Genomic DNA, 57,671 nt, shown 5'->3' with positions numbered 1-57,671 from the left:
CTCATTCAGGTGAGACAGAGCATACCAGGCGACAAAGCTGACCAGAACCAGCACGGAAGCCGCGATTATCGTGGGCTTCCAATCCTGTAGTGTCGATGGATCCTGCGGCATGATCTTTCCCTAACGACGCGTACCGCGGAACATCATTCTATGGCTGTGCTAAGACCGCAACCCTTTAAGACCATTGATTAATGACTGCCCAGATGTTCCTGACCACGGCTGCGCGCCAGAACGATCTGTTTCTGCCGTTCACGGAACCGCACCTTGTCCTGCTCGGACGTTTCGTTAATGCACCGATGGCAGGACACGCCATGTTCGTATTCCGGACGCTTCACATCTTCGGGCAGGATAGGACGGCGGCAACCATGGCACAGTTTGTGTGGCCCTTCGACCAAACCGTGCCCGACAGAGACACGATTATCGAACACAAAGCAGTCGCCCTGCCATGTACTGTCTTCTTCAGGCATTTCTTCGAGATAACGCAGAATTCCACCTTTGAGATGATAGACATCCTCGACCCCCTGCCCCAGCAGGTAATTGGTGGATTTCTCGCACCGGATGCCACCGGTACAGAACATGGCCACCCGCTTGTTATGAAAGCGATCCTTGTTTTCTTCCCACCAGGCCGGAAAATCACGGAAACTGGCTGTTTCAGGGTCTATTGCACCCTCAAACGTACCGATCGCAACCTCGTAATCATTGCGCGTATCGATCACAACCACGTCGTCCGAACGGATCAGATCGTTCCAGTCCTCGGGCTCGACGTAATGGCCGACGCTGGCGCGCGGATCCACATCCGGCTGCCCCATCGTCACGATCTCTTTCTTCAGACGCACTTTCATCTTGCCAAAGGGCGGGTGATCCGATGTTGCCTCTTTCCACTCAAGATCAGCGCATCCCGGCAGGCTACGGATATGAGTCAGAACGGCGTCAATCCCTGCACGGGGGCCTGCAATCGTTCCGTTGATCCCCTCTTTCGCCAAAAGAAGGGTCCCTTTGACGGATTGTGCGCGGCACAGCTCTTGCAGAGCGGGGCGCAGCGCGTCGGGGTCAGGAAAGCGCGTGAAATGATATAAGGCAGCGATTGTGTACATGTGCGCGATCTAATCCCCTTACCCAAAGGACGCAAGGGATCGCATTGACGCCTTCGGTTCCGCCCCCTACCGATAGGGCAACCAGAGGAGACCCAGATGACTCATGCCCTGATCGTAATTGACGTCCAGAATGATTTCTGTCCCGGTGGCGCGCTTGCCGTGTCCGGAGGGGATGAGATCGTGGCACCGATCAATTCCCTGATGGATGAGTTTGATGCGGTGATCCTGACACAAGATTGGCATCCGGCGGGCCATTCTTCATTCGCAAGCTCGCACCCGGGCAAAAATCCCTTCGACATGACCCAGATGCCTTACGGCCCACAGGTTCTTTGGCCGGACCACTGCGTTAAAGGCACCCAAGGCGCAGCGTTTCATGCCGATCTTCGCACAGATGCCGATTTGATTCTGCGCAAAGGCTTTCGCAGTAGCATCGACAGCTACTCCGCTTTTTTCGAGAACGACCAGAAAACACCTACCGGTTTGAAAGGTTATCTTGAGGCGCGGGGGATCGAAAAGCTGACAATGGTCGGCCTCGCCACGGATTTCTGCGTGCATTTTTCGGCGGTAGATGCGGCAAAGCTGGGATTTGATGTCACTGTCCGGCAAGACGCTTGCCGTGCCATCGATCTGGACGGATCATTGGATGCAGCCATTCAGGCTATGCGCGATGCGGGTGTAACCATGGCCTGATCGTCAGGGTGCAGCGCCTGCGGCAGCCAGATACTTAAGCAATACAAACAGGATAACCGCCAGCCCAAGGGCAAACCCAATACGACCGGGAACAGTACGCCGATCTGGTTTTACCGGCACCGCGGGTTGTGGTTTGCTCTGCTGGAGGGGCTCTTTGCGCACGATCCCGATTTCGGGTTGTGCAGTACGGATGTGGCGCAGGAAATCACTGAAATCAAACTCGCCGCTATATTCGCCCTTCAAGCCCTGGCTCTTGATGTTTGCAAACAGGTTACGAAGGATACGGTCCCGATCCGCCGCATGCTGAGGTGAGTAGTATCCCATCGGCACGCCGCAGTTTCGGGTTTCCAGTCCAAATCCTGCATCCTCGAACATCTTTCTGATCTTCGGCGAAGCACCGCGCAGCGCATCCGCTGTTTTCACATCCCGAAACAGCGCACGTACTCGGGCGCCTTCCGGTTGCTCGGAATTCACCGTTTCAGACTCCAGTTCATCTGGTGCAATCGTAACAATGTCAAAGTCGTACTCGAGACCCATCCACCAAATTCAACCTTTTCGATCCATCCCCCACACTCACTAAATGGTGAAACGAACTCACAATATGCCCGCAATGTGACCTGACCTAGGCATTGTCACCATTTTAGCGACTCTTGCCATTCACCGCATCGATTGATCTAACAACGGAAATCGCAGGAGTTCCACATGGTCGACATCGCAACGCGGGTCTACAATCATAAATGGAAGATTGACCCCATTGTCCGGTCTTTGATCGACACAGATTTCTACAAACTGCTGATGTGCCAGTCAGTGTTTCGAAATAAGCCCCAAACGGATGTTGCATTTTCGCTGATCAACCGGTCGAATCATGTTCCTTTGGCGCGATTGATCGATGAAGGGGAACTACGCGAACAGCTGGATCACATCCGTTCACTCAGCCTCAGCCGCGGTGAAAGCACCTGGCTACGCGGGAATACGTTCTATGGCAAACGCCAGATGTTCCGCTCGGATTTCATGGAGTGGTTCGAAAATCTGCGCCTGCCGCCGTATCATCTTGAACGCAGAGGGGATCAGTACGAGCTTACCTTTGAGGGTAAATGGCACGAGGTCATGCTGTGGGAAATCCCGGCGCTTGCCGTGCTGATGGAACTGCGCTCCCGCGCTGTGTTGAATGATATGCGCCGGTTTGAATTGCAGGTGCTCTATGCAAGGGCAATGACCCGCGTTTGGGAAAAGATCGATCAACTGCGCACGATTAAGGGCTTGGGGATCGCAGATTTCGGCACAAGGCGGCGGCATTCCTTCCTGTGGCAGGACTGGTGTGTGCAGGCGATGATCGAAGGGCTGGGTGGCGCCTTCACCGGAACCTCGAACTGCCTGATCGCCATGCGACGCGAGGTCGAGGCCATCGGGACCAATGCCCATGAGCTGCCAATGGTGTATTCCGCTCTGGCCGAGGACGATGCCGCGCTGGCGCAAGCCCCTTATGATGTTCTGAGCGACTGGCATGAAGAACATGAAGGCAACCTGCGGATTATCCTTCCTGATACTTATGGGACTCAGGGCTTTCTGGATCGCGCGCCGGACTGGTTGGCGGGCTGGACCGGTATCCGTATCGACAGCGGTGATCCGGCGACCGGGGCCGAGACCGCCATCGCGTGGTGGAAATCCCGTGGCGAAGATCCATTAGAAAAGCGGGTCATATTCTCGGACGGACTGGACGTGGACAAGATTCGTGAGCTTCACAGCCAGTTTGCGCACCGCACCAAGGTTTCCTTTGGTTGGGGCACGCTGCTGACCAACGATTTCCGCGGCCTTGTACCTGATGACGCTTTGGCGCCGTTCTCCCTGGTTTGCAAGGCAGTGTCAGCCAATGGTCGACCGACAGTCAAACTGTCGGACAACCCTGAAAAGGCGATGGGTCCTTCAGAACAGATCGAACGCTATAAGCGGGTTTTTGGCGTCGGTGCTCAGCAAGCGATCGAGGTGATCGTCTAGGGCCTGCTGGCCCGAAAGATCACCCAGATCGCGGCAAATACACCGACAAACCCACCGATATAGCTGGCGTCATGCATGGCCCCGGCGCGCAAAAAGCCGACTGGGTTCCGGATCGTCTCAGGCAGGGCGATTTGAGCAGCAACTTCCTGATCCACAGCTATCAGGCCAAAGGCAAATCCGATCCCCGAGGCGAGCGCCGTGATCAGGAATACTACAAAAATCGCCCGCAGCCCTGCAGACCAGAGCTTTCCAGCCGGTGACAATAGCAGCAACCCAAGGAGGAAGGGCGGTAGTCCAACGATCAACCCCATCCACCAGCTCGCGCGCCACCCCACGATGGCCGCCCCAATCCGGGGCGGGACCTCGGACGGAATCGCAAATTGCCGGAATTTAAATTGGTGGAAATAGTCCGGGCCAACGGTGTAACTAACCTGATTGTGCAGGGCGCCAAACAATCCAGCCGCCAACATTGCGACGGTCAGCAACATCAAAAACACGCCCAGTTTAGCCATGATAGGCTGCGACCGTTTTCAGTTGCGAGAAACCATAGAGCGCCTCGAAACCCTTTTCGCGACCGTGGCCGGATTTTCCAACACCGCCGAACGGCAGCTCCACGCCTCCACCAGCTCCGTAGTTGTTTATGAAAACCTGTCCCGACCTAAGCTGCTTTGCCAGCCGCATCTGCCTTGCGCCATCTCTGGTCCAGATGCTTGCGACAAGGCCATAATCAGTACTATTTGCTATATTTAGAGCCTGTTCTTCGGTATCGAATGGGATCAGAACCTGCACCGGGCCGAAAATTTCATCCCGGGCAAGCGTGTGATCGGCTGGCACATCCGCAAACAGTGTAGGTCGCACATAGGCACCTGTATCCGGGGCAGTTGCCACCACTTCTCCCTGGGCGGCGATACTCAGGTCAGATCCTTTATCAAGAAAGCCAGTCACAATCTGTTTCTGGCGCTCTGATATCAGCGGGCCGAGGCGCAGATCATCCCTGGCCGGCCCCACGGTCAGTTCTGCGTAAGCCTGGGCCATCCTCGACCTGACTTCATCATAGACCCCGCGCTGCACAAGGATACGCGAAGATGCAGAGCAGGTCTGACCTGCGTTCTGGATGCCCGCATTCACCAGAAACGGCAGTGCCGCATCCAGATCGGCGTCATCAAAGACCAACTGCGGTGATTTTCCGCCAAGCTCGAGCGTAACCGGAACCACATTGCGCCCCGCCGCCTGCTGAACAAGCGCACCGGTCGCAACCGAACCGGTGAACGAGATATGATCGACATCCGGATGAGAAGACAGCGCGGCGCCGGCCTCGACACCTAACCCCGGTACTACATTCAGTGCGCCTTTCGGCAATCCGGCGTCGATCGCCAAATGGGCAAAGGCCAGAGCGGTCAGGCAGGCTTCTTCCGCAGGTTTCAATACGCAGGCGTTGCCCATGGCCAGCGCGGCACCTACAGATCGGCCAATGATCTGCATCGGATAGTTCCAAGGCACGATATGGCCCGTGACCCCATGTGGTTCGCGCAGGGTATAGACCGTGTAGCCGTCCAGATATGGAATGGTATCGCCCATCACCTTGTCCGCCGCACCACCGTAGAACTCACAGTACCGCGCCAAAGCCACAGCATCAGCCCGCGCCTGTGTCAAAGGTTTGCCGACATCCATCGCCTCAAGCACGGCGAGCTCGTCAACACGTTCCAATACCAGCTGTCCGAGGCGTGTCAGAATACGTCCGCGTTCCAGCGCCGTCATTCGCCCCCATTCGCCATCTGATGCAACACGCGCCGCTTTGACCACCGCATCGATATCCTGTTCGCCACCACGCGCAATCTGGCAGAGTTCCGATCCATCAGACGGGTTGATCAGTGGGAGAGTCTTACCAGATGTTGCAGGTTTCCAATTTCCGCCAATCAGGCAAAGACTCGGGTCGAACCAAAGCGGGCTGTTCATCAATTCATTCTCCAATAGGCTCTAATAAAGGTGTTTTCATGCTGCGCCTCGACCTATTTCCGGCAATCTGGGCGCTGCCGCGATTAGCTTCCGAGTGTAGGAATGCTGCGGATCCGTAAAAACCTGTTCGGTTTCACCCTGTTCAACAATCTTCCCCGCCTGCATCACCATCACACGGTCCGTAATTGTCCGGACTACACTCAGATCATGGCTGATGAAGAGATAGGTCAGGTTATAGGCCTCGCAAAGCTCAGCCAGCAGATCCAGGATCTGCGCCCGGACAGACACATCGAGCGCCGAGACCGCTTCATCAAACAGGATCAGTTCAGGGCGGGTGATCAGCGCGCGCGCAATTGCGATGCGCTGACGCTGGCCACCAGAAAATTCGTGAATGTACTTGTTCGCGTCATCCGCGCTGAGGCCAACAGCGCCGAGCATTTCGGCGATACGATCCAGCCGATCCGAGCCGTGTGGTGGATCATCCAGCAGATAAAACGGTTCGGTTATCAGGCGTGAAACGCGATGCCGGGGATTGAAGCTGCCGAATGGATCCTGAAACACCACCTGCATTTTTCGGCGGACCGCGAGATTGGGTTTGTGGCCAGAGAATACCGGTTGGTCATCCAACAGGATTTGTCCGCTCTGAATCTCTTCAAGCCCTAAAATAGCCCGTGTTAGGGTCGATTTTCCGCAACCAGACTCTCCTACAAGCCCCAGACGCTCACCTCGGTTCAACACGAAACTCACCTGATCAACAGCACGGTGCGTACCGGGGGTCTGGAACAACTGTTTTCGAGGCAGACGGTAGTCGCGCACAACGCCAGTCACCTGAAGCAGGGGTTTGGTTTCATAAGACTCAGGCAGGTTAACCTGATGCTCCGATGCCTCGAACAGCATGCGGGTGTACGGATGCTGCATGTTGCGCAGCAAATGATCGGTTGCACCACTTTCAACAACTTCGCCATGGCGCATTACCACGATCTGATCAGCCATGTCCGAGACGACAGCCAGATCATGGGTAATCATCAACAGACCCATACCGTATTCCGTGACCAGCCCTTTCAGAAGATCCAGAATTTGGGCCTGCGTCGTCACATCCAGCGCTGTGGTCGGTTCATCCGCAATCAGTAGTTTTGGCCGCAAAGCAATAGCCATCGCAATTACGACCCGCTGGCGTTGTCCCCCTGATAACTCGTGCGGGTAACGGGACATTGGAAACTTGTCAGGCGGCAGCCCCACGCGGATCAGAACTTCCTGCGCGCGCTCTCGGGCTTTGTAAGCAGGCATTGCCTGATGGATCAGGATGGTTTCCATCACCTGATCTCCGATTGTCTTGACCGGGTTGAGTGCGGTCATCGGTTCCTGAAACACCATCCCGATGGAAGCCCCACGCAGGGCACACATCTCAGCCTCGGGGCGGTCCAGCAGTTCCTGCCCATTGAGCTTAATGGAACCTTTGCCCACCGCTCCGTCTGGCAGCAACTGCATGACGGCCAATGCGGTCATGGATTTGCCCGATCCGCTTTCCCCCGTCACTGCCACGATCTCACCCGGGGCAATCGACAGGCTAACCTGATTTAGGATTTCAGCCTCGTGAATCGATAGAGACAGGTTTTCGATCTGCAACAAGCTCATGCGCGCGCCACCCTGATGCGGGGATCCAGAAAGTCGCGCAAACCGTCACCCAACAGGTTCAACCCCAGCACGGTCACAATGATCGCCCCACCCGGAATCAGAGCCAAATGCGGGGCAAAACTGACCATTGTCTGCGCATCTGCCAGCATTCGACCCCAGCTGGGCGTCGGAGGTTGCGCACCCAAACCAACATAAGAAAGGCCCGCCTCGGCCAGAATTCCCAGCGAGAATTGAATGGTCCCTTGAACGATCAGCAGATTGGCCACGTTGGGCAGGATATGTTCGGCAGATATACGAGTCGCACCCTTACCAGCGACGCGGGCGGCAAGGATAAATTCACGCTCCCACAGGGACAGGGCCGCTCCGCGCGTGATCCGCGCAAAAACAGGTATGTTGAAAATACCGATGGCGATGATCGCGTTGATCGCACCAGCACCGAATACGGCCGTGATCAGGATGGCGATAACCAGCGATGGGAAGGCAAAGACCAGATCATTGCCGCGCATGATCAACTCATCCAGCCACGAGCCTTTGCGCGCTGCGGCGGTTAACCCCAGCGGCACACCCAACGCCATGCCAATACCTACAGCCACCAGAGCGACAGCAATCGAAGTCCGCGCGCCCACCATGATCATCGAGAACATATCGCGCCCGAAATGGTCCGTACCGAACCAGTGCTGAGCGCTGGGTGGCTGCAGCTTGTCCGGGATATTCATCGCCGCATAGTCATAGGGCGTCCAGATAAACGAGATCAGCGCTGCAAGCAGGACCAGCGACGATAGAGCCGCGCCGAGGATCAGGTTGCGGCTCATGTTCTGTTCCTCAGCCGGGGATCAACAGCCGCATAGGCCAAATCGACCAGAAAATTCACCATGATGACGGCAAAAACCAGCAACATGACTACGGATTCAACCACGATCAGGTCGCGGGCCGAGATTGCCTGGAACACCAATCGCCCCAAACCGGGCAGATAGAACACCTGCTCGATGATGATTGATCCCGCCAACAGAAAGGAAAACTGCAGCCCGATGATGGTCAGAACCGGGATCAGCGCGTTGCGAACCCCATGCCGCCACAATGCCTGCCGACGTGACAGACCCTTGGCCCTGGCTGTACGCATGAAATCCTCGCCCAGAATGTCCAGCAAGGCTGAACGCATCACCCGCGCCAAAATGGCCGCCTGCGGCAGGGCAAGCGCAATAGCGGGCAATGTCAGCGAATGAAGGCCTGCCCATATCCCTTTGTCCCAACCGACAAAGCCACCGGCATTGAACCAGCGCAGGTTGATGGCAAAGATCAGAACCAGCATCATGGCAAACCAGAAATTCGGAACCGCGATCCCTAGCTGTGTGGCCCCCATCACCGTCAGGTCACCGGGCCTGCCCCGTCGCGCTGCGGCATAGATACCGGCCGGAAAGGCGATCAGCGTGGACAAGGTCAGCGCATACAGTGCCAAAGGCAGCGACACCCACATACGATCTGCAATCATCTGAGAGACGGGCGTGCGATAGGTATATGACGTCCCGAAATCCCCGGACAGCATTCCCCCGACCCAGTTGAAGTATCTCTGGGTCTGGGAGACATCCAGTCCCAGTTCTGATCTGAGGGCCGCCAATGTCTCGGGCTGAGCATTTACGCCAAGCATGAAGGATGCCGGATCGCCCGGTGCCACCTCGATCACGGCGAAGATAACCACTGAGGCGACAGCAAGGCTGACGATGAGGGAAATCAAACGTTTAAGCGCATAGCGAAGCATCAGCGTCACGTTAGGCCGGGATTTCCTGCTGGTCCAGCGCCACATTGAGGGATCGAACTTTGGTCGCACGATCCTTGTTCGGGCAAAATCCCTGAATTAGACTCTAAATATTATCTCGGAAAGGAATTTACGATGAAGACACCTACATTGGTCGGTATTTTGTGCCTATTGGCAGGTCCTGTGATAGCGCAGCAACTGGATGTAGATTTTTCCATAGTCGAGGACGGGCAAGCCGCTGGCTGCGCAGGCAGCATTGTATCTGGCCTCGACCCCAACGGTGACGGCTTTCTGGCGGTGCGTACCGGACCGGGATCAGATTTTCGCAAGATTGATGAGCTGCACAACGGCAATCAGGTCCGCACCTGCGCCCGGACTGGGAAATGGGTAGGGGTGTATTATGGCCAGCCGCGCCAGAAGGGCTGGGTTCACAGCAACTGGCTGATAGACGGCGCCGGATAAATTAAAGACCGGGATCACATAGTGACCCCGGTATCGTCTGTTACTCTGACCAGCTGATTTCGGTAAGATCAATCGCTGCTGTGGGGGCATTTTTCCACAAACCCTGCACACCGGCTTTTGCCACACCCAGCTTGGCCAGCTGGAACAGGTACCCGTTGACATAATCCTCAGCGATCAGGCGCTGCGCCTCACCAAGCAGTTTCGCTCGCTCTTCGGGGTCCGTTGTCGAGTTTAGTGTGTCCATCACGGCCTGGAAATCCAGGCTGTCATACTGGAAGTAATAGTCAGGCCGCGCGTAGATGCCGATATCCATCGGTTCAGTGTGGCTGACGATGGTCAGGCCAAAATCCTTGCCCTTGAACACACTTTCCAACCATTGCGCCCATTCAACATTGATGATCTCGGCGTTGATACCGACATCGGCCAGCTGGGCCGCAACGATTTCGCCCCCGCGCCGCGCATATGATGGCGGTGGTAGATGCAGCGTGGTTTCAAATCCATCGGCAAAACCTGCCTCGGCCAGCAATGTCTTGGCCTTTTCAGGATCGTAAGCCGAGTTTCCCGTCAAATCGACATAGGCCGGATTGTGCGGCGCGAAATGTGTGCCGATGGGCGTGCCATATCCGAACATTGCGCCATCGATGATGGCCTGCCGGTCAATGGCATGGGCAACCGCCTCACGCACCCGGATATCATCAAAGGGAGGTTGCTTGTTGTTGGTGGACAGGATCGTCTCACCCTCGGTCGATCCGACCAAAACCTGAAACCGGGGGTCGGCCTCGAACTGCGGAAGGTTTTCAGGTGCCGGGAAATTGTCGAACGCATCGATATCCTCGGCCATCATTGCGGCAAAGGCAGCGGTCGGGTCCGAGATGAACTTGAATGTCGCGCTTTCCAGTGCCGGCTGATCGCCCCAATAGTCCGGATTTCGGTTCAGCGTGATGCTATCCCCCTGCACCCATTCGCCGAATGTGAAAGCGCCAGTTCCAACCGGATTGGTCTTGATGTCGTCAATGCTGTCGGGCGAAACGATAACTGCATCACCCCAGGCCATATTGAACAGGAAATTGCCGTTCGGCTCGGACAACGTGACTTTCACTGTCAGCGGGTCAACGATTTCGACACTTTCAATTCCAGCAAACAGGGCTTTCTGTGCATTGGCGCTGTCTTCGCCCAAAGCCCGGTCGAGGCTGAATTTGACATCCTCGGCATCCATGACAGACCCGTCATGGAAAGTGACTCCGTCATGCAGCCTGAACGTATATTCCTTGCCGTCATCAGAAATCTCCCAGCTTTCGGCAAGTCCGGGAACGACTGAACCGTCGCCTTTGAAACGGGTCAGGCCCTCAAAGATATTGGTATAGACAACCGAATCGATGGCTTGTGCTGCGGCGCTTGTCGGATCCAGGTGTGGTGGCTCCAGCTGCATCGCGATGGTGATATCCGATTTCGCCAAGCCCTGGGTTGCAATCAGGCTGGCCCCAACGGCCAAGGCCGATGCAAGTGATCGTAACATCTGCTGAGTCATAAAAATCTCTCCCCATAAATTTTGTTCAGCCCACGCATCAAAAGGGCCTTACTGGAAACAATGTCCCTTTAAACCTTGGGTCATTCAAGGAAATGTTCGCGCAACCGGGGTTTCTCTGCCCCTGCACGATCTGCTATGCCGCGCTGCAACATGAACACCGCAGGAGCGAGCATGAGCGCCACCGCCCGCAAGAAAGCCCCGAACGCCGAGGATATTCGCGCCCGCAAAGGCAGCGAACCATTGGTCAGCCTGACCGCCTATACCACGCCTATGGCGCGGCTGATGGACGACCATTGTGACTTTGTTCTGGTCGGCGACAGTGTCGGTATGGTGCTGCACGGTCTGACCTCGACCCTTGGCGTGACCATGGAGATGATGATCATGCATGGCCAGGCCGTCGCGCGCGGTCTGGAAAAGGCGATGATGGTCATCGACATGCCCTTTGCCAGCTACGAACACGACCCGGCACAGGCCTTCCGCAATGCAGCCCGGCTGATGTCGGAAACCGGTGCAGGCGCGGTCAAGCTGGAAGGTGGGATTGAAATGGCCGAGACCATTCGCTTTTTGGTCAAACGCGGTATCCCGGTGATGGCGCATATCGGTCTGACGCCACAATCGATTAATACGCTGGGCGGCTACAAAGTGCAGGGCAGGGATGAGCAGGCCAAAGCCGTCCTGGCAGACGCCCGCGCGGTGGCCGAAGCAGGCGCATTTTCTGTCGTGTTAGAGAAAGTTCCGCAGGGGTTGGCCGACCGTATCACCGCCGAGATTGCGATCCCAACCATCGGCATTGGTGCATCCGCGGGGTGTGACGGACAGATTCTGGTCGTTGACGACATGCTGGGCTTTTTCACTGCGTTCAAACCGAAATTCGTCAAACGCTATGTTGATCTTGGCCCACAGGCCGAGGCGGCAATCGCGGAATATGCAGCCGATGTACGCGCTCGCGTATTCCCGGCTGATGAACATGTCTTTGCGGATCAGGCTCCGGCCAAAGGATCCAAAGCATGACCGCGCCGATCCTGCGCCGACTGGCAGAACTGCGCACTCAGACCAATGCCTGGAAACGCGACGGTGAGACCATTGGTGTTGTTCCCACGATGGGGGCGCTGCATCAGGGTCACCTGTCGCTGGTCGAAGCTGCCAAGGCAGACTGTGACCGGGTGATCGTCACGATCTTTGTAAACCCCAAGCAGTTCAACAACCCCGAAGACCTGGCCAAGTATCCGCGTACCGAAAACGAAGATGCAGAGAAGCTGGCCCCCTATGGCGTTGATGCGATCTACGCACCGGAACCTGAAGAGATCTATCCCGCGGGTTTCGCCACCACCGTTTCGGTAGCAGGTCTGACGGATGTGATGGAGGGTACCTTCCGTCCCGGGCATTTCGACGGGGTCGCCACAGTCGTGGCCAAGCTGTTCCTGCAAACGCAGGCTGATCGAGCCTATTTCGGGGAAAAAGACTATCAGCAGCTGATGATCGTACGGCGCATGGCCCGGGATCTGGACATTCCCATCGACGTGATTGGCTGCCCGACTGTGCGCGAGCCTTCGGGTCTGGCGATGTCCTCCCGCAATCTGCGTTTGTCGCCCGAGGGTCTGACGATTGCGGCCCGAAAGAACACCATCATGCGTGAGCTTGCAGAACGGCTGCCCCGGGGCGAGCCTTTTGCCGAACTGGCCAAAGAAGCTGAGGCCGCGTTACTGGATGCCGGGTTCACCGAGGTCGAGTATATCGATCTGCGCTGCGCCGAGACCTTGGAGGCCTTGCCCCATGCCAACCGCCCTGCCCGTCTCTTTGTCACCGCATGGGCAGACGGTGTGCGTCTGATCGACAATATCGCTGTTCCCAACAGCTGATTTCCGCTCTGGCACGACCGCAACTGTTTGCGCTAAAGTCCCGCAAAACCAAACGGGGGAGAGCAGGCATGACCTATATTCTGGCGATTGATCAGGGCACGACGTCCTCGCGCGCGATTCTGTTTGACGCGCAGATGCAGCGTGTCGGGACATCACAGCGTGAGTTCACTCAGCATTTCCCGCAGGAAGGCTGGGTTGAACATGATGCGGAAGAGATTTGGGACAGCGTTCTGACCGTTTGCCGCGAAGTTATGGCCGACGCAGGTGTCACCGCCCAGCAGATTGCCGGGATCGGGATCACGAACCAGCGGGAAACCACAGTGGTCTGGGACCGGACAACCGGAGAACCTATTCATAACGCCATTGTCTGGCAGGACCGGCGAACCGCCGAGATCTGCGAGCGTTTTCGTCAGGCGGGTTGCGAAGATGATGTGACCGCACAGACAGGGCTTCTGCTGGACCCGTATTTCTCGGGGACCAAGGTTAAATGGCTGCTGGACACAGTCCCGGGTGCGCGAGATCGCGCCACGGCCGGAGAATTGCTGTTTGGTACGATCGACAGTTTCCTGATCTGGCGCCTGACCGAAGGCCGTGTTCATGCGACCGATGCAACAAACGCTGCACGTACCCTATTGTTTGATATCCACAAAGGGGTCTGGAGCGAAGAAATCTGTGATCTGCTGGACGTTCCGATGGCGATGCTGCCAGAGGTAAAGGATTGCGCTGCGGATTTCGGAACCACGACCCTGTTCGGAGGGGAAGTGCCGATATTGGGCGTTGCAGGAGATCAGCAAGCTGCCACCATTGGCCAAGCATGTTTCCAGCCTGGAATGATGAAATCCACCTATGGCACCGGCTGTTTTGCACTGTTGAACACCGGGACCGAGCCGGTGGAGTCAAAGAACCGTCTGCTCACCACCATTGCCTATCAACTGGATGGTCAGCGCACCTATGCGCTGGAAGGATCGATCTTTATCGCGGGTGCTGCCGTCCAGTGGTTGCGCGATGCGCTGCAGATCATCGAGACAGCACCGCAAAGCGGCGAATTGGCCGCGCAGGCTGATCCGAACCAGCATGTGGTGCTGGTTCCAGCCTTTACCGGACTTGGCGCCCCTTATTGGCAACCGGATTGCCGGGGCGCTATATTTGGCCTGACACGAAACTCAGGCCGCGCCGAATTGGCCCGCGCCACGCTGGAAAGCATCGCGTTCCAGACCCGCGACCTGTGGCACGCGATGCAGGGCGACTGGGGCGCAGATACCGATGTCACGTTACGGGTTGATGGGGGCGCAAGCGCATCTGACTGGGCCATGCAGGGTCTGTCGGATTTCCTTGGGGCGCCCGTAGATCGCCCGGTTATGCAGGAAACCACAGCATTGGGCGCAGCATGGCTGGCGGGAATGCGGGCCGGAGTCTATCCGGATCAGGAAGGGTTTGCACAAACCTGGGCGCTGGATCGGAAATTCGAACCGGAACTGTCCGCCGAAGATCGCGATGCTGCATATGACCGCTGGAAACGCGCAGTTTCGGCAGCAATGGCATTCTAGAACTTAAGATGAAGGATCAGCTGTGATCCTTCATCAGCCGCTGTTTCTGGCGTGACCAGTCACGTTTGGCCTGAGTTTCGCGTTTGTCGTGGGTTTTCTTACCCTTGGCGATCCCGATCTTAATCTTGGCCCGGCCTTTGTGGTTGAAATACAGAACCAGCGGCACCAGCGTCATACCTTTGCGCTGTGTCGCGTTCCAAAGATCAGACATCTGCTTACGGGAAACCAGCAGTTTGCGACGACGACGCTCTTCGTGCTTGAAAACCTTCGCCTGTTCGTAGGGCGCGATATAGCTGTTGACCAGCCACAGCTCTCCGTCATCGACCGATGCATAGCTGTCAGCAATGTTCGAACCACCCGCACGCAGGGATTTGACCTCGGATCCCTCCAGCACAATGCCGCACTCAAGATCGTCTTCGATTGCGTAATCGAAGCGCGCTCGCCGGTTTTCGGCAATTACCTTGTAATTCGGGTCTGTCTTTTGCTTGGCCATGACGCGTTGATTTAGGCGGCTTGGGCGTCCCTTGCAAGGCAGGGTTTAACTTTGACCGTCAGGAATGCGCTGACATGATCAGATCAGGACCAAAAATCGTATCCGCGTGATTGTGCAGATAGATTTTGAGCCATGGCGTGAAACGCTCGGGGTGGCGCTGCACTTCGGCCAGAAGATCATGGTAGTCGACCCACCTAATATCCATGACTTCGTCTGGATTAGGCTCGATTTTCAGCGGACCTCGCGAATGGGCAAGGAACACGTCGACAACTTCGTTCTCGACCATGCCATTTCCAACATCTGCATGATATTCCAGCCTGTGACGATATTCGGGATAGAGCCCCGCGATACCCAGTTCTTCACGCAGGCGACGTACCGCGCAGATGGATGCGCTTTCATCCCAGTCGGGATGGGTGCAACAGGTATTCGCCCACAAGCCGGGCGTGTGATACTTGCCCAGCGCCCGGCGTTGCATCAGAATCTCGGTTCCTCTGACGACAAACACCGACACAGCCTTGTGCTTGAGGCCCTTTTCATGCGCCTCCAGCTTGTCCACGGGCGTCAGTTCGCCCTCAACCCAGGCCGGGATCATGATTCCCATTTTAACGTCTCCTGCTGCCTGACCGCTTTTGGGCGGCAATGGCGGGTGTGGCTGTGGCCAGGTCGGCTTGGCGTTTCATTGCAAAGTACGGGCGTGGGTAGCACCACAATCCGCGTATCTCCAAGGTGGCGCTGATCCTGCTTATGATCAAGCGCACGAAAGGCCGCAGGTGCTGCGGCCTCTCAGAACTTTGGAAACGATTTAGGACCAGGCGTTATTCGCCCGAAACGCTGACGATATAGGCGTATACGTCCTCTGCACCCTTCTTCAGCTTGAAGGTCATCTTGGACTTGGCAGAGGTTTCGCCCAGGTAGTCTTTCAGGAACGCTTTGGGATCCTGCGCATATTCGACAAAGTTTGCCTCATCCCAGACCAGTCCGTTTTCCCCGGCTTCCACGATGCTGTCGCCGTATTTGAAGCCCTCGACGGTACCCGCAGTGCGTCCTGCGATACCATACAGGTTCGGCCCGGTTTTACCGCCCTTGACGATCACCTCACCGTCAGGATCAGCGATCATGTGGCAGGATTTGCATTTGTTGAAGGTTTTCTTGCCAGCCTCTGCATCGCCTTCGGCATAGGCGGGTACGGCCAAAAGGCCCACAAGTGCTGTTGCGAGGATGCGATTCATAGCTTTGCTCCGATACGTATTGGCTGACCTGAATGGAGCGCTGGCACGGGGGAGAGTCAACGCGCAGATTGCCGCGCGATGGCAGAGTGTCGCTGCGGCATATACGCCAACGTCAATCGATGTCGTGCAATTCCGACCAACAGGGCAGCAGGTCCCCTTCTGCGGGCGTCGCAAGATAGATTGCCCGTGCAATGGCCCGGGCCAGACACAGCGATGCGATATGACCCAAAAGGCCAAGTTCTGCATCGGTTTCCAAAGTGCGCGCTCCCGTGCTGACCCCGAACACGAGATCCCCATCACCCGGAGTATGTGCCGGGACAATAGCCCGCGCGATCCCGTCATGCGCTGCTACCGACAGGCGATGGCACTGCGGTTTGGTGAGAGCAGCATCGGTTGCCACGATTGCAATTGTTGTATTGGCTTGGTCTGGCGCGGCGGGGCGCATTGCTTCGGTCTTGCGGCTGAACGGGTGACGCCCCAGCCCCGATGACGGATCCGGGCCAAGCCCGCCGAACTCGTCAGCGATCTCGAATGGTGCAGCCCAGAAATGGCGATCCCCGGGTGTGGCAACACTGCCCAGCGGATTGGCCGCAACCAGCGCACCCACCGTGATGCCGTTATCCATTCGCATCGAGGCTGAACCAAGCCCGCCCTTGTGCATGGCGGCCAATGCTCCGGTTCCCGCTCCGACGGTCCCAAGGGCGAAATCCTGTGCAGCGCATTCAAATGCTGCCTGGCCGAGCGCACGGTAGGGGTTGTCACCCCAATTCTTGTCACCACCGTTGAGCAGATCGAACAAAATCGCGCCGGGAACAATTGGTACGATTGCGTTGCCGACAGGAAATCCACGCTTTCGGCGCCGCAATGCATCCGAGACACCTGAACAGGCGTCGAGGCCAAAGGCTGACCCACCGGACAAGGCAATCGCATCCACGCGAGACACAGTTTTGTCCGGCGCCAGAAGATCGGTTTCCCGCGTTCCCGGTGCCCCACCCATCACATGGACCGACGCAGCAAATGGCTTTTCCGCGGTCAGAACAGTTGTCCCGGATTTCAGGACCGCATCCTGGGCGTTGCCGACCAACAAGCCAGGCACATCAGTAATCAGGTTTCTGGGTCCGGGGGTCATCGTGCTAACTCCACTAAACAGTTTGAGGTCAGATGCACCGCCCGCCATCCACTTCCAGCGCGGCTCCGGTAATCATGCTGGCCTCGTCCGAACACAGGAAACAAGCGGCGTTGGCCATATCCTCTGGCGTCGAGAATCGACCCAATGGAATCGTCGACAGAAATTTGGCACGAATTTCGGGCGTGTCTTGCCCCATGAATGATTTCAGCAGGGGAGTCTCACCCGCCACCGGACAGATTGCATTCACGCGCACGCCAGCGGGCGCAAGTTCCACAGCCATGGTCTTGGTGGCGGTGATCATCCAGCCTTTGGAGGCATTGTACCAATTGAGATTTGGGCGCGGCGACAATCCAGCGGTTGAAGCAACGTTCAGAACCGCGCCAACCCCTCGTGACTTCATATGTGGCATCAGGGCGCGCGCGGTCAGGTACACCGATTTCATGTTCACGTTGTAAACGCGGTCGAAATCCTCTTCGCTGACATCTTCCAGCGGGGTTGGCAGATGTGTGACGCCGGCATTGTTCACCAGAATGTCGAGATGCCCGAACCCTGCAAGTGCAGCTTCCGCCATGTCCTGTACTGACGCGCCATCAGCAACATCGACCTGCTGCGAAACAGCCTGAGGCCCGAGCCGATGTGCCAGTTCAGCAGCCGCCTCACCATTGATATCCGCGATCATAACACAGGCGCCCTCGACCAGGAATTTCTCGACAATCCCGGCACCAAAACCGGAGGCGCCACCGGTCACGATTGCGGTTTTTCCCTCTAACCTCATGATCTTGCCCTCTGATCCCTGTTGTGGGTCAGACTAGCAATGCCTCAAAAAGATACCAGATCAATCTTCAGAGACTTTACCACGCATCGCCTTCACATCCGATCGTGCCTTTTTGGCTGCCAACCGGCGTTTGACCGATCCATAGGTGGGTTTGGTGGCAATCCGCCGCTTGGGCTTGACCAGAGCACGGGCGATCAGCTCTGCCAGACGTGTCCGGGCGATCTCACGATTGCGTGCTTGCGATCGGGTTTCCTCACACTGGATGATAATCGCCCCCTCTTTGGTCCAGCGCCGACCGGCCAACCGCTTGAGCCGCGATTTGACCGGATCCGGCAGAGAGGGTGAGCGCGCGGCCTCGAACCGCAATTCAACAGCGGTCGAGACCTTGTTCACGTTCTGCCCGCCGGGGCCCGATGAGCGTACAAAGCTCTCGGTCATTTCCCAGCCCTGCAGGATGATATCGTCTGAAACGCGTAACATGGCGCAATATTAAGATCCGGTTTCGGGAACGAAAAGGGCCGCCCCAATGGAACGGCCCTTCGAAAGCATAGGAGGTGGGGTCGGTTAGATCAATCGACCAGCCGGAGCGAGCGCTCCGCCAAGGGCTGCCTCAGCAGACTTTCCCCCCGGTTGTTCCGACACCTCTCTCCAATCTCTTTCTCGACACTGGATCACCTCCTTTTCTATCTGTTGCGGTTAACTTTGAGCCTGACACAAGATGCGCCATTCTCAAAGCACTTTTTTACGCAGCCTGCGCAGTCAGCCGCGCAACGATCACCTTGAACGGGATCAGCGCGATCAGAGCCAGCGACAGTTTCACCAGCCAGTCTGCAAAGGCCAGTGTCACCCAAAGCGGCGCCATCGGGCCGGACAGCATGAACGGAACAGGTTCCCACGCCCAGCTGATCGCAGCATCCGCATCAGCACCAAATACTGTGACCGAAGCCGAGAAGGCGATGGTAAAGAACAGCGTGGTATCCAGCGCCGATCCAACCAGCGTCGATGCCAGCGGTGCACGCCACCAACGCCCGCCACGCAGTGAATTGAATACGGTGATGTCCGCCAACTGAGCGATCAGGAAAGCTGTTCCCGATGCAACGGCGACCCGCAATGGTACGGCAGCATAGGTAAAGCCGTCGCCCTGAAGCATGATCTGTGTACCGATCAGCGAGCAGACGACACCGGTCAGAAAGCCGGCAAACACGACCTTGCGGGCCGGGCCAACGCCGTAGACGCGGTTCATGATGTCATTGACCAGAAAGGCCAGCGGATACGTAAATGCGCCCCAGGTCAACAGACCATCGAGCAGCAGAAACTGAACCAGAATGTTCGAGGCCACAACAATGGTGGCCATGGCAATAATGCCGGGTATATAAGCGCGTTGCATTTTCAGATGCCCGTTTTGACAAGGTAGCGGCGACTTGGCCAAGGGTTCATCCCAAGGCAAGCCGCGCTTTTAGACTCTGGGATTGTGTTTGGCAAGTCAGTCCGGCAGCAGATACTCAACCAGCTCCGTGCGCTGCAAAACCAGAAAGTTGTCGTCCGAAATCATCGTGGCACGCAACCGCCCCTGAGGGTCGCGCCAAATCGACAATCCCTCAAGATTGTCATGCGTCCCGGTGCCGGTCTCGATCAGAATCTCTTCGGATTTGGGCATATCATCCTCGACTTGCCAGCGGCGCAGGCGCGAACGAAAGCCGGTCAGAGAGACCGAACGCTCCAACACGTAGAACCGCCCATCGGGACCGAAATCTGCGGCAACGGGCAGGAACCCACCCCGCTGAGGCAGGACAAATGGTGTTGACCAGGCCTGCCCGTTCCAGCGGTAAACAGGAATATCTCCCTGCGCCGTCCTGCTCTTTTCGGTCAGGGTGTAAAGGCGGCCCCGGTCATCAATCGCCAGCCCCTCGAAAGACCCGTTGCGATCGAGAGTTTCAAAGGCCTTGGGTCGCGGCAGAACGCGTGCCCGGGCACCGGGCGCTGCATAATGTGCAACCCGGTGGACGCCTTCGAATGAAATGTAAAACGACCCGTCCGGAGCGATCGCAATCCCTTCGGAGTCCCCGGCCCAGCCCAACATGATACGGCCCTTGCTCGATAGCACAGGCCAATGGCCCAATATCTCGATCCCGGCGATCTTGTCCCCATCACGCTCAATCTGTGCAGTCACAAGGGTTGCCCGGTCGCTGAGTGCGATCATGTGGCGTCCATCGTCCGAGATATGGATGGCGGAGAAACCGCCAAACCAATCGGCATTGTGACGCCAGGCATAGCTGTCGAGCGGGGTGGCTGTTTTAACTTCAACCGCCCAAACCGAACCTGCCAGCAGCAGCGCTGCAATCAGTTGGATTGCAGAACCGATGTACATTGCTGCGGCAAATCGGCCAGAACGTATTCGCGTCGTTTCTTAGGTGCCGGAGCGTTGGGGTCCGGTGGCGGTGGGTTCAGGATGTTACGCACCCATTGCTGCGCCTCGGCACAACCATCTCCTTTGGGTGGCGCGTCCTGATTGACACAGCCCTTGGACCCTCGGGGACACTTCAAACGAACATGGAAATGATAATGATGTCCCCACCAGGGGCGTATCTTGCGCAGATATGCCCGGTTGCCCTTTTCATCGTTACACATCTGCACCTTGGCCCCCGGAAAGACAAAGATGCGCGCTACGCGCTTGTCCTTGGCAGCCTCACGCAGCACAGCGTGGTGCTGTTTGGTCCAGTTGCCGTTCACATAGGCCCCGTTGGCGCGGCGCAACGAGATCGATGAGATGTTTTCGCGTGCCTTGCGGCTGAGACGCATGTTGTCCCCCGGAAGCATCCATATATCGATGTCCAACCCCAGCTGATGGCTGCGGTGTCCGGAGGTCATCGGCCCGCCACGCGGCTGGCTGATATCTCCGATGTAGAGACCGTTCCAGCCCGGTTGTTTGGCTGCGAACTTGCTGAGGTCCTGCACATAGTCGATCGCATCGGGGTGCCCCCAATTGCGATTGCGCGACAGACGCATGGCCTGCCATGTCGGTCCGGTCTCGGCCAGTTGCACCGACCCGGCAGCACATCCGCGCGAATAACTGCCGAAGGCAGCCGGTTTCTGCTGTGAACTTTGCTTTTGTGCCCCGAACAGTTGCTTAGCGAGGGGCTGCGCCCCTGCGGTGCCTGCCAAAGCGATTGTTGCCAGTATTGCCAAAAATCGTAGTAAAATCATCTGCTCTGATCCCCTTCCGGTCTTACCCAGCGCATCAGGAATAGCCCCAGAATAAACAACAGAACGATAGGTGACACCCCCAGTCTTGCGCTACCGGTCACGGTTGTTGCAATCCCGATCAACATCGGCGCGGCAAAGGCAGTAGCACGGCCCGAAAGACCATAGAGCCCAAAGCTCTCGACCGGGGCCTTGGGGTCGGTATGACGCACCATCATTGAACGGCTGGCAGATTGCAGAATGCCGCCCATCCCGCCGATCAGAACGCCGCAGCCAAAGAAAACCATGTCGGGCAGGCCGGATCCCTCGGGCAAAGCGATCCCGAAAATCTGGGTCCGGTCCATCGAGACGATGGTTGTGCAAACAAAGATCAGAACCCAGATGGCCACCAAAATCACTGGTTTAGGGCCGTATTTCTTGTCCAGTTTCCCCCCGACCCATGAAAAGGCAGCGGCCGCCAGAACGCTGACGATACCAAAGACCCCGATCTTAATCAGGTCCCACTCCAGTACCAACCGGGCATAGACGCCGCCAAAGGTATAAAGCCCGTTCAGCGCATCCCGATAAAACATGGATGAACCCAGGTAGCTGGCCAGACTGACCCGGTGCCGCAGGTTCGAGATGGATTTGGCCAAAATGCTTAGCGCCTCACCCACGCTGCCTCTTTGGTCTTTTGGCGCATCATCCCGGACCCAAAGGAAGTAAGGCACCATGAACAGGATGAACCAGCCAGCAGTGAAGGGCCCTACAAAACGCGTGCCCTGCTGCGTAGAAGCGTCGAGACCAAACACCGGGTCTATTCCGATCAATGTCTTGCCATTGGCCTGTTCGACAAAAAGCGCCAGCATGATCGCCAGTGAGATCAGGCCGCCGAAATAGCCGAAGGCAAAGCCCGATCCCGAAATCTCACCCACTTCGTTGTCATCCCCCAGATCGGGCAGCTGAGAGTTGATGAAGATCAGTGCATATTCCGCGCCAATAAAGCCCACCCCGAATGCGGAAAGCATCAGCCACATGTTCGAGCCGTCGGGCATTGTGTACCACAGCGCCGCCGACCCCACTGCATACATGACCGAAAAAGCGAATATCCAAGGAATACGCCGCCCCGATACATCGGCCATGGCCCCCATCAACGGGGCGCCGAAAGCGATGATCAGACCGATAATGGTCATGCAATTGGCCCAAACCGTCTGCGCCCGTGCATCAGCGGCATCACCGTCCAGACCAGCTGTCAGATAGTACTCTGCTGCCACCCCGGCGAAATAAGGACCGAATACGAAAGTCACCAACAGCGTGTGGTATGGCTGACTGGCCCAGTCGAAAAACCACCAGCCCCAAATGCGCTTGCGCTTGGATATTTCTGCCATCACTGCCCCACAACGTCTTTGTTCTTATAAGACGGGCCTTTGGATCATTTCGCAAGCGTTCTGTTGGGACAGCCTTGCTCTTTGTCGCGGGTACGCTTACCTCTCATCAGATGTGAAAACGGAGTTCCCATGCTGTCGCTGATCCAAATCCTGTTGCTGATCCTGAACATTGCCTGGTTCATCATTCTTGCCCATGTGATCATGAGCTGGCTGATCAACTTTCAGGTGCTCAACCTGCACCAACAGCTGGTAGCGCAGATCTGGTACGGCCTGAACCGTATTCTGGAACCCGTTTACGGGCCAATCCGCCGAATTCTTCCCAATATGGGTGGGTTGGATCTGACACCGTTGGTGGTGTTGATCGGTGTCTACGCGCTACGGATCATTCTCATAAACAATGCGGTCTATTTCTACTGACCTCTTGTTCACCGAATCTTAGTATGTGATTGTCCTGTCTTAAGAGCAGATAAACCTTAAGACAGGGCCACCCCGCACATGTTCGACGCCGCACCTATGCTGCGAGATGTCTTTGGATTCGACGACTTCCGCCCCGGGCAGGAAGAGATCGTCGATGCCGTGACCGCAGGCGAAAATGTGCTGGCGATCATGCCCACGGGTGGCGGCAAATCCCTGTGTTATCAACTGCCTGCCCTGATGCGGGATGGTGTGACGGTGGTGATCTCACCGCTGATCGCCCTGATGCGCGATCAGGTGCGCGGGCTACAAGAGGCCGGGGTCGAGGCCGGAGCGCTGACCTCGGGCAACACGCCGGAAGAAACCGATGCCGTATGGGACGCGTTGGAGGCCGGGCGACTGAAACTGCTTTACATGGCGCCGGAACGCCTCGCGGCCGGGTCGGCTCTGGGCATGCTCCGCCGGATCAACGTGAACCTCATCGCAGTGGACGAGGCGCATTGCGTCAGCCAGTGGGGCCATGACTTTCGCCCCGATTACCTGCGGATCGGAGAGCTGCGCCGCGCATTAAATGTGCCCTTGGCGGCTTTCACAGCAACAGCGGATGCCGAAACACAGGACGAGATCGTCGAAAAGCTCTTCGACGGTGCCGCGCCCAACAAATTTCTGCGTGGGTTCGATCGCCCTAACATCCACCTGGCGTTTGCCGCCAAAGATGGCCCCCGCAAACAGATCCTCGATTTCGCCGAGGCCCGCAAAACCCAGTCCGGCATTGTCTATTGCGGGACCCGCAACAAAACCGAAGTTCTGGCGCAGGCCCTGCGTGCCGAAGGACACTCGGCCTGCTATTATCACGGCGGCATGGAGGCCGAAGATCGCCGCATCGTCGAAACCCGCTTTGCCCGCGAAGACGGCCTGATCGTGGTCGCCACGGTGGCCTTCGGCATGGGTATCGACAAGCCCGATATCCGCTGGGTCGCCCATGCCGACCTGCCCAAATCCATCGAGGCATATTATCAAGAAATTGGGCGTGCCGGACGTGATGGCGGACCTGCCGAAACCCTGACCCTGTTCGGACCCGACGATATCCGCCTGCGACGCTCGCAGATCGACGAGGGGTTGGCCCCGCCGGAACGACGTATGGCAGATCATGCGCGGCTGAACGCCCTGCTGGGATTGGCCGAAGCGCTGGAATGCCGCCGCCGAACACTTTTGGGATATTTTGGCGAACAGGCTGCGCCCTGCGGTAAATGCGATCTGTGCGACAGCCCGCCCGAGGTGTTTGACGGCACCACCCCGGTTCGTATGGCTTTGTCCGCAATTTTGCGAACCGAGGAATGGTTTGGCTCGGGCCATTTGATCGACATCCTGCTGGCCAATGAAACCGACAAGATCCGCGCGCGGCGCCATGATGAGCTTTCGACCTATGGGATCGGCAAGGAATGGTCGCGCCCGCAATGGCAGGCTATTTTCCGACAGATGATGGGACACGATCTGGTGCGTCCTGATCCGGAACGTCACGGCGCGCTGCGCATGACCGAAGCGGCCAAACCGATCCTGAAAGGCGAGGCACAGATCAACCTGCGCAAGGACACGCTCCGCAAAGCCGGACGCCGCCCTGCCGTCAAGATGATGGTTTCCGAAGAAGACGCACCGCTGCTTTCCGCGCTCAAGGCCAAACGGCGCGCACTGGCGGAATCCGCACGGGTCCCGGCCTATGTCATATTTCCCGACCGCACACTGATTGAGATGGCTGAGAAACGCCCCGCGACGCTGGACGACATGGCCCGGATTGGTGGTGTTGGAGCAAAAAAGCTGGAGCGCTACGGAGATACGTTCCTAGAGGTGGTCGCAGGAGCGATCAAGGCCGTTCATCCAGCGCGGCGCAAGCTGGCTGGACGCGATCAGGGCGAGATCTATGATCGGTTGCTTGAAGTGCAGTCGCAGTTGTCACGAGGTCCGGACGGGATCGACAAGCCATTAACCTGTTCCGCTTCGCAGTTGGCTAAGGTTGCGCAAATGCGCAGCGGCGACGCCCGCGCTTTGGAACAGCTGTTGGGCGAACGTCGCGCAGAACGTTTTGGCGCAGCGTTTCTGGACGTGCTGCAGATGGCAAGCTAGATACACTCCGAACAGGCGAGAACGAGGGCGGATATGCTGGTAGTGATTTCCCCGGCCAAGCGGCTGGACTGGGCTGAACGTGATGTAGAGGCGACGCAACCCGCCTTTCAGGATGATGCCATTCGCCTTTCAAAAACAGCTCGCAACCTGACCCTCGGTGACCTGAAAAAGCTGATGGATCTGAGCGACGATCTGGCCCGCCTAAATCGCGACCGGTATCGCGCGTTTTCGGATACCCCCGACGCGAGTATCACAAGACCCGCTGCACTGGCGTTTGCCGGTGACACCTATCAGGGTTTGGAGGCTGCTTCGCTGGATGCCGATGAAACGGCGTGGGCCCAAGATCATCTGCGCATTCTGTCCGGGCTTTATGGTGTGCTGCGCCCGCTGGACGCGATTCAGGCGTATCGGCTGGAAATGGGTAGCAAGCTGAAAACCCGGCGCGGTAAGAACCTGTATGAGTACTGGCGCGATCAGCTAAGCAAAGCGCTGAATACTCAGGGTGATCAGATCGGATCAGATGTATTGGTGAACTGCGCCAGCCAGGAATACTTCGGTGCAGTAGACCCTAAAGCGTTGAAATTGAGGGTCATCACACCTGTATTCATGGAAGACAAAGGCGGCACCCCCAAGATCGTCAGTTTCTTTGCCAAGAAAGCACGCGGAGCGATGGCGCGCTATATCATTCAGCACCGCTTGACCGATACTAAAGGCTTGTTGGATTTCGATTCCGGAGGCTATGAATATCGTCCCGAGTTGTCAGAAGAAGACAAACCGGTCTTTGTGCGCCCTTATCAGGCCTGATCCAGCATCGACGGGTCATAGGCAACCAGTTCGACTGTGTTGCCTTCGGGATCTTCGGTAAATATTCCCCGCCAACCGATCCAGCCGAATTCCTCTACGCGATAAGGCTGCTCGATTTCGTCATACCAGCGCATCACCGCATCCTGCTCATGAAACGGCAGCGACAATGCGATGTGATGCAGAGCAGATGCACCTCCGGTCACCGGCCGATCCGCCCCGGTCGGATGCAGCCCCGGTCGCGGTGCTGCAGTATGATGAAAGAGGGCCAGAACTTGCGTATGCCCACCGAACCCTTCGGCAATTCGAAAGAAGGTGATGGCGCTGTTGTGATCTCCGCTCAGACGCTCGAGTCCGATCACATGCTCGTAGAATTTCACCATCGCGCCCATGTCGGCGCAACGTATTGCAATCTCACCTAATGCACGGGGGCGGAAACTTCGGTCATCACTCATTCAGTGAACCTATTCATCCCCCACAGGATCGACAAGGACGGGCCTGGCGTCTGCCGGGCAATGGCTGGAGATCATGTCACAGATCAGCTTCTTATGCAGCGGTTTGGTAAGGTAGTGATCAAGACCTGCAGCAAGAATGCCCTGATCATCGCCGGCCATCGCATGAGCCGTTAGCGCAACGATGGGCACATGCCGCTCCGTCCCGATCTCTCTCCGGCGAATTTCTCCCGTCGCTTGCTTGCCATCCATTCCAGGCATCGAGATGTCCATGAAAATCAGATCAGGGTCAAAATCGCCGAAAGCATCAACGGCTTCCAGCCCGTTCGATACGAATTGCAGGTTGATGTTCAGATCCTTGGTCATCTTTTTGAGGATCAACTGATTGGTACGGTTGTCCTCAGCCGCGAGCACACGCATCATTCTCTGCCCTTCTGAACTGCGCGGTGACAAAGTCACCTCTGTTTCTAGAATGCTGAGTTCAGTCGGTTCAAATGTCGATGTCCCAAGAGCCATCAGGCGCGTGTAAAGCTCGGCCCGGGGAATGGGCTTTTGCAACACACCTTCAATCAGGCGATGCGCAGGATCGGCGTGTATCATGCCCGGATTGGCTGACATCACAACAATAGGAAGGTCGACCCAGCCCCGATCGCTTAAGGTTGCAGCAAGCTCCAGCCCATCCATATCAGGCAGATCATGGTCGCACAAAAGCAGGTCGACTGTGTCATCCACACACGAAAGCGCCTCAGCCCCGGTTTCACAAACCGTCACCCTGGATCCCAGCCTGCGCAGCTGCTTGCTGAGGATGGCCCGATTGGCGGCAAGATCTTCGACCACCAGGACATGTTTCAAACGATCCGCCAGATCGGGCGGTACGGGTTGTGGCCCCTCGGCTGTGGGCAAGGTTACCCGGAAACCAAAACATGATCCCTCACCCAAATCACTTTCGACCCAGACCGTTCCGCCCATCATCGTGATCAGGCGTTTGGTGATGGCCAAACCAAGTCCGGTGCCTTCGAATTCGCGGTTCTTTTCATTTTCTACCTGATTGAACTCGCCAAAAATGTGGCTGATCTTTTCAGCCTCAATGCCGATCCCGGTATCTTCGATCGCGATGTGAATGTCGCAGGTCTGCGCCTCAACGTTGGGAACACCGGTCACGCGGATCAGGACATGCCCGTGCGAGGTGAACTTGACCGCATTGCCCACCAGATTGGTCAGTATCTGTCGAACCCTGCCTGGATCGCCGACAAACAAAGTGGGCAGAAACAGATCGTAATCGACCAGCAGCGTCAGCCCTTTGTCCCGAACGCTGGGCTGAAGCAGCATCGCCACTTCAAGAATACAACGCTCCAGATCAAACTGTTCGGGATGCAGGGTCAGCTTGTCCGCTTCGATCTTGGAGTAATCAAGAACATCATTGATAATGACCAGCAATGCCTCACCCGAGTTCCGGATCGTGTTGACATAGAGGCGCTGCTCCTCACCCAGAGGTGTTTCGGTCAGCAACTCTGTCATCCCGACGATCCCGTTCATCGGTGTCCGGATTTCGTGGCTCATGTTGGCCAGAAAAGCTGACTTTGCCCGGTTGGCTGCCTCAGCCCGTTCGCGCGCGGCGTTCAACTCGGCCTCATGCCGGACCGAAGATGTGATGTTCAGGGCAAGACTCACTACATCGCCGCCCTGCCCGCGCTGATCGATCAACTTGATGTATTGACCGTTCCACAGTTGAATAACGATGGGTGGCGGGTTTGTCCGCGCCCAGCGCGCCAGCATTCTGGCCTGCCATTCCTCAACTGGTTCCGAGCCGATATCAACAATGCCCTCACGCGTCATAAGCTCAAGCATTCGAGTATAGGAGATACCAGGCGCGACCTCTTCCAGCCCCTCGAACACGCTCAGATACGCGGTGTTGGCGCTAATCAACCGACTATCGCCGTCAAAAAAGGCAAACCCGTCCTGTATGGTCTGAATCGAATGCCACAATCGGCGCTCGGCGACTTCGATCTTGGCGTTTGCAACTGTCAGGTCGGATTTGACCTTTTCGTTTTCATCCCTAACGGTTGCCACTTCGGCCTGCGTTTCGCCTATTTGCCGTGTCAGTGCCATGGCGTGACGGCCCAGTTTGCGATTTGCTGCAGACAATTCTGCCTGCTTGAGGTCAAGCAATCGCTCTGCCGCCAATCTGGCGCGCCGTTCTTTTGCAAGTTTGTCTGCAAGACTCATCTGTCTTATCCCGGGTCAGTCTGAAGACAGCATTCCGGCAGAGCGTGAAAAAGTGTTTAAGCCGTTGCAATGGAAAGGGCGCTCATGCGACGATCTTGCCAAATAGGAGGTCGTGATGCGCCGCTTTGTTTTGACTTCAATTGTTTATTTTCTTTCAATTTTTCTGCAAACCGCTCTGGTTCAGGCCCAGTCTTCGGTGCCTGAATTTCGCTATATCACCACACGGGATGCGGACTTTTATGGCTCGGATCTGGATGCGCTGTTCGATACCGATTTGAAATCGTGCATTCAGGCCTGTTCGGCTAACGCAAACTGTACTGCATTTACCTACAATACCCGTTCAGATGCCTGTTTCCCCAAGAGCGGCGTAAACCGTCAGGAACCTTACGAAGGCGCGTTGTCCGCCCAAAAGATCTCGACGCCAGAACAGACCCTAACACTAGCGAGAACGCGCGCCGAAGCCCTTGGGTTTCTGCGCCCATCCGATCTTGAAAGCGCTCGCCAACAATCCCGGGATCTGGGTTTTCTTCACACCGCAGGTGGACAAGATCTGAATGCCGTACTGGGGGCTGCAAGAAATGCCAGCAATGCAACGCAGGCAATGCAATGGACCGGTATTGCAGTGTCGCTTAGCGATGCGCCCGATCTCTGGGTCGAATACGCCCGATTGCTATTGGCCATTTCACCGTCTGGCTGGAATGAAAAGCGAGAAATGAGGAAGCGTGCGCTGAATGCGTCGATCAACGGGTACCTGCGTGCCGAAAACCCCGGAACACAGATCGCCGCGCTTATGGTGATGGCAAATGCGCTTGAAGAAAGCGAACGCGGTCGGGATATGATCCCCGCCCTGAGACTGGCTGAACAAGTCCAGTCGCGCGAGGATGTGCTGGCGGCGCTGACCGATGCGATCGGGAAATACGGATTCCGCGTTGTCGACAGCAGTGTCGAAAGCAACGCTGCTGCACCTCGCATCTGTGTCGAGTTTTCAGAAAAACTGATCAAAGCGGGCGTTGACTACGACCCCTTCGTACAACGCAATGATGACGGGTTGGTGGTACAAGCCGATGGGTCTCAGCTCTGTGTTGACGGCGTTGAACACGGCAAGCGCTACCGCATGACCCTCCGACAAGGTCTGCCTTCTGCATCCGGCGAAACCCTGAACCGCGATGTGGAGCTGACGCATTATGTACGCGATCGTGCGCCGTCGGTCCGGTTTCCGGGTCGCAGCTATCTGCTGCCAAAATCCGCAGACGCCGCTTTGCCGATCGAGACAGTGAATACCACAACATTGGACCTGACATTGCGCCGGGTCAGCGACCGCAATCTGCTGCGTTCCGTGCAACAGGATTTCTTTGGCCGTCCGCTTAGCCAATGGGAAGAAGAGGAGTTCTCGGACGAAATCGCCGAAGAGATCTGGACTGGTACTGCGCAGGTCGCTTCAGAGCTGAACCAGGACATGACCGCCCGCCTGCCTATGGCCGAGGCAATCGCAGAGCAGCCGGCAGGCATATATGCTTTGACTGCTCGGGTTCCCGGGGCGGATCCTTATGATGATCCGGGGGCGACCCAGTGGTTTGTTCTGTCCGATCTGGGAATCAGCACAGCGCTTGGCACCGATGGTCTGCATGTCGCCGTTCGCGGGCTTCATAATGCAGAGCCACGTGAGGGTATCGATGTATCGCTTGTGTCCAACGCCAACGCAGTGATCGCAACCGCCCAAACGGATGCCCAAGGGTATGCGCGTTTTGATCCCGGTCTGACCCGGGGAACCGGGGCGAGCGCGCCTGCGTTGGTCATGGCAACGGATGGTGATGCAGATTTCAGCTTCTTGTCACTGACCGATCCCGCCTTTGATTTATCGGATCGTGGCGTCGAGGGCCGTGCGCCCGCCGGTCCGGTGGATGTTTTCCTGACCACCGATCGCGGCGCTTATCGCGCGGGCGAGACAATCCATGTCACAGCCCTGTCGCGCGATGGTACGGCACAGGCGATTGAAGGTCTGCCGCTGACCGCGATCCTGCATCGACCTGACGGGGTTGAATATCGACGCGTCATTTCGGATGGCGGCGTGGCTGGGGGGCATGTCTTTGCGCTGCCCGTCGCAGCGGATGTGCCGCGCGGTGCATGGCGGATCGAGATTAAGTCGGACCCAAAGGGTGAGGCGCTAGCGCGTGAAACCGTTCTGGTCGAAGATTTTCTGCCTGAACGCATCGACTTTGAACTTACCCTGCCAAATGCACCCCTACGTCCGGGCGACACGCCGCCGCTGAAGATTGATGCCCATTATCTGTTTGGCGCCCCGGGTTCCGACCTGACCATCGACGGACAGGTGATTGCGCGCCCTGCTGAAACCGTTCCCGGCTATGATGGATACCGTTTTGGTCGCTATGATGCCGAGATTTCAACCAAAAGCAGTTACTTCGGAGATGCGCGTACTGATGCTGCAGGCCTCGCCACGATTCCGATTGAAATCCCCAATTTAGAGACTGAAGGAAAACCAATCGAGGCAACGGTTATTGCCCGATTGGCGGATGGATCAGGCCGCCCGGTCGAACGTCGCCTCACTGCACCCGTCCTGCCGCCCCAATCGGTAATTGGCATCAAACCCATGTTTGATGACGTGATCACTGAGGGCACAGAGGCATCCTTCCAGATCGTCGGGTTGTCCCCTGATCTTTCACCCAATCCAATGCGCCTGCGCTGGACACTGAACCGGGTCGAAACACGCTATCAATGGTATCAGCTCTATGGAAACTGGAATTGGGAACCAACCACCCGACGTACCCGCGTGGCGACGGGTGAGGTTGATTTCACGTCTGAGCCATTGACGCTGAACCAGCCGGTCGACTGGGGTCGATATGAATTGGTCGTACAGCGCGTGGATGGCACTTATGTAGAATCGGCTGTCGATTTTTATGCGGGCTGGTACCAGGCCGCAGATGCTTCGACCTCACCAGACAGGCTGGAAATGTCGCTGGATCGCGACAGCTATCGCCCGAGGGAAATGGCACAATTGCGGATCGTACCGCGCATGGCAGGCATCGCACAGATCGAGGTTCTATCGAACCGGCTGATTCACCGCCAGATGATAGACGTCCCAGAGGGTGAAAGCGTAATCCCACTGGAGATCACCGAAGATTGGGGCACTGGTGCCTACGTCACGGCGACAGTCATCCGCCCCATGGATGTCACCGCCGGGCAAAATCCAGCCCGCTCCATGGGCGTGGCACATGCCACCATCGATCCGGGAGTTCGCAAGCTGAATGTCAGTATCGACGTGCCCGAGGTCAGCGCGCCCCGACACACGCAAGAAGCCCACGTCAAAGTCGAAAACTACACCAAAGGTGATCCTGTCTGGCTGACAGTCGCAGCGGTAGATGTCGGCATCCTGAACCTCACCGGTTTCAAGAGCCCTAACCCGCAGGGATACTATTTCGGACAACGCCGGTTGGGTGTCGAACTGCGTGACGTATACGGCCGCCTGATTGATGGCATGAACGGCGCAATGGGAACCATTCGATCGGGTGGTGACAATGATGCCGGGATGCGGCGCCAATCACCTCCTCCGACGCAGGATCTGATGGCAGTTTTCAGCGGACCGGTTCAGGTGAACGAAAACGGTGAAGCCTTGATCGATATCCCGCTACCAGCCTTCAATGGTACCGTGCGGCTGATGGCGGTTGCCTGGTCCAAATCTGCGGTGGGGCAGGCTGAGGCCGAGATGATTGTTCGCGACCCGGTCGTTGTCACTGCAAGCCTGCCGCGTTTCCTTGCCCCCGGCGACCAAAGCCGGATGCTGCTGGAAATCATACATGCGGATGGTCCGGCCGGTGAAATGGCGCTGGGTCTGGCAGCTTCAAACGGACTTGAGCTTGGAACTGCACCCGGCACCTTCACACTGGATGCCGGCGGCAAAGCCGTTTTTGAGGTGCCGATCCGCGCGAACGTGGTTGGCGATCCTGAAATCAGCGTTTCGATCACCACTCCGGATGGTCGGGATTTGTCGCAGACCTTGCGGATGCCTGTTCGCGCGAATGATCCAGTTGTGGCTCTGACACGGCGGTTTTCGCTTGGATCCGGGGAAAGCTTCCTGTTCTCGCAAGATGTGTTCGAAGGGTTTCGACCAGGTACGGCCGGGGCCATATTATCCGCCGGTCCTCTGGCCAAATTCGACACTCCGGGCCTGCTGGATCAGTTAAACCGATATCCCTATGGCTGCACCGAACAGATCACCAGTAAGGCGCTGCCGCTGCTGTATCTGTCTTCTGTCGCACAGGCCTCAGGGCTGGGTAATGGGCCTCAGGTCGACAAACGCATCAACGACTCGATCCGCAGCGTCCTGACGCGTCAGGCCTCGAACGGTGCGTTCGGATTGTGGCGGGCTGAAAGCGGTGATTTTTGGCTGGATGCCTATGTCACCGACTTCCTGTCGCGCGCGCGTGCGCAGGGTCATGAGGTTCCGGACCGGGCCTTTGCACAGGCAATGGATAACCTACGCAATCGCATCAACTATGCCCCTGATTTCGATGAAGGCGGTCAGGATATCGCCTATGCGCTGATGGTATTGGCGCGGGAAGGTGCGGCCTCGATGGGCGATCTGCGCTATTACGCGGACGTCAAGGGCGACGCATTTGATACCCCACTGGCCGCTGCACAGCTTGGATCGGCACTGGCCTCGTACGGGGATCAGACCCGGGCTGATGCGATGTTCAGCCGGGCCGCACAGATGCTGGCCCAGCGCCCGATACAAGACCAATATACTTGGCGGGCTGACTACGGCACAAACCTGCGGGATGCGGCGGGTCTGCTGACACTCGCGGTTGATGCCGGCAGTGAGGTCATCGACCGGGATACCCTGATCCAGCGGGTCAGCGCCGGGCGGACTTACCGTTCGACGCAAGAGGCGGCTTGGTCCCTGCTTGCCGCGCATGCACTGATCTCAACCCCCGAGCAATCCGGGCTGCGGGTCAACGGTTCAACCGTTGATGGGCCGTTCGTTCAGGTTCTTGAAACCGGTTCGGATGATGTTCTGAACATCACCGCAGCAGATGGTGAAACAACCGACATCACGCTGACGGTATCAGGTATCCCCGAAATCGCGCCCGAAGCTGGCGGGACGGGCTATGCCATCGACCGTCAATATTACTCGATGGAAGGCGAGCCGCTGAATGCAGATGAGTTTGTTGTCGGCGATCGGTTTGTCACTGTCCTGACTGTCACACCGTTTGAAAATGGCGGTGCACGGCTGATGATTGATGATCCACTGGCCGCAGGCATTGAGATCGACAACCCCAACCTGTTGCGCTCGGGCGATGTGCGTTCACTGGACTGGCTGAACCTATCCGAGGCGACGCATACCGAGTTCCGTTCAGACAGGTTCCTTGCCGCTGTTGACGCCTTTGGCCGCCAACCCGTGACATTGGCCTATGTTGCGCGAGCGGTCACCCCGGGTGAGTTCCATCATCCCGCTGCATCGGTTGAGGATATGTATCGGCCCCAGAACCGTGCCCGGACGGATACAGGCCGGGTCGCAGTGAAATGACAGGCCGCGCAGCCATCGCCACAGCCCATTGGCGGCGGCTGGATCAGCAGGGCACGGACCGCTGCACCCTGTCTCAGCTGGACAGTGGCTGGATTCTGGTCGGTCAGGCAATCTGGCACGATGGCAGCATCGATCATTGCCTGACCTATGATGTGCGCTGCGATCCTGACTGGCATAGCCTGTCTGCGGATGTTGGGGGTGAGTTTGGTGGCCGCGATATCGCCTTGCGTCTTCATCGAACTGCCGAGGGCTGGTTTCTGAATGATAAACTGCAGGAAAACACCGCCGACTGCATTGATCTTGACCTGAGTTTCACGCCAGCCACAAACCTCTTGCCATTGCGCCGACTGGGTCTGAGGAATACCGCGAGCGCACCCGTTAAGGCAGCCTGGCTGAAACCTGATCTCGCGTCGATCGCGCAGCTAGACCAGATTTACAGTTGCCTCTCGCAAGAACTGGTCCGGTATTCTTCAACGAATTTTGAAGCTGATCTGCAGGTTCATTCGTCCGGCTTCGTAACCCACTATCCCGAACTCTGGGAAGGATGGGTCGATGCCTAAGGCAACCAGATTACTGCTGTGTCTCGCGGGGTTGCTTTATTTGACCGCTTTTACCCGGGATCGGCTGAATGACTGGGTGAACGCGACCATATTGCCGCCGATCCTCGCAGAAAGCTCGGTTGAGATGCGCGACCGGAATGGCAACCTGCTTCGGGCCTTTCCGGTCGAGGACGGCATCTGGCGCCTGCACCCCGGATCAGTGGATCGCGATTTTGTCGATATGCTGGTTCGGTACGAGGACAAAAGGTTCTGGATCCATTCAGGCGTCGATCTTTTGGCCATGCTGCGTGCGACCGGGCAAGCGCTGTTGAACGGTCGTACTGTTTCGGGCGGATCAACGTTGACCATGCAGGTTGCACGATTGCTCGAGGATGGCACAACCGGACGCTGGCGTGGCAAAATCCGCCAGATTAGAGTCGCATTGGCGTTGGAACAGCGTCTCAACAAAGAGCAGATTCTGACCCTCTATCTGACCCACGCCCCCTATGGTGGCAACCTCGAAGGGATTCGCGCGGGATCGCGCGCCTGGTTCGGCAAAGATCCTGTCCGCCTCACACCTGCACAGGCTGCGTTGCTGGTGGCGCTGCCACAATCACCCGAGGCACGCCGACCAGATCGGAAACCCGAAACCGCCCGAGCATCGCGTGACCGGGTTCTGCATCGCATGGAAAGACAAGGTGTTCTGAACCGATCTGAGGCGCAGGCGGCGTCATCCGAGCCAGTTCCCCAGAGAATGCGTCCGTTTCCACAACTGGCAGCTCACCTTACAGATCGAGTTCGTCGGCAAAACCCCGAGGTGATGACCCATGACCTGACGCTGGATGCAGCGCTGCAAGCTCAGTTGGAACCGCTTGTTGCACGAACGGCAGCAGGTGCGGGGCCACGTGTTTCAGGGGCGCTGATTGTGGCGGACCTTCACAGCGGTAAAATCCTCGCCTCGGTCGGATCGGCAGGGTATGCGGATGCCCGTCAGGGATTTGTCGACATGACCCAAGCGCTGCGTTCGCCGGGATCAACCTTGAAACCTCTGGTATACGGCCTTGCCTTCGATCAGGGGCTTGCGCATCCCGAGACCCTGATCAGCGACAGCCCGGTCATGTTCGGGCGCTACGCCCCGCGCAATTTTGACGGTGTGTTCCGGGGTGAGATACGTATACGCGAGGCGCTGCAGCTATCTCTGAATATCCCCGTAATTCGCCTGACACACGAGTTGGGTCCCGCCCGCGTCATGGATGCTCTGCGGAAAGCCAAAACCGCGCCAAAACTGCCCGGCGGGACACCGGGCCTTGCCATTTCTCTGGGCGGCGTTGGTCTCAGCCTGCAAGACCTCGTTCAACTCTACACAGCAATGGCGGCAGGAGGGGAAGGCCCCGTTCTGCATCATCTGGAATTGAGCGAGCAATCACAGACCCAGCGTATTCTGACAGAACCAGCCGCCTGGCAGATCGGGAACATCCTGTCGGGGCTCAACCCGCCTCCCGGGGCTCCTCCCGGCGTGCTGGCTTACAAAACCGGCACCTCTTACGGACATCGGGATGCCTGGGCCATTGGGTATGACGGGCAGCATGTCATCGGTGTCTGGCTGGGACGGGCGGATGGCACGCCGGTGCCCGGAGCCTTTGGTGGTGAACTGGCCGCGCCATTGTTGTTCGAGGCTTTTGGACGCCTTAAACCGGATTTTGAGCCGCTCGCGCCCCCACCCCCTTCGACCTTGATTGTGGGCGCCGCTGAATTGCCCGCTCCGCTGCAGAGATTCCGGCCGCGCTCGGCTGCTTTCGCTGATAATGCAACCGCACCACAGGTGTTGTTTCCCCCTGATGGTGCAGTATTAGAGACACATAGTGACACGCTTACCATCAAACTGCGCGGTGGCTCGCGTCCATTTTCAGTCCTTGCCGACGGGATGCCGATCCTGACGGGACAACGCCAGCGAGAGTTTGAGATCCCCAACCCCGGGCGCGGTTTCGCTTCGCTGGTTGTTGTTGATGCGAAGGGACAGTCCGACCGGGTTTCGATTCAAATTGAGTGAAAGGGTGCCTAAAATGCGCTGTTCATCATTGTTACTCGCTACAGTTCTGGCATCGCAGGCCTCAGCAGATTGTGCATCAGATGCCGAGATCGCAGGCTTTGTGCAGGACTATCTCTCCAACACTGCAACTTCGGCGCTTGTTCCCGGTGGAACCATCGACGACGCGCTTTGTACTCAGGCCAAACTGGTCACCGCGATGGAGCCGCATCTTGGCCCGGTCGTCGGGTACAAGGCCGGGCTGACGAGCAAACCTGCGCAAGAACGGTTCGGGGCGTCAGAGCCGGTACAGGGCGTTCTGTTCCGTGACATGATGTTGGAGGACGGTGCGACCGTCCCAATCCAATGGGGCGCGCGACCCGTATTCGAAGCCGACCTGATCCTCGTCGTTGGTGATGCAGCCATCAATGAAGCAGACACACCCCAAGGGGTTATGGCCCATATTAGTTCAGTCCGCCCCTTCATCGAATTGCCCGATCTGACGTTGGCCGAGGGTGAACCGATCACGCCAGTCACGCTGACAGCGATCGGCGTTGCGCCAAAATTGGGCATATTAGGGTCTGATATTCCGGTTTCTGATCCGGCGGCGATGACACAGGCACTTCAGAACATGACTGTGACACTCAGTGCGGCAGATGGTGAAGTTCTGGCGCAGGCTCCGGGCGCAGCGGTCATGGGCCATCCGGCGAACGCCGCCCTTTGGCTGATGTCAAAAGGTATCGAGTTCAAACCTGGTGACCTGATTTCGGTCGGATCATTCGGGCCATTGTTTCCGCCGGCCAAAGGCAATGGCGGCGCATCGGTGACCTATGACGGTCTGCCCGGCAATCCCAAAGTAAGCGTGAAATTCGAATAGCTTATCGGCGACCCTCGCGCAGCCAGCCGGCCAGAAGGAAACCACCAGCCAGCAGCAGAACCAGCCATGGTGGCAGTAGCCCGGCCTGCGTCACATCACGGGTTTCATATGCATTGCGTGGAGTCAGACCAATCCAGCCCCGACCTGCAGCAGGACGCCCAGTGCGTACATTGCGGATCGAGGGTAATCCTTCCTCAAGACGGATAACGCCACCTCGCATTTGTTCCAAAGCAGGCTCCAAAATCTCTCCTGTCGCGATTGTACGCTCGAACTCTTTCGGAGCTGCGGGGCCGAGACCGATAACCGCGGAATGTTCCCCTTCCTGCAGGCGGTAGAGGCCGATTTCGGGGCCAAAGTACTGCGCCTCAAACCGTCCCGGGGATATCTCTTCAAGCGTGATCTCAAGCGTATCGCCATTTGGCCGGGTCACGGTAACCGGACCGACCTCATCATTCAGCGTCTGGCGGATGATGCGCATGGATTGGCCATTTGCCTCAGCCCACAGCGCCTCTTCTTCAAGCTCGGGCTCCTTCATCATCCAATGAGCCAGCCTGCGAAGCAATTCCAGCTGCGGCCCGCCACCTTCGAAACCCCGGCTCCAGAGCCAGGCATGATCCGATGCAAGCATGGCCACACGCCCCTCGCCCACACGATCAAGCACCAGCAATGGGCGATCATCCAGCCCGGTCATCAGCAACTCGCCCGAACGATGTTTCACATCGATCTGCCGCAACCATGCCCCCCATTCGTCAGGGTTGCCGAGGTTAGAGGTGACGGGATGACGTTCCCCCAGTTCGGTCACCATCGGGACATAACGCTCTTCAATCACCCGCGCCGTGGGCTGGGCGGGCAGGATAGGCGCCAGAGGAGATCGGAAGATACTGTCGGCGGTTGCGAAATCCGGCCCGGCGGCGATCAGAACCGCACCACCTTCGTTGATATAATTGGTGACATTATCCAGATAGATTGCCGGCAGGATGCCACGCCGCTTGTAGCGATCGAAAATGATCAGGTCGAAATCGTTGATCTTTTCAAGAAACAGCTCACGCGTTGGGAAGGCGATCAGCGAAAGCTCATCAACCGGCACACCATCCTGCTTTTCCGGTGGCCGCAGAATGGTGAAATGTACAAGGTCGACCGAGCTGTCCGATTTCAGCAGGTTACGCCATGTGCGGCCACCCGGATGCGGCTCACCCGAAACCAAAAGAACGCGCAACCGATCACGTACGCCATTCATTTGAATCAGGGCGGTGTTGTTGCGCTCGGTCAGCTCACCTTCTGCCTCGGGAACCGTGAACTGAATGACATTGCGCCCTCCGTGGGGCAGTGTGATCGGCAATTCAACGTCGACACCGATGGGAATATTGAATTGCTCGGGCGCGCCACCATCCACCGAGATCTCAAGGGGGGCGGTCGTCGCACCAGCGGGTGATGCACCGCTGTCTTCAACCCGAAGGGTCAGGGTGACAGGTTCGCCGATAATCGCGAAGGCAGGCGCATTGCGCACGATCAGGCGGCGGTCCCAATCCGTATCACGACCAGTTTGCAAAAGGTGCATCGGTGCGGGCAGATCAGGGGCCTGATCAGCGTCATGCACGATACCATCCGAAACCACCAGAACCCCTGCCACACGAGCACGTGGTTCTTCGGCCAGCGCTTCGTTCAGCGCGGCCATCACCTGCGTTCCTTCATCCCCATCGCTGTCGCCCACGCGGATGCGGCGCAACTCCGTGTTATCGCGAGATTCGATCTCGGCGGCCAGTTCGTCGGCAGCTTGTGCAGTCTGGTCTGCCCGATCCGAGAGGGTTTGGCTGGCGCTTTCATCCTCGATCATCAGAACGATATCGGTCAGCGGTGCGCGGTCTTCGATCTGATAGACCGGCCCGGATAGCGCCGCGATCACGACCAGAGCCGCCAGCCCGCGCAATGCCCAACCCGACAGACCACGCCATAGGGCTAGAATGACGCCGGAGACAGCAATCGCAGCGACGATGGCCAGAACCGGCCAGGGGATCAACGGGTCGAATATAACTGTTCCGGTCATTGTCCCAACCTGTCCAGAAGGGCGGGCACGTGCACCTGATCGGATTTGTAGTTCCCGGTCAGCACATGCATCACCAGATTGACCCCAAAGCGATTTGCAAGTTCTCGCTGTCTTTCACCCGCATACCCGCGACCCACCGGCAACAAGGACTGGCCATTACGATCCACAGCCCATGCGCTGGCCCAGTCGTTGCCGCCAATAACGACCGGAGTGACATTGTCGTTGAGATTGCGGAAAGGCATCCCCTCGATCTGCTCAGCGTCCAGAGGAGCCGCCTCGACCCAGACCTCGGTGCCGGAATAACGCCCCGGAAAGTCCTGCAACAGGTAGAACGCACGGGTCAGCACGTGGTCACGCGGAACAGGCTCTAATGCTGGGATATTCAAGGGCGCAGCCAGCTGTTGCAGCTTACGACCGTTCGGACTTGAGGCACCAAATCCGGCAATATCAGCATCACGCGTATCAAACAGGATCATCCCACCCGACCGCAGGTAATTGTTGAGCTTGGCATAAGCCTCGGCCGAAGGTTGCGGCTGGTCAGGCGTGATCGGCCAGTAGAGTAGCGGAAAGAAGGCAAGCTCATCCCGCTCAAGATCCACACCGATTGGTTGGGCAGGCTCGACAGATGTGCGGTAGTACAAAGTCTGCGCAAGCCCGCGCATTCCCGCTTGTGCAACATCATCCACTTGCGTGTTTCCGGTCAGAACATGCGCCAGCACCAATTCCTGTGTGGACTCAACTGCGAACGCGTTCTCCTGAGCTGTTTGCGCATATGCTTCGGGCACGAGGAAAAGTGCGCCCAGCGCAACAGCGGCGGCGCGTGCCAATCCCAAACGGCCCGACAGAGCAAGCGAGGCAATCACGTCTACTGTCAGCAATAGCAATGCGAGGCTCAGTAAGATGCCTCCGACCGGGGTTTCGGTACTGATTTCCTGTCCTTTGATCGGGACATCTGAGGGCCAGACAATCGGTTCCAGAACATCCTCTTCGGACAGAACATTCAGTGCGAGCTTCTGTTTACCGCTTTCATACAACCCCGGGCGCAGATCAGGCCCAATTTTTCCGGACACCAGTTCAACACCGTCGATGCCACTAAGGTTGCCTGCATCTGACAGGCTGCCGAACCCATCAAGAATTTGGATTGGCTCCCATGTCGTGCCCTGCAGCTGCGTCTCCTGCCGCGATTTGGCGGCTGAGGCGACGGCAAGACGGTCGAGCATTTCGACAAACAATCCCGACAGAGGCAAGCTTGACCATTCGGCGTCTGCTGTGACGTGGAACAGGACTACCTGACCCAATCCCAACGCTTTGCGTGTCACCAATGGCGTTCCGTCAGACAGCGAAGCGATGACGCGATCCGCCAGATTAGGGTCTGGTTGCGCCATAACCTGCGTCGTGACAGACACATCTTCCGGAATCTGCAAACCGTAGAACGGAGAGCCTTCGGTAAAGGGAGCCAGTCCCTTGGCTTCTCCCCAACTCATCGCGCCACCGACCGATCGGCCACCGCTGCGCAGGCGCACCGGCAACAGCGTATCCTCTTCGTCTCGGCCCAGATCGCTTGCGGCCATACGCGGCCCGGCGAAACGCAGAAGCAATCCGCCCTGCTCAACCCATTCAACCAATCCGCTCTTTTCGGCGTCGGACAGTTTGGCCACATCCGCCAGCACAATCACGTCAGGATTGGCAGGTAAAACCTCCAACAGCCCGCCCTCGACAAAATCAGCAGTCGGGATCAGGACCTGTGTCAGATAATGCAGCGGAGACAACAGCTCGAGCCCTTCGCGGTTCAAAGACCCTGCAATCAGGGCTACCTCTCGCCGACGCAGGCTGTCATCCGTCAGTGTGACGGTTCCTGCAGATCTCTGTCCCTGAATCTCAAACCGGGTAATCCGAGCGCGCAGCTCCGATGGAAGGGCCAGATCGACCTGAGCCAGCGTTGCGCCGCTTTCAAACTCAATTTCGGTTGATTGAAGAACACGCATGGCACCTGCAGGGTCGCGCCCCTGGGCCAATACAGTGACATTGCTTGCCGGACCAGGCTCTGACCGCTGCACAGTCAGCTGGATCACACCGTCCTGATAGGTTGCAGGTAAAACAGCCATAACCGGAAACTGGGACTGATACACCGTGACGTCTCCTCGCGATTGCAGAGCTGCCAGAACCTGATCATGTGCCGAGTAAGACAGTCGATCACTGAACCAATGTGTGTCAAATCCACCTTCGACCTGATCAAGCATTTCAATGGCTTGGCCAAGTTGCCCTTCCGTGGGTTGCCACGGCATCGGAATCAGCCCCGGCAAACGTCCGCGCCAGGACTCGGCAGCCTGAAATACGGGTGGCTCGGGTTCGGTCAGGCTCAGGATCGATACGGGCCGGCCTGCGCGACCAGCTTCAGTCAGTTGTGCGTCGATCTGATCGAGTGTTGCAGACCAGCGTGTCGCCCCGGCCCAGCTGGCATCCAACACCAGTAGTAAGGGCCCAGATCCGGTTTCATCTCGCGATGGGTTCAGGACAGGCCCCGCCAAGCCGATGATGATTGCTGCAGCGGCCAGCATGCGCAGTAGTAACAGCCACCACGGGGTTCGGTCGGAAACGCTTTCGTCGTCTTTCAGACCCAGCAGAAGCGTAACCGCCGGGAACAGCCGACGGATTGGTGCAGGCGGGACTGCACGCAGGATGAGCCACAGGATTGGCAGGGTCAGAAGACCTAGCAAAATCCACGGCGCCGTAAAGCCGATCCCTGCAAGAACCGTCATCGCGCACCCCCGTCCAGGGCCCGGTAGAGCCATAACAGAGCCGCTTGCGCACTATCTCCGGTATGATGCTGACCCAATTGCCAGCCTGTAGCCCGGCACAGTTTGGTCAACGCGTCCTTTCGCTCGGCCAGACGGTCGAGATAACGTTCACGCAAGTCACCTGCCTTCAAGGTTTCGTGTCTGACGGAACCCCCAACGCTTTCAAAAATCGTGCGCCCACGGTAGGGGAAGGTTTCCTCTCCCGGATCAAGAACCTGAAGCAGGGCTCCACGTACGCCACGATCGGCAGATTTGGTCAGTGCAAGCTCAACTTCATCAAGCGGACCCAGAAAATCCGAGATGAATACCGCCCGCGCATGCGGGATCATCGCGCGGTGTTCCGGCGGGGAATAGTCGCTTTCGGCATCCTGCGACCAGGCCTGCGCCAACCGTATGATCTGCGCATTGCCGCGCCTGGGGGGAAGGGTGGTTCCGGTCAGGCCAACCCGCTCTCCACCGCGCACCAACAGGATCGCCGTCGCCAAGCCCAACAGCCGCGCACGATCTGCCTTGGTCGGCAGGCTTTTATCCGAGGTGAAACGCATGGACGCGCCCTGATCGACCCACAGCATAATCGACTGGGCGATCTGCCACTCACGTTCGCGGACGAACTGCTGATCCCCCCGGGCCGATCGACGGTGGTCGATCATTCGGCGGCTATCCCCGATCTGTGCGGGGCGGTATTGCCAGAAATCATCGCCCAAACCAGCGCGCCGCCGACCATGATCGCCCAGCAGAACGGTACCGGCCAGATGTTCGGCCCGCGCCAAAAGCGGCGGCAGCCGGGACGCCTCGGCCTCAGATCTTTCGCGAAGGGTCAGCGCGGCATTCACGCCGCAGCCTCAGTCCGGACCAGACCGGCTGCGGTGGTTTCGATCAAGTCAGCAAGGCTGTCGCCACGCGCACGCGCGGCGAAGTTCAGCGCCATCCGGTGACTGAGCACGGGGCGCGCCATGTCCAGGACATCCTCGGTATTCGGAGCCAGACGCCCCTGCAGCATTGCACGTGCCCGTACCGTCATCATCAGCGCTTGTGCCGCACGCGGGCCGGGGCCCCAGGCGACGGTTTCGGCAACACGTTCGGAAACACCCGGCTCTTCGGGCCGGAAAGCCCGAACCAGATCAAGGATCAGCTCGACCACGGATTCCCCAACGGGCATTCGCCGCAACAGGACCTGAGCGGCCAGCAGTTCCTCTTTGGTGAAAATCTGGCTCGCCTCATCTTCCTCGACCCCCGTCGTGGCCAACAGAATGTCCCTTTCGGTCTGACGATCCGGATATTCGACGTCGATCTGAACAAGGAACCGGTCCAGCTGCGCCTCGGGCAGTGGATAGGTACCCTCCTGCTCAATCGGGTTCTGCGTCGCCAGCACATGGAAAGGCACACCCAATGAGCGGTCTTCACCAGCCACGGTCACCGTGCGTTCCTGCATCGCCTGTAGCAGGGCCGACTGGGTCCGCGGGCTGGCACGGTTGATTTCATCCGCCATCAGCAATTCACAGAAAATCGGTCCCGGAATGAAACGAAAATGGCGGCTGCCATCCTCGGCGGTATCCAGAACTTCGGACCCAAGGATGTCTGCAGGCATCAAATCGGGCGTAAACTGGATGCGATTTCCGTGCAGGCCCATCACGGTCGACAGGGTCTCGACCAGTCGCGTCTTGCCAAGACCCGGCAGACCGATCAACAAAGCGTGACCTCCACACAAAAGAGAGGTCAGGGTCAGGTCAACAACCCTCTCCTGCCCGATGAAGCGTCGGGTAATCGAGGACTTTGCCTCTTGTAGCTTGTTTTCCAGCGCTTCGATCTCGACTACGAGGTCGGCAGGTTCGGTCATGACTTTCCCTTCCGTGGACTAATATGATTGAAGTGTATCGCGCTGAGAGGAAATGGCAAAAGCAATGAGCGGACAAAAACCTGTGACCCCTTCACCTGATGGTCTGGCAGCCTCAGTCAATGCGGCCAAAACCAAGGGTTTACCCCCTGTTCACCTGTGGAATCCTCCGTTTTGCGGCGATCTCGACATGCAGATCAAAAAAGATGGTACCTGGACTTACATGGGGTCACCGATCAATCGGTTCGAGTTGGTAAAGCTATTTTCTTCAATTCTTAAGAAAGAAGACGGCAAATACTATCTGGTTACCCCTGTCGAGAAGGTGGGAATCACCGTCGAGGATGCTCCTTTCGTCGCAGTGGACTTTGACCGTTCCGGCGCCGGTGAAGCGCAGAACCTAAATTTTACGACCCATGTTGGCGACACCGCCATTGCTGGTGCAGAGCATCCTATTCGCATCGTCATCGATCCGGAAACAGATGAGCCTTCTCCATACATATTGGTTCGTTCAAACCTTGAGGCGCGGATTGATCGCAAGAGCTTTTATCGGCTTGTGGACATCGGGGCGCATCACGATGATTGGTTCGGCGTCTGGTCCGGGGGACAGTTCTTCCCGCTAATCCCATCGGCCGAGCTAGATTCCGTTTAGGCCGTTTGCGTGGCCTTCCGATCCTGAGCCAGCACCACGGCCAGCGCAACAATTCCTGCCCCCAGCGCGCGTGTCCAGTTCCATTCTTCACCCAGCATCACCAGAATCACCATCACATAAAATGGGGCGATGTTGATGTGGAAGGAACTCAGCGCCACGCCAAGCTTGCTGATTGACGAGACAAACAGAACCTGGCTGAGACCAAGGGCGACAAGCGCATAGATCGCCAGCATGCCTGCTTGTTGCATATCAAACGGGGCAGACGGCACGATCTCGGTACCCATCTGTCCTGCCCCGATCAGTAGAACAGAGGTCACCAGAAGCCCTCCAACAAGGGTGATCGAACTGCGCCCGACCTGACTCAACTCGGGAAAGTCTCGCGCGGTTGCCATGCCGCCCCAGCAAAACAGAACAGTCGACAGGATCGCGCAGGCAGCACCCAGCCCCAGTTGTTCGGGAACTGCAGCGCTGGTTGCTATCAATCCACCAATGATCGAAGCCACCAAACCAAAGGCAAAATTCCACCTCAGGCGACGCGCTCCGGTGCGTATTTCCAGCAAGGTCGCAATCAAAGGCGCGGAAGAGGCGATGATCGCCACCGTAACCGGATCTGTCAGCTTCTGAGCAAGAAGCAAAAGAAACATGGCCAGGCCGAAACCCAAGCCACCAACCCACATTGCACGCGCCCAACGGGCACGCCGGACGCGGGATGGCCCGTCAACCAGCAGCCAGATCGGTACCATGACCGCCACGGCCAGCGCCAGGCGGGCGACAATCAAAACAATGGGCGGCCAGGTTTGCAACAAAATCTCGGCCGCGGGAAAACCGGCAGCCCAGGTCAGCATTGACCCAACAGCCAATGAATTGCCCGACAGCGCTGTACGCCGATCGCCAGACGCAATCAGGGTGTTCCCGCGAACGGGTTCCGGGCTCATAGCCATTTATCCAGACCTTCCACTGACACGGCGCCGATAAAATGATTCGCCGCGATGGCCCGAATGTCCCTGATTTGAAATCGGTGATCTGGCTAATTTTCGACACTCTGTCGTTTTCAGGCTCTTTCCCGAAAAACACCTGACCGCTAAGGTCCGCCAATCGATACCCGAGACGATACATGCCCAAATTCGCTGCCAATATCTCGTTGCTCTTCAAAGAGCTTCCTTACCTTGACCGGTTTCAGGCCGCCGCAAGTGCCGGGTTCAAGGCTGTTGAGATCCTGTTCCCGTACGATCTGGCAGCCAAGGAAACGCGACGCGCTCTCCTGGCGAATGGATTGGAGTTGGTGCTGATCAATTCACCACCGCCGAACTACACCGGAGGCGAACCCGGATATGCGGCCGTCCCCGGCGGAGAGGCCCGGTTTCAATCCGACATACGCCGCGTTCTGCGCTACGCCGATGTGCTACACCCGGGACTGATCCACGTGATGTCAGGATACGCCAAGGGTTCTGAGGCATTTGATTGCTTTGTAAAAAACCTCCAATGGGCCGCAGATTTCGCACCGCATCAGCAATTCACCATCGAGCCTCTTAATCGCATTTCGCAGCCGGACTACTTTCTGTGCGACTACGACCTGGCAGAACAGGTATTGGATCAGGTCAATCGTCCCAATATTGGCCTGCAATACGACAGTTTTCACGCGCATATGATCCACGGCAACGCTTTGTCGATCTGGGAGCGGTTTCAACATCGCATCGTTCACGCACAGATCGGCGCAGCCCCGAACCGATCGGAACCGATGCTGGACAGCCCGGGATTCCCGGCGCTGTTTGATGCAATGGACCAGAGCGGCTACGAGGGATGGGTCAGTGCAGAATACATTCCTTCGGCCAAACGAACCGAAGACACTCTGCACTGGTTGCGCGGGTAATGTGCACAGACGCACTGGATTTCCGCCATCTGATCACTGCAAATAGGGCGTCGTCTGACCAAGGACCAATCAAATGATACCCGCCCGATTTGCCCACGCCGTATTTGGATTGATCATGTCCGGCCTGATGTCCTGTATCGTCACCGGCATTGCAACGCTGAAAGCGATCGGTTTCGGCCCCTCAACACTCGGCGATTGGATGGCATCATGGGCATTTTGCTGGCCCATTGCGTTCACAGTCATCCTGTTGCTTGGCCCTGCCGTAAAACGGCTGGTCGGGCGCATGGTCAGGCCTGAGGCCTGACCCGACGCTAAGAGGGCCCATCGGGCTTGATGAGCGGCGCAGCCGAGGTATCAGTGCGCCTCGGCCCAGTTTGCGCCTTGTCCGGCATCCACGCTTAACTTCACATCCAGCTTCACTGCCGGGTCAGAGGCACCTTCCATCACATCGCGGGCAACATCGATCACCTGATCCACTGAATCCTCGGCAACTTCGAACAACAGTTCGTCATGTACCTGTAACAGCATCTTTGCAGGCAACCCGTTGATGGCATCCGGCATCCGCACCATCGCGCGCCGGATCACATCCGCCGCCGTGCCCTGTATCGGCGCGTTGATCGCCGCCCGGCGCGAGAACCCAGCATGTGGCCCCTTGGCGTTGATCTCAGGCGTATGGATTTTCCGTCCGAACAGCGTCTGCACATAGCCGTGTTCCTTGGCAAAGGCGACGGTGTCATCCATGTATTTCCGAATACCCGGGAAACGCTCAAAATAGCGGTCGATAAAGCCCTGCGCCTCGGCTCGCGGGATCCGCAGATTGCGCGCCAATCCAAAGCCTGAAATGCCGTAAATCACACCAAAGTTGATCGCTTTGGCCTGACGGCGAATATCCGGCGTCATCTCATCCAGCGGCACATCGAACATCTCGGACGCCGTCATCGCATGAATGTCCAACCCATCGGCAAACGCCTGTTTCAAGGCCGGAATATCCGCAATATGGGCCAGAATACGAAGTTCGATCTGGCTATAGTCGAGGCTGACCAGCACATTCCCCTGCTCGGCAATAAACGCCTCACGAATGCGCCGCCCCTCCTCAGTCCGCACAGGAATGTTCTGCAGGTTGGGGTCGGTCGAGGCCAGACGCCCCGTGTTGGCCCCGGTAATCGAATAAGACGTATGCACCCGCCCCGTATCCGGGTTGATATGGGTCTGCAGCGCGTCCGTGTAGGTCGATTTCAGCTTGGATAGCTGACGCCAATCCAGCACCCGACGCGGCAATTCATGTTCGGTCGCCAGATCCTCGAGAACGTCCGCGCCTGTTGAATACTTCCCGGTCTTGCCCTTCTTGCCGCCTTCCAGCCCCATCTTGTCGAACAGGATCTCACCCAGCTGCGCGGGCGAGCCAACGTTGAAGTTCTCACCTGCCAATTCGTGGATTTCAGCCTCTAATCCAGCCATTTTCTGCGCAAAGGCATTCGACATACGGCTCAGGACATCGCGGTCGACCTTGATGCCATACATTTCCATCTGGGCCAGAACTGGCACCAGTGGGCGTTCGAGCGTCTCGTAAACCGTTGTCACCTGAACCTGGTGCAATTGCGGCTTGAACAGTTTCCACAAACGCAGGGTGATATCGGCATCTTCAGCCGCATAGGCAGTCGCCTCGTCAATCGGCACCTTGTCAAAGGTGATCGCGGATTTGCCTGTTCCCAGCAGCGGTTTGATCGGGATCGGCGTATGGCTCAGATACCGCTCGGACAGCGTGTCCATACCGTGGCCATGCTCACCACCGTGCATCGCGTAAGACATCAGCATCGTGTCGTCGATCGGCGCGACGGATACCCCATAACGCTTAAAAATCTTGGCGTCATACTTCATGTTCTGCCCGATCTTCAGGATCGACGGATCCTCGAACATCGGTTTCAGCAGCGTTAGAGCCTTATCCAACGGCATCTGCCCTTCGGCCATTGCATCCGATCCGAACAGATCGTCACTTGCGCCGTCGCGATGGGTCAGAGGGATATAGCAGGCTTCACCCGGCTCAACGGACAGCGAAATGCCCACCAGATCGGCGATCATTTCGTTCAGGCCCGTGGTTTCTGTATCAACCGCCACCCAGCCCCGCTCGTAGGCCTGATCAATCCACTTCTCCAGCGCAGCCGCATCCCGCACGCATTCATATTTGGATGCGTCGAAGGGGATGGCTTCGGCCTCGACCACTTCGGCGACAGGCGCAGGTGCATCAGCAATCACCGGCGCCTCGGCCCCCAGCTTGTCGGCGATGCGCTTGGTCAGCGTGCGGAACTCCATTTCCGCCAGAAAACCCAGCAGCGTATCCGGCTCGGGGTCTTTCACCTCAAGATCATCCAGCGTGAAATCCAGCGGCGTGTTCTCGTCCAACTGCACGAGCTTTTTTGAAAGCTCGATCTGATCGCGCTTGTCGATCAGGGTTTGGCGACGCTTGGGTTGTTTGATCTCTTCCGCCCGGTCCAACAGCGTTTCCAGATCACCATATTCGTTGATCAACAAGGCCGCGGTCTTGACCCCGATCCCCGGCGCACCGGGCACGTTATCCACGCTGTCCCCGGCCAGCGCCTGAACGTCCACAACCCGTTCCGGCCCGACACCAAACTTCTCGAACACCCCATCCCGGTCGATGCGCTTGTTCTTCATCGCGTCCAGCATCTCGACCCCATCACCGACGAGTTGCATCAGGTCCTTGTCCGAACTGACGATGGTGACACGCCCACCCGCCTCACGCGCCTGAACGGCGAGGGTCGCGATGATGTCGTCCGCCTCATATCCCTCCAGTTCTTTGCAGGCGATATTGAACGCTTTGGTCGCCTCACGGGTCAGCGGCATCTGCGGGCGCAGATCCTCGGGCATCGCCTCGCGATTGGCTTTGTAGAGGTCGTAAAGGTCGTTGCGGAAAGTATGCGAACCCTTGTCAAAGATCACCGCTACATGGGTCGGTGCATCCGGGCCGGCGTTCCCTTCGACATATTTCTGCAGCATATTGCAGAAGCCCGAAACAGCACCGATCGGCAGCCCGTCCGACTTCCGCGTCAGCGGTGGCAGAGCGTGATAAGCCCGAAAGATAAAGGCCGATCCATCGATCAAATGCAGGTGACAGCCTTTTCCGAATTCGCTCTTGCTCATGCTGGTGCGCCTCATAAGATCGTGGTCATGTACAGTCTGCACGTTTTATCGGCCATCGCGCCCGCAACCGCAATCACTCTCATGGCCACATCGGTATTGGCAGGCCCGAAACTGCCTTCCGACTGCGTTGGTACAGTTAACAGCACCTCCAACTGCGCGCCGATTCTGGCATGTCTGGGGGATAGCGGCATCTACTTCACAGGTCGCGCCATTGGCTGGGGAAGCGGCACCCACGCCGGGCACACCAGTGCTGATTTCGGGTGCCATGGCGAGTGGACGGCAAACGGAAGTTTCGGTTTTGGAGAAGCCACGCTTGAATGCGACAATGGGCTGACCGGGCGCGCCTTTTTCACCTACCAGCATCCGGAAACCGGCACCGCCAGCGGTCTGGGCATGCTTAGCAATGGTGAGTCATTTCACGTTTGGTCCGGCACCAATGTCGATCAGTTTCTAGTCAACAAATATGGCGATATAGATACAAGCGCGCTGTGTCAGAGTTTTGCCAAACCTGGGGTCTGACAAGCAATCAAGCCTGTTCCCTGCCCTTCAGCACATATTTGCAGTCGCAATAAGGGCATTCGACCCAGCCTGTGTCTTCGGGAATTTGCAACCAGACACGCGGATGGCCCAAAGCCCCTTCACCACCGTCACAGGCGATCCGGCTTTTGTCGACGATCTTGGTTTCCGGCGCTTCGATAGTCATCGCTGGCGATCCTTCACTGGTTGTCGGCCTCGCGGGCATGCATTAGGTGCGTTTATGAGCGATGAGCAAACCGGGGGCAAGGGCCACAGATGACCGACGCGGCGATCAGTATCAAAGGGTTGCGCAAAACCTATCGCGGCGGCAAAGGCCAGCCGGAAAAACACGCCCTCAAAGGCATCGACCTGACCGTTCCCCGAGGCTCTGTCTTTGGTTTGCTGGGACCAAACGGCGCCGGGAAATCCACACTCATCAACATCTTAGCCGGGCTGGTTGTCAAGACGTCGGGTCAAGTCTCGATCTGGGGTCTTGATCAGGATCAGAACCCCCGCCAGTCACGGGCTGCCATTGGTGTGATGCCACAGGAACTGAATCTAGATCCGTTCTTTACGCCACGTGGAGCACTGGAAGTTCAGGCCGGTCTGTACGGGGTGCCCAAGTCTGAGCGGCGCAGCGACGAGATCCTCGAGCTGGTGGGATTGAGCGACAAGGCCGAGGCCTATGCCCGAACCCTTTCGGGTGGGATGCGTCGGCGGTTGCTGCTGGCAAAGGCACTGGTTCATCACCCCAAAGTGCTGGTTCTGGATGAACCAACTGCTGGTGTGGATATCGAGCTGCGTCAAATGCTTTGGACCAATGTGCGTAAGCTGAACGAACAAGGCATGACGATCATTCTCACCACTCACTACCTGGAAGAAGCACAGGAAATGTGTGACGAGATCGCCATTATCAATCACGGTGAAAAAGTCGCGCAGGACAGTACCGCAAATCTGCTGGGACAGATGGACCGCCGGACTATCGTGATCGTACCCGACGCCCCAATTGCTGAACTCCCAGATTCTGAAGGCGTAAAGGCCACTCTGCGCGAAGATGGCAGTCTTGCGTTGCATTACCAAAGTAACGCGACAAGCGCCGAGCAAGTGTTGGAGTCCGTACGGCAGGCTGACATCCGCATTCGGGACGTGAGAACCGAAGAAGCTGATCTCGAGGATGTGTTTCTCGCACTCACATCCAACCGAACGGATGATCCCCCGGCCGACGATCAATCGAAGCCACGCCGGGGAATGCATCGCGTCAAACTGTAATCGTCACGCCCGGTCGATCCGCGCCTGATAACAATTGTTCCGCGCCGAACGCACATGGATGTAGGCCACATCCGAACGGGTGAATATCTCGGAGATAGCTGATCCCAGCTGGTTCGTCGGTGCAATGACCCCGGTCCCATAGACGATCCGGTCATCATGCCCGTACCCCTTGATCAGATAGTCGGGGGAGGAGGTCAGCACTTCAGGCATGCCTTCGCTTTCTGAATGCCGCTGACATGGTTTGGCGCAAAGAAAGATCGGACCGGTTTCCGCATAAGGATGTGTCTCTGAAAAAGGCCGATGTGCCAGAATCAACATCTCTTCACCCTCAGGAATATGCTGGAGGCAATGGCGGCAAGGGTTGCCATTTCCATTCGATATCGCCCGCTCTGGGGCAGTTCCATACGCGTCGGGTGCACCTGTCTGATAGGCGCGGACATCATCGGTTGACAGGGCAGTTATCTTGTACATCACAGATCTCCTTCGTTTTTTTGCGAAGGTGCATGTGAAGCGGGTTCCAAGCGACCCGTTTCCTGCGCATAGAGGGAAGACCCGCGACAATGCTGCCTCTGTGAGATCGTGCGCGGAATAGCTATCGAGGCGTTATAGCCACATCTCAGGGCAAACCTCGAAAATGACTAATCCTGTCAGACCTCCCCGCTTTCCAGCGACGCCCGAGCAAATCGCGTCTCAGGTAGAGGCGTTTTATGCACGTGTCCGGCAAGACGATTCACTTGGACCCGTTTTTGGCAATCATGTCCGGAACTGGCCAGAACACGAAGAAAAGATCGCCGCGTTTTGGCGCAATGCGATCCTGTTCGAACGTTGTTACGACGGAAACCCCCAGCGCGTTCATATCGAACGTTCCGACGTCTCTCCTGAACTCTTTGAACGCTGGCTTGATCTGTTTGAAACTGTGGCCACACAAACGCTGCCACCTGAAACCGCGATTCCGTGGGTCGCTCTTGCCCGCCGCATTGGTGTCGGCATGAAGGCCGGTGTCGCTGCCGCACGGCAACCTGCCGGAGCTCCTCCAATTCTGCGCTGAACGGGGCTAAGTTAACATAGATTGCGCATGTTAGCGATAAAGTTTGGGCTGTCAGACTCTGTTGATAGGGTTTAAGCAGCATATGGCGACATTGGTTCCCGTCGTGTCTGCCACCTAGCCCGCCGCCAAACAGATTGCCCGAGGCCGATCAGATGAACAGTCCAAATGCCACCCTTCAGGGCCTTGGTTATGCCTTTCTGGGATTTGCGGTTTTCGCCACACATGATGCTCTGATCAAGTATCTGGGCGCAACGTATTCGGTGTTGCAGATCATTTTCTTCGCAACACTGTTTTCATTTGTTCCAATGGCCGTGACCATACTTGCAGACCGAACAAGTGATAACTTCAGGCCGCGTCACCCCTGGCTGGTCCTTCTGAGGTCGGCCTTAATGGTCGCCTCTATGTCCTGCGCATTCTATTCGTTCTCAGTCCTGCCTCTGGCCGAGGTCTATTCACTCTTGTTTTCGTTCCCACTCATCGTGACGGTATTGTCCATTCCGATCCTCGGGGAAGTTGTCCGTGCGCAGCGCTGGGCTGCGGTAGGCGTCGGATTGATCGGTGTTTTAATTGTCCTTCGCCCGGGGGCTACTGAAATCACTCTGGGGCATGTCGCAGCACTGACAGCCGCGTTCTGCAGCGCTTTTGCATCGGTTCTGGTAAGAAAGATCGGAAACGAAGAGCGCTCAGCCGTTCTGATCCTGTATCCTTTGCTTCTGGCCATCATCCTCATGAGCCTGGCCCAACCTGCCGTTTATCAACCTCCCTCTCTGACACATCTGGGCATGATGGCGTTGGTCGGAGTTTTCTCTGTGATCGCGCAACACCTGATCATTCTGGCGTATCGGGCCGCCCCTGCCGGTGCCGTAGCGCCAAGCCAGTACACTCAGATAATCTGGGCAACGATCTTTGGAGCGGTCTTCTTTGGTGAACGGCCAGACGCCTGGGTTGCCGTCGGGGCGAGTATCATCATTGCCTCGGGTGTATTTGTTGTGTGGCGGGAAAGCCGTACAAACGTGTCACCCAATAAACCAGTGCTGCGCATTCGGTCACCGCGGGCCGATACAGGCGCGTCTAGGCCGGGTAAATAATACCGTTTCTACCGGGAAGTTCAGACAAATGCCCCATCGCATTTGGTAGATGGCCATAAGCCTCGTTTCATCTTGTTGTTCGGTATTTAGTTTTCACCGTCGACCTTAGATCCGCTTGTTTCTGACACGTCAAACTGCGAGCGTTCTATGATCTTTTTGTAGATTTTGACGCGGGAGTATGATTTGAACCTGTGCGCTTCAGGTTATGAGCCTGACGATGTGAAGACGTCGAGCAATTGATCCGGGGGATCAATTGTAGTCTGAACGGGCTGTACTGAGATTTTCTGAGGCTGGTTGCGGGAGCAGGATTTGAACCTGCGACCTTCAGGTTATGAGCCTGACGAGCTACCGGGCTGCTCCATCCCGCGACACTTAGCGTTGGTCTACCGCCTATTCGGCTACTTGAGACCGGGTAGTGTTCTTTTCATCGTGTTAGAGAGATTGGGGATTTTTCTAGGTTTGGCGGTGACCTACTCTCCCGGGGCTTAAGCCCAAGTACCATTGGCGCGGCAGTGCTTAACTTCCGGGTTCGGTATGGGACCGGGTGTTTCACTTGCGCTATGACCACCAAACCGAGGAAAATCCCCGTCGCAGCTTTGCTGTGCAAAGCGCGACGAGTGGCAGGCAGTGTATTTGCGTGCAAATGCGCGTTGCCACTCGGTTGTTATGTCACCCCTTACGGGGTTTCACATCAATCAACGTTGTCCAACTCAAGGTCAGTGTATGCTTTTGATTTGTCTTTCCATTACTGGATCAAATCAAGCCTATCGGGCGATTAGTACCGGTCAACTGAACGCATTACTGCGCTTACATCTCCGGCCTATTGACGTGGTGGTCTTCCACGGCCCTCAGGGAGACCTTGTTTTGAGGGGGGCTTCCCGCTTAGATGCCTTCAGCGGTTATCCTGTCCGATCATAGCTACCCAGCACTGCCGTTGGCACGACAACTGGTCCACCAGTGGATCGTTCACCCCGGTCCTCTCGTACTAGGGGCAACTCCTCTCAAGTCTCCTACACCCACGGCAGATAGGGACCGAACTGTCTCACGACGTTCTAAACCCAGCTCACGTACCTCTTTAAACGGCGAACAGCCGTACCCTTGGGACCTGCTCCAGCCCCAGGATGAGATGAGCCGACATCGAGGTGCCAAACACTGCCGTCGATATGGACTCTTGGGCAGTATCAGCCTGTTATCCCCGGCGTACCTTTTATCCGTTGAGCGATGGCCCTTCCACTCGGGACCACCGGATCACTATGGCCGTCTTTCGACTCTGCTCGACTTGTCAGTCTCGCAGTCAGGCTGGCTTCTGCCATTGCACTCAACGAGCGATTTCCGACCGCTCTGAGCCAACCTTCGCGCGCCTCCGTTACGCTTTAGGAGGCGACCGCCCCAGTCAAACTACCCGCCACGCAGGGTCCCGGATCCGGATAACGGACCGCGGTTAGACATCAAGAGTGCGAAGGGTGGTATCTCAAGGGAGGCTCCACAGGTACTTGCGTTCCTGCTTCAAAGCCTACCACCTATCCTGCACATCACAATCCTGATGCCAGTGCGAAGCTGTAGTAAAGGTGCACGGGGTCTTTCCGTCTAACCGCGGGAAGCCTGCATCTTGACAGGCAATTCAATTTCGCTGAGTCGATGTTGGAGACAGCGGGGAAGTCGTTACGCCATTCGTGCAGGTCGGAACTTACCCGACAAGGAATTTCGCTACCTTAGGACCGTTATAGTTACGGCCGCCGTTTACCTGGGCTTCAATTCAAGGCTCTCACCTCTCCTTTTAACCTTCAGGCACCGGGCAGGCGTCAGACCCTATACGTCGTCTTGCGACTTCGCAGAGCCCTGTGTTTTTAATAAACAGTCGCCACCCCCTGGTTTGTGCCCCCAGCCCCTAGTTGCCTAGGAACCGGGCCTCCTTCTCGCGAACTTACGGAGGTATTTTGCCGAGTTCCTTCAACATCGTTCTCTCAAGCGCCTTGGTATGCTCTACCAGTCCACCTGTGTCGGTTTAGGGTACGGTCTGATGGAGGGCTATTTCCAGGAACCACTCAGCAGCCCAATCAATCCGATAAGATTGAACTACACCTGTGATCCGTCACATCCTCCTGGCCTAGGAATATTAACCTAGTTCCCATCGCCTACGCCTTTCGGCCTCGGCTTAGGGGCCGGCTTACCCTGCTCAGATTAGCTTTAAGCAGGAACCCTTGGACTTTCGGCGAGAGTGTCTCTCACACTCTTTGTCGCTACTCATGTCATCATTCTCACTAGTGATCTCTCCACCGGATGGCTCACGCCCCGGCTTCATCGAAAGCCTCTCTCCTCCAATCTGCCCGAAGGCATGAAGGAGGAATGAGACTATGTCACACTACGCTCTGCTACCGATGCTTACGCATCCCTAGACTTCGGCTCATGGCTTGAGCCCCGTTACATCTTCGCCGCAGGACAACTTATTTAGACCAGTGAGCTGTTACGCTATCTTTAAAGGATGGCTGCTTCTAAGCCAACCTCCTGGTTGTTTTGGTCGTCCCACCTGCTTTCCCACTTAGCCATGAATTGGGGGCCTTAGTCGTAGGTCAGGGTTGTTTCCCTCTCCACTACGGACGTTAGCATCCGCAGTGTGTCTGCCATCTAGTACTCCCGGGTATTCGGAGTTTGGTTAGGATCAGTAAGCCTGTGGGGCCCCATTACCCATCCAGTGCTCTACCCCCCGGGGTATTCGGATGACGCTCTACCTAAATAGATTTCGCAGAGAACCAGCTATCTCCGAGTTTGATTGGCCTTTCACCCCTAGGCACAGCTCATCCCGATCTTTTTCAACAGATGTGGGTTCGGTCCTCCAGTAAGTGTTACCTTACCTTCAACCTGGCCATGCCTAGATCACTCGGTTTCGGGTCTGATCCCACGAACTCATGCGCCCTATTAAGACTCGCTTTCGCTACGCCTACACCTAACGGCTTAAGCTTGCTCGTGAGACCAAGTCGATGACCCATTATACAAAAGGTACGCCGTCAGCTCGCAAGGAGCCTCCGACTGATTGTAGGCGTTCGGTTTCAGGTACTGTTTCACTCCCCTCGTCGGGGTGCTTTTCACCTTTCCCTCACGGTACTGGTTCGCTATCGGTCAGCAAGGAGTACTTAGCCTTCGAAGGTGGTCCTCCGATCTTCAGACAGAATTTCACGTGTTCCGCCCTACTTAATACGTCCGTCAAAGCTTCCTATACGGGGCTGTCACCCGCTATGGCCACGCTTCCCAACGTGTTCTAGTCACTTATCCGGCTCGGCTGGTCCCCGTTCGCTCGCCGCTACTAGGGGAGTATCAATTGATTTCCTTTCCTCCGGGTACTTAGATGTTTCAGTTCCCCGGGTTTGCTCTTAAAACCCTATGTATTCAGGTCTTAAGTACCTGTTTAAGCAACATATTGATTATCAAGGATAACAATATGAAGCTTTCAGGTGGGTTGCCCCATTCAGAGATCCATGGATCAAAGCTTATTCTCAGCTCCCCATGGCTTATCGCAGAGTATCACGTCTTTCATCGCCTCTTGCTGCCAAGGCATTCACCAAACGCCCTTCTCGCGCTTGATTTGATCCAGAAAAAGAAAGACCGAAGCCTCTCGCGATCACAGGGAAGCTGGAACAACCCCGAACCTTTATTCTGAACCAAAAGCATACTTTCCCGCCTTCCATCC

49 protein-coding genes, 1 tRNA gene and 2 rRNA genes (1 of these 52 cut by a window edge) are annotated in these 57,671 nt (G+C 57.2%); 20 read left to right on the top strand and 32 right to left on the bottom strand.

What is annotated here, in order from left to right; translation table 11 throughout:
* A protein-coding gene (locus GOX61_RS19075) for a potassium channel family protein (RefSeq protein ID WP_155146485.1) crosses the window boundary here: on the bottom strand, positions 1–111 show its 5' end (the start). 399 nt of this gene lie to the left of the window's left edge; only the first 111 of its 510 coding nucleotides appear in the window; it begins with the start codon at positions 109–111; its stop codon lies beyond the left edge, outside the window.
* A 77-nt stretch (positions 112–188) separates the two neighbouring features.
* Positions 189–1,094: an oxygen-dependent tRNA uridine(34) hydroxylase TrhO gene (gene trhO, locus GOX61_RS19070; RefSeq protein WP_170336307.1), complete on the bottom strand. Its 906-nt coding sequence runs from the start codon at positions 1,092–1,094 to the stop codon at positions 189–191.
* Positions 1,095–1,190: 96 nt separating this feature from the next.
* Between trhO and pncA the strand changes: the two genes are divergently transcribed.
* On the top strand, positions 1,191–1,784 hold the full coding sequence (gene pncA, locus GOX61_RS19065) for a bifunctional nicotinamidase/pyrazinamidase (protein ID WP_170336306.1): 594 nt from the start codon (positions 1,191–1,193) through the stop codon (positions 1,782–1,784).
* A gap of 3 nt (positions 1,785–1,787) precedes the next feature.
* Here the strand turns inward: pncA and GOX61_RS19060 are convergent, their stop codons facing one another.
* A complete protein-coding gene (locus GOX61_RS19060; RefSeq protein ID WP_170336304.1) occupies positions 1,788–2,321 on the bottom strand; it encodes a hypothetical protein in 534 nt (177 codons plus the stop codon).
* A 165-nt stretch (positions 2,322–2,486) separates the two neighbouring features.
* Between GOX61_RS19060 and pncB the strand changes: the two genes are divergently transcribed.
* Positions 2,487–3,779, top strand: coding sequence for a nicotinate phosphoribosyltransferase (pncB, locus tag GOX61_RS19055; RefSeq protein ID WP_170336302.1), 1,293 nt, complete (start codon positions 2,487–2,489; stop codon positions 3,777–3,779).
* Here pncB and GOX61_RS19050 read toward each other — a convergent pair.
* The 5 genes from GOX61_RS19050 to GOX61_RS19030 are packed head-to-tail and all read right to left on the bottom strand — an operon-like array spanning position 3,776 to position 9,126.
* Positions 3,776–4,291 carry a hypothetical protein gene (locus GOX61_RS19050; protein ID WP_170336300.1) on the bottom strand — a complete coding sequence of 172 codons (516 nt, stop codon included), beginning with the start codon at positions 4,289–4,291 and terminating at the stop codon, positions 3,776–3,778. The two genes, pncB and GOX61_RS19050, sit on opposite strands and share 4 nt — an antisense overlap.
* Complete coding sequence (locus tag GOX61_RS19045) at positions 4,284–5,735, bottom strand: aldehyde dehydrogenase family protein (protein ID WP_170336298.1); 1,452 nt, start codon at positions 5,733–5,735, stop codon at positions 4,284–4,286. The genes GOX61_RS19050 and GOX61_RS19045 overlap by 8 nt, the downstream gene beginning before the upstream one ends.
* Before the next feature lie 36 nt (positions 5,736–5,771).
* Positions 5,772–7,370 carry an ABC transporter ATP-binding protein gene (locus GOX61_RS19040; protein ID WP_170336296.1) on the bottom strand — a complete coding sequence of 533 codons (1,599 nt, stop codon included), beginning with the start codon at positions 7,368–7,370 and terminating at the stop codon, positions 5,772–5,774.
* The gene (locus GOX61_RS19035; RefSeq protein ID WP_170336294.1) at positions 7,367–8,182 is read right to left on the bottom strand and encodes an ABC transporter permease; all 816 of its coding nucleotides are present in this window, start codon (positions 8,180–8,182) and stop codon (positions 7,367–7,369) included. Before GOX61_RS19035 ends, GOX61_RS19040 begins: the two co-directional genes overlap by 4 nt.
* Positions 8,179–9,126, bottom strand: a complete 948-nt coding sequence (locus GOX61_RS19030) for an ABC transporter permease (protein WP_170336501.1) — start codon at positions 9,124–9,126, stop codon at positions 8,179–8,181. Before GOX61_RS19030 ends, GOX61_RS19035 begins: the two co-directional genes overlap by 4 nt.
* A gap of 132 nt (positions 9,127–9,258) precedes the next feature.
* Between GOX61_RS19030 and GOX61_RS19025 the strand changes: the two genes are divergently transcribed.
* The gene (locus GOX61_RS19025; RefSeq protein WP_170336292.1) at positions 9,259–9,585 is read left to right on the top strand and encodes an SH3 domain-containing protein; all 327 of its coding nucleotides are present in this window, start codon (positions 9,259–9,261) and stop codon (positions 9,583–9,585) included.
* A 40-nt stretch (positions 9,586–9,625) separates the two neighbouring features.
* Here the strand turns inward: GOX61_RS19025 and GOX61_RS19020 are convergent, their stop codons facing one another.
* The gene (locus GOX61_RS19020) at positions 9,626–11,113 is read right to left on the bottom strand and encodes an ABC transporter substrate-binding protein (RefSeq protein WP_170336290.1); all 1,488 of its coding nucleotides are present in this window, start codon (positions 11,111–11,113) and stop codon (positions 9,626–9,628) included.
* A gap of 171 nt (positions 11,114–11,284) precedes the next feature.
* Here GOX61_RS19020 and panB point away from each other — a divergent pair, with 171 nt between their 5' ends.
* The 3 genes from panB (at position 11,285) to glpK (ending at position 14,519) form a co-directional block, all read left to right on the top strand.
* Positions 11,285–12,124: a 3-methyl-2-oxobutanoate hydroxymethyltransferase gene (gene panB, locus GOX61_RS19015; RefSeq protein ID WP_170336288.1), complete on the top strand. Its 840-nt coding sequence runs from the start codon at positions 11,285–11,287 to the stop codon at positions 12,122–12,124.
* Positions 12,121–12,972, top strand: coding sequence for a pantoate--beta-alanine ligase (panC, locus tag GOX61_RS19010; protein WP_170336286.1), 852 nt, complete (start codon positions 12,121–12,123; stop codon positions 12,970–12,972). Before panB ends, panC begins: the two co-directional genes overlap by 4 nt.
* A gap of 68 nt (positions 12,973–13,040) precedes the next feature.
* Positions 13,041–14,519: a glycerol kinase GlpK gene (gene glpK / locus GOX61_RS19005; RefSeq protein WP_170336285.1), complete on the top strand. Its 1,479-nt coding sequence runs from the start codon at positions 13,041–13,043 to the stop codon at positions 14,517–14,519.
* A 16-nt stretch (positions 14,520–14,535) separates the two neighbouring features.
* On the opposite strand, the gene smpB is transcribed toward glpK, so the two are convergent.
* The 10 genes from smpB to GOX61_RS18955 form a co-directional block, all read right to left on the bottom strand.
* Positions 14,536–15,012, bottom strand: a complete 477-nt coding sequence (gene smpB, locus GOX61_RS19000; RefSeq protein ID WP_155146499.1) for an SsrA-binding protein SmpB — start codon at positions 15,010–15,012, stop codon at positions 14,536–14,538.
* Positions 15,013–15,070: 58 nt separating this feature from the next.
* Positions 15,071–15,613, bottom strand: coding sequence for an isopentenyl-diphosphate Delta-isomerase (gene idi, locus GOX61_RS18995; protein WP_155146500.1), 543 nt, complete (start codon positions 15,611–15,613; stop codon positions 15,071–15,073).
* Positions 15,614–15,827: 214 nt separating this feature from the next.
* Positions 15,828–16,241: a c-type cytochrome gene (locus GOX61_RS18990; protein ID WP_155146501.1), complete on the bottom strand. Its 414-nt coding sequence runs from the start codon at positions 16,239–16,241 to the stop codon at positions 15,828–15,830.
* A gap of 112 nt (positions 16,242–16,353) precedes the next feature.
* Positions 16,354–17,370, bottom strand: coding sequence for a P1 family peptidase (locus tag GOX61_RS18985; protein ID WP_170336283.1), 1,017 nt, complete (start codon positions 17,368–17,370; stop codon positions 16,354–16,356).
* 28 nt (positions 17,371–17,398) lie between these two features.
* On the bottom strand, positions 17,399–18,145 hold the full coding sequence (locus GOX61_RS18980) for an SDR family oxidoreductase (protein ID WP_170336281.1): 747 nt from the start codon (positions 18,143–18,145) through the stop codon (positions 17,399–17,401).
* Between the two features lie 60 nt (positions 18,146–18,205).
* On the bottom strand, positions 18,206–18,625 hold the full coding sequence (gene arfB / locus GOX61_RS18975; RefSeq protein ID WP_170336279.1) for an alternative ribosome rescue aminoacyl-tRNA hydrolase ArfB: 420 nt from the start codon (positions 18,623–18,625) through the stop codon (positions 18,206–18,208).
* Between the two features lie 262 nt (positions 18,626–18,887).
* Positions 18,888–19,532 carry a queuosine precursor transporter gene (locus GOX61_RS18970; RefSeq protein ID WP_170336278.1) on the bottom strand — a complete coding sequence of 215 codons (645 nt, stop codon included), beginning with the start codon at positions 19,530–19,532 and terminating at the stop codon, positions 18,888–18,890.
* A 96-nt stretch (positions 19,533–19,628) separates the two neighbouring features.
* Complete coding sequence (locus GOX61_RS18965; protein WP_170336276.1) at positions 19,629–20,513, bottom strand: esterase-like activity of phytase family protein; 885 nt, start codon at positions 20,511–20,513, stop codon at positions 19,629–19,631.
* A complete protein-coding gene (mepA, locus tag GOX61_RS18960) occupies positions 20,486–21,349 on the bottom strand; it encodes a penicillin-insensitive murein endopeptidase (RefSeq protein ID WP_155146513.1) in 864 nt (287 codons plus the stop codon). Before mepA ends, GOX61_RS18965 begins: the two co-directional genes overlap by 28 nt.
* Positions 21,346–22,713, bottom strand: coding sequence for an MFS transporter (locus GOX61_RS18955; protein ID WP_170336274.1), 1,368 nt, complete (start codon positions 22,711–22,713; stop codon positions 21,346–21,348). Before GOX61_RS18955 ends, mepA begins: the two co-directional genes overlap by 4 nt.
* 129 nt (positions 22,714–22,842) lie before the next feature.
* Between GOX61_RS18955 and GOX61_RS18950 the strand changes: the two genes are divergently transcribed.
* From GOX61_RS18950 to yaaA, 3 genes are all read left to right on the top strand, one after another.
* Positions 22,843–23,130, top strand: coding sequence for a YggT family protein (locus tag GOX61_RS18950; protein WP_170336272.1), 288 nt, complete (start codon positions 22,843–22,845; stop codon positions 23,128–23,130).
* A gap of 78 nt (positions 23,131–23,208) precedes the next feature.
* Complete coding sequence (recQ, locus tag GOX61_RS18945; RefSeq protein WP_170336271.1) at positions 23,209–25,248, top strand: DNA helicase RecQ; 2,040 nt, start codon at positions 23,209–23,211, stop codon at positions 25,246–25,248.
* A gap of 33 nt (positions 25,249–25,281) precedes the next feature.
* Positions 25,282–26,052 carry a peroxide stress protein YaaA gene (gene yaaA / locus GOX61_RS18940; RefSeq protein WP_170336269.1) on the top strand — a complete coding sequence of 257 codons (771 nt, stop codon included), beginning with the start codon at positions 25,282–25,284 and terminating at the stop codon, positions 26,050–26,052.
* Here the strand turns inward: yaaA and GOX61_RS18935 are convergent.
* Positions 26,043–26,504: a VOC family protein gene (locus GOX61_RS18935; protein WP_170336267.1), complete on the bottom strand. Its 462-nt coding sequence runs from the start codon at positions 26,502–26,504 to the stop codon at positions 26,043–26,045. The two genes, yaaA and GOX61_RS18935, sit on opposite strands and share 10 nt — an antisense overlap.
* A gap of 9 nt (positions 26,505–26,513) precedes the next feature.
* Positions 26,514–28,727: a response regulator gene (locus tag GOX61_RS18930; RefSeq protein ID WP_170336265.1), complete on the bottom strand. Its 2,214-nt coding sequence runs from the start codon at positions 28,725–28,727 to the stop codon at positions 26,514–26,516.
* A 115-nt stretch (positions 28,728–28,842) separates the two neighbouring features.
* Between GOX61_RS18930 and GOX61_RS18925 the strand changes: the two genes are divergently transcribed.
* From GOX61_RS18925 to GOX61_RS18910, 4 genes are read left to right on the top strand one after another with little or no spacing between them, the layout of a single operon-like run.
* Positions 28,843–34,269, top strand: a complete 5,427-nt coding sequence (locus tag GOX61_RS18925) for an alpha-2-macroglobulin family protein (RefSeq protein WP_170336263.1) — start codon at positions 28,843–28,845, stop codon at positions 34,267–34,269.
* Complete coding sequence (locus tag GOX61_RS18920) at positions 34,266–34,829, top strand: putative glycolipid-binding domain-containing protein (RefSeq protein ID WP_170336262.1); 564 nt, start codon at positions 34,266–34,268, stop codon at positions 34,827–34,829. The genes GOX61_RS18925 and GOX61_RS18920 overlap by 4 nt, the downstream gene beginning before the upstream one ends.
* On the top strand, positions 34,822–36,858 hold the full coding sequence (pbpC, locus tag GOX61_RS18915) for a penicillin-binding protein 1C (RefSeq protein ID WP_170336260.1): 2,037 nt from the start codon (positions 34,822–34,824) through the stop codon (positions 36,856–36,858). The genes GOX61_RS18920 and pbpC overlap by 8 nt, the downstream gene beginning before the upstream one ends.
* Before the next feature lie 13 nt (positions 36,859–36,871).
* Positions 36,872–37,711 (top strand): 2-keto-4-pentenoate hydratase, encoded by an 840-nt coding sequence (locus tag GOX61_RS18910; protein WP_170336258.1) that lies wholly within the window; start codon positions 36,872–36,874, stop codon positions 37,709–37,711.
* 1 nt (position 37,712) lies between these two features.
* On the opposite strand, the gene GOX61_RS18905 is transcribed toward GOX61_RS18910, so the two are convergent.
* The 4 genes from GOX61_RS18905 to GOX61_RS18890 are packed head-to-tail and all read right to left on the bottom strand — an operon-like array spanning position 37,713 to position 44,390.
* Positions 37,713–39,755, bottom strand: a complete 2,043-nt coding sequence (locus tag GOX61_RS18905; protein WP_170336256.1) for a hypothetical protein — start codon at positions 39,753–39,755, stop codon at positions 37,713–37,715.
* A complete protein-coding gene (locus GOX61_RS18900; RefSeq protein WP_170336254.1) occupies positions 39,752–42,514 on the bottom strand; it encodes a DUF4159 domain-containing protein in 2,763 nt (920 codons plus the stop codon). The genes GOX61_RS18905 and GOX61_RS18900 overlap by 4 nt, the downstream gene beginning before the upstream one ends.
* On the bottom strand, positions 42,511–43,386 hold the full coding sequence (locus GOX61_RS18895; protein WP_170336251.1) for a DUF58 domain-containing protein: 876 nt from the start codon (positions 43,384–43,386) through the stop codon (positions 42,511–42,513). The genes GOX61_RS18900 and GOX61_RS18895 overlap by 4 nt, the downstream gene beginning before the upstream one ends.
* Positions 43,383–44,390 (bottom strand): AAA family ATPase, encoded by a 1,008-nt coding sequence (locus GOX61_RS18890; protein ID WP_170336249.1) that lies wholly within the window; start codon positions 44,388–44,390, stop codon positions 43,383–43,385. The genes GOX61_RS18895 and GOX61_RS18890 overlap by 4 nt, the downstream gene beginning before the upstream one ends.
* A gap of 64 nt (positions 44,391–44,454) precedes the next feature.
* Between GOX61_RS18890 and GOX61_RS18885 the strand changes: the two genes are divergently transcribed.
* The gene (locus GOX61_RS18885) at positions 44,455–45,036 is read left to right on the top strand and encodes a DUF1285 domain-containing protein (RefSeq protein WP_170336247.1); all 582 of its coding nucleotides are present in this window, start codon (positions 44,455–44,457) and stop codon (positions 45,034–45,036) included.
* Here GOX61_RS18885 and GOX61_RS18880 read toward each other — a convergent pair.
* Entirely contained in the window at positions 45,033–45,971 is a 939-nt protein-coding gene (locus GOX61_RS18880) for a DMT family transporter (RefSeq protein WP_254436927.1), read from the bottom strand. The genes GOX61_RS18885 and GOX61_RS18880 overlap by 4 nt on opposite strands.
* 179 nt (positions 45,972–46,150) lie before the next feature.
* On the opposite strand from GOX61_RS18880, the gene GOX61_RS18875 reads away from it, so the two are divergent.
* Together GOX61_RS18875 and GOX61_RS18870 are read left to right on the top strand one after the other, a co-directional pair.
* Positions 46,151–46,906, top strand: a complete 756-nt coding sequence (locus GOX61_RS18875; protein WP_170336243.1) for a hydroxypyruvate isomerase family protein — start codon at positions 46,151–46,153, stop codon at positions 46,904–46,906.
* 73 nt (positions 46,907–46,979) lie between these two features.
* The gene (locus GOX61_RS18870) at positions 46,980–47,210 is read left to right on the top strand and encodes a DUF2798 domain-containing protein (protein WP_170336241.1); all 231 of its coding nucleotides are present in this window, start codon (positions 46,980–46,982) and stop codon (positions 47,208–47,210) included.
* Positions 47,211–47,260: 50 nt separating this feature from the next.
* Here GOX61_RS18870 and polA read toward each other — a convergent pair whose 3' ends face one another.
* Positions 47,261–50,065 carry a DNA polymerase I gene (gene polA, locus GOX61_RS18865; RefSeq protein ID WP_170336240.1) on the bottom strand — a complete coding sequence of 935 codons (2,805 nt, stop codon included), beginning with the start codon at positions 50,063–50,065 and terminating at the stop codon, positions 47,261–47,263.
* 27 nt (positions 50,066–50,092) lie between these two features.
* Between polA and GOX61_RS18860 the strand changes: the two genes are divergently transcribed.
* On the top strand, positions 50,093–50,584 hold the full coding sequence (locus GOX61_RS18860; protein WP_170336238.1) for a hypothetical protein: 492 nt from the start codon (positions 50,093–50,095) through the stop codon (positions 50,582–50,584).
* Between the two features lie 7 nt (positions 50,585–50,591).
* On the opposite strand, the gene GOX61_RS18855 is transcribed toward GOX61_RS18860, so the two are convergent.
* Positions 50,592–50,768 (bottom strand): zinc-finger domain-containing protein, encoded by a 177-nt coding sequence (locus GOX61_RS18855; protein ID WP_155146547.1) that lies wholly within the window; start codon positions 50,766–50,768, stop codon positions 50,592–50,594.
* An 89-nt stretch (positions 50,769–50,857) separates the two neighbouring features.
* Here GOX61_RS18855 and GOX61_RS18850 point away from each other — a divergent pair, with 89 nt between their 5' ends.
* The gene (locus GOX61_RS18850; RefSeq protein WP_170336236.1) at positions 50,858–51,850 is read left to right on the top strand and encodes an ABC transporter ATP-binding protein; all 993 of its coding nucleotides are present in this window, start codon (positions 50,858–50,860) and stop codon (positions 51,848–51,850) included.
* Positions 51,851–51,853: 3 nt separating this feature from the next.
* Here GOX61_RS18850 and GOX61_RS18845 read toward each other — a convergent pair whose 3' ends face one another.
* Positions 51,854–52,321 carry a DUF1203 domain-containing protein gene (locus GOX61_RS18845; protein ID WP_170336234.1) on the bottom strand — a complete coding sequence of 156 codons (468 nt, stop codon included), beginning with the start codon at positions 52,319–52,321 and terminating at the stop codon, positions 51,854–51,856.
* Positions 52,322–52,484: 163 nt separating this feature from the next.
* Here GOX61_RS18845 and GOX61_RS18840 point away from each other — a divergent pair, with 163 nt between their 5' ends.
* Together GOX61_RS18840 and GOX61_RS18835 are read left to right on the top strand one after the other, a co-directional pair.
* Positions 52,485–52,898 (top strand): group III truncated hemoglobin, encoded by a 414-nt coding sequence (locus GOX61_RS18840; RefSeq protein ID WP_170336232.1) that lies wholly within the window; start codon positions 52,485–52,487, stop codon positions 52,896–52,898.
* A gap of 152 nt (positions 52,899–53,050) precedes the next feature.
* The gene (locus tag GOX61_RS18835) at positions 53,051–53,986 is read left to right on the top strand and encodes a DMT family transporter (RefSeq protein WP_170336230.1); all 936 of its coding nucleotides are present in this window, start codon (positions 53,051–53,053) and stop codon (positions 53,984–53,986) included.
* 291 nt (positions 53,987–54,277) lie between these two features.
* On the opposite strand, the gene GOX61_RS18830 is transcribed toward GOX61_RS18835, so the two are convergent.
* The 3 genes from GOX61_RS18830 to GOX61_RS18820 form a co-directional block, all read right to left on the bottom strand.
* Positions 54,278–54,354, bottom strand: a tRNA-Met gene (locus tag GOX61_RS18830).
* An 89-nt stretch (positions 54,355–54,443) separates the two neighbouring features.
* Positions 54,444–54,558: ribosomal RNA gene (gene rrf, locus GOX61_RS18825) — 5S ribosomal RNA — on the bottom strand.
* Between the two features lie 182 nt (positions 54,559–54,740).
* Positions 54,741–57,567 (bottom strand): 23S ribosomal RNA (locus tag GOX61_RS18820).
* Positions 57,568–57,671 lie beyond the last annotated feature (104 nt).

This window comes from Ruegeria arenilitoris (genome assembly GCF_013030265.1).
In the GTDB taxonomy this organism is placed as follows: domain Bacteria; phylum Pseudomonadota; class Alphaproteobacteria; order Rhodobacterales; family Rhodobacteraceae; genus Ruegeria; species Ruegeria arenilitoris_E.
This window is presented reverse-complemented; position numbering and strand designations above follow the sequence as displayed.

Coding starts and splice junctions, on each gene's coding strand:
- trhO (WP_170336307.1), bottom strand. CDS start 1,094: ATGTACACAATCGCTGCCTTATATCATTTCACGCGCTTTCCTGACCCC.
- pncA (WP_170336306.1), top strand. CDS start 1,191: ATGACTCATGCCCTGATCGTAATTGACGTCCAGAATGATTTCTGTCCC.
- GOX61_RS19060 (WP_170336304.1), bottom strand. CDS start 2,321: ATGGGTCTCGAGTACGACTTTGACATTGTTACGATTGCACCAGATGAA.
- pncB (WP_170336302.1), top strand. CDS start 2,487: ATGGTCGACATCGCAACGCGGGTCTACAATCATAAATGGAAGATTGAC.
- GOX61_RS19050 (WP_170336300.1), bottom strand. CDS start 4,291: ATGGCTAAACTGGGCGTGTTTTTGATGTTGCTGACCGTCGCAATGTTG.
- GOX61_RS19045 (WP_170336298.1), bottom strand. CDS start 5,735: ATGAACAGCCCGCTTTGGTTCGACCCGAGTCTTTGCCTGATTGGCGGA.
- GOX61_RS19040 (WP_170336296.1), bottom strand. CDS start 7,370: ATGAGCTTGTTGCAGATCGAAAACCTGTCTCTATCGATTCACGAGGCT.
- GOX61_RS19035 (WP_170336294.1), bottom strand. CDS start 8,182: ATGAGCCGCAACCTGATCCTCGGCGCGGCTCTATCGTCGCTGGTCCTG.
- GOX61_RS19030 (WP_170336501.1), bottom strand. CDS start 9,126: ATGCTTCGCTATGCGCTTAAACGTTTGATTTCCCTCATCGTCAGCCTT.
- GOX61_RS19025 (WP_170336292.1), top strand. CDS start 9,259: ATGAAGACACCTACATTGGTCGGTATTTTGTGCCTATTGGCAGGTCCT.
- GOX61_RS19020 (WP_170336290.1), bottom strand. CDS start 11,113: ATGACTCAGCAGATGTTACGATCACTTGCATCGGCCTTGGCCGTTGGG.
- panB (WP_170336288.1), top strand. CDS start 11,285: ATGAGCGCCACCGCCCGCAAGAAAGCCCCGAACGCCGAGGATATTCGC.
- panC (WP_170336286.1), top strand. CDS start 12,121: ATGACCGCGCCGATCCTGCGCCGACTGGCAGAACTGCGCACTCAGACC.
- glpK (WP_170336285.1), top strand. CDS start 13,041: ATGACCTATATTCTGGCGATTGATCAGGGCACGACGTCCTCGCGCGCG.
- smpB (WP_155146499.1), bottom strand. CDS start 15,012: ATGGCCAAGCAAAAGACAGACCCGAATTACAAGGTAATTGCCGAAAAC.
- idi (WP_155146500.1), bottom strand. CDS start 15,613: ATGGGAATCATGATCCCGGCCTGGGTTGAGGGCGAACTGACGCCCGTG.
- GOX61_RS18990 (WP_155146501.1), bottom strand. CDS start 16,241: ATGAATCGCATCCTCGCAACAGCACTTGTGGGCCTTTTGGCCGTACCC.
- GOX61_RS18985 (WP_170336283.1), bottom strand. CDS start 17,370: ATGACCCCCGGACCCAGAAACCTGATTACTGATGTGCCTGGCTTGTTG.
- GOX61_RS18980 (WP_170336281.1), bottom strand. CDS start 18,145: ATGAGGTTAGAGGGAAAAACCGCAATCGTGACCGGTGGCGCCTCCGGT.
- arfB (WP_170336279.1), bottom strand. CDS start 18,625: ATGTTACGCGTTTCAGACGATATCATCCTGCAGGGCTGGGAAATGACC.
- GOX61_RS18970 (WP_170336278.1), bottom strand. CDS start 19,532: ATGCAACGCGCTTATATACCCGGCATTATTGCCATGGCCACCATTGTT.
- GOX61_RS18965 (WP_170336276.1), bottom strand. CDS start 20,513: ATGTACATCGGTTCTGCAATCCAACTGATTGCAGCGCTGCTGCTGGCA.
- mepA (WP_155146513.1), bottom strand. CDS start 21,349: ATGATTTTACTACGATTTTTGGCAATACTGGCAACAATCGCTTTGGCA.
- GOX61_RS18955 (WP_170336274.1), bottom strand. CDS start 22,713: ATGGCAGAAATATCCAAGCGCAAGCGCATTTGGGGCTGGTGGTTTTTC.
- GOX61_RS18950 (WP_170336272.1), top strand. CDS start 22,843: ATGCTGTCGCTGATCCAAATCCTGTTGCTGATCCTGAACATTGCCTGG.
- recQ (WP_170336271.1), top strand. CDS start 23,209: ATGTTCGACGCCGCACCTATGCTGCGAGATGTCTTTGGATTCGACGAC.
- yaaA (WP_170336269.1), top strand. CDS start 25,282: ATGCTGGTAGTGATTTCCCCGGCCAAGCGGCTGGACTGGGCTGAACGT.
- GOX61_RS18935 (WP_170336267.1), bottom strand. CDS start 26,504: ATGAGTGATGACCGAAGTTTCCGCCCCCGTGCATTAGGTGAGATTGCA.
- GOX61_RS18930 (WP_170336265.1), bottom strand. CDS start 28,727: ATGAGTCTTGCAGACAAACTTGCAAAAGAACGGCGCGCCAGATTGGCG.
- GOX61_RS18925 (WP_170336263.1), top strand. CDS start 28,843: ATGCGCCGCTTTGTTTTGACTTCAATTGTTTATTTTCTTTCAATTTTT.
- GOX61_RS18920 (WP_170336262.1), top strand. CDS start 34,266: ATGACAGGCCGCGCAGCCATCGCCACAGCCCATTGGCGGCGGCTGGAT.
- pbpC (WP_170336260.1), top strand. CDS start 34,822: ATGCCTAAGGCAACCAGATTACTGCTGTGTCTCGCGGGGTTGCTTTAT.
- GOX61_RS18910 (WP_170336258.1), top strand. CDS start 36,872: ATGCGCTGTTCATCATTGTTACTCGCTACAGTTCTGGCATCGCAGGCC.
- GOX61_RS18905 (WP_170336256.1), bottom strand. CDS start 39,755: ATGACCGGAACAGTTATATTCGACCCGTTGATCCCCTGGCCGGTTCTG.
- GOX61_RS18900 (WP_170336254.1), bottom strand. CDS start 42,514: ATGACGGTTCTTGCAGGGATCGGCTTTACGGCGCCGTGGATTTTGCTA.
- GOX61_RS18890 (WP_170336249.1), bottom strand. CDS start 44,390: ATGACCGAACCTGCCGACCTCGTAGTCGAGATCGAAGCGCTGGAAAAC.
- GOX61_RS18885 (WP_170336247.1), top strand. CDS start 44,455: ATGAGCGGACAAAAACCTGTGACCCCTTCACCTGATGGTCTGGCAGCC.
- GOX61_RS18880 (WP_254436927.1), bottom strand. CDS start 45,971: ATGAGCCCGGAACCCGTTCGCGGGAACACCCTGATTGCGTCTGGCGAT.
- GOX61_RS18875 (WP_170336243.1), top strand. CDS start 46,151: ATGCCCAAATTCGCTGCCAATATCTCGTTGCTCTTCAAAGAGCTTCCT.
- GOX61_RS18870 (WP_170336241.1), top strand. CDS start 46,980: ATGATACCCGCCCGATTTGCCCACGCCGTATTTGGATTGATCATGTCC.
- polA (WP_170336240.1), bottom strand. CDS start 50,065: ATGAGCAAGAGCGAATTCGGAAAAGGCTGTCACCTGCATTTGATCGAT.
- GOX61_RS18860 (WP_170336238.1), top strand. CDS start 50,093: ATGTACAGTCTGCACGTTTTATCGGCCATCGCGCCCGCAACCGCAATC.
- GOX61_RS18855 (WP_155146547.1), bottom strand. CDS start 50,768: ATGACTATCGAAGCGCCGGAAACCAAGATCGTCGACAAAAGCCGGATC.
- GOX61_RS18850 (WP_170336236.1), top strand. CDS start 50,858: ATGACCGACGCGGCGATCAGTATCAAAGGGTTGCGCAAAACCTATCGC.
- GOX61_RS18845 (WP_170336234.1), bottom strand. CDS start 52,321: ATGTACAAGATAACTGCCCTGTCAACCGATGATGTCCGCGCCTATCAG.
- GOX61_RS18840 (WP_170336232.1), top strand. CDS start 52,485: ATGACTAATCCTGTCAGACCTCCCCGCTTTCCAGCGACGCCCGAGCAA.
- GOX61_RS18835 (WP_170336230.1), top strand. CDS start 53,051: ATGAACAGTCCAAATGCCACCCTTCAGGGCCTTGGTTATGCCTTTCTG.